Source organism: Enterovibrio baiacu, from assembly GCF_004120195.1.
GTDB classification, from domain to species: Bacteria; Pseudomonadota; Gammaproteobacteria; order Enterobacterales; family Vibrionaceae; genus Enterovibrio; species Enterovibrio baiacui.
The window spans coordinates 1-57,671 of sequence record NZ_SCHN01000017.1 but is presented as its reverse complement, the minus strand read 5'-3'; the positions used below and the strand labels follow the sequence as shown (position 1 = coordinate 57,671).

Here is a 57,671-nt window from a genome sequence, read left to right as displayed (position 1 = left end):
TCAGCGCTTTGCGATGAGAATTCCCAGATATTAAACGGGTTTTAAATGTCAAAAGTGTGTAGTTTCTAATGAGGATTTGTTTTGCTTCATTACGCTTGGACAAAAGCGCAGGGATGATGGATGAAGAAATTAATTGTTAGCGTGATACTCCTTTCGATTGCAGGTTGTTCGTCCAGCGACAACTACAACACCACAGAATCCCCCCTTTTAGATGTATTAGAAAGATCATGGAATGCGCCTCAAAGTGAGAAAACCATTGCGCAGCTCAGATCTGGGGCGAATAAAGGGGACGCTGAAAGCCAATATTTACTCGGGTGGGCGTACGACGCGGGGGAAGGGGTAGAGCAAAGTGCTACTGAAGCCGTCAAATATTACAAAATGTCGGCAGAACAGGGGTTTGCTGCGGCACAAACCAACCTTGGGGCGATGCACCTGAGTGGCGAGGGTGTAAAGCAAGATTACGAAGAGGCATTGCGTTATTTTCGCCTCGCTGCGCGACAGGGCTATGCCATGCCTGAATTCAACCTTGGCTGGATGTATGAAAAGGGCTTGGGTGTTGAACAAAGCTATGAAAAGGCATTGATGTATTACCGTTCAGCAGCGGAACTCAACCTTCCCCGCGCACAATACGGCCTTGGGAATTTGTACGGGCTTGGATTAGGCGTCGAGAAAAACGAAGAAACAGCAGCGAACTATTTTTTATTGGCAGCGAACCAAGGCTATGTTCTCGCGCAAACGCAGCTTGGATGGATGCATGAGGAAGGTCGAGGCGTTTATCAAAGTGATGAAGAAGCGCTTAAATACTACCGAATGGCCGCACAACAGGGGTATGCCTCCGCGCAAAATAGCCTAGGTTGGATGATCCAAAATGGTCGTGGTGTTCCCAAAGATAATGAAAAAGCTGCTGAGCTTTACCTCATGGCGGCAACACAAGGTGACGTTTACGCACAAACCAACCTTGGCTGGATGTATCAACATGGTGAAGGCGTGCCTCAAAGCGATGAAAAAGCCCTCGCGTATTATCGCCTCGCCGCAAACCAAGGTGATGCCGTTGCATACTCTAGCCTTGCTTGGATGTACGAGTATGGTCAAGGTGTCACTCAAAACTATGAAAAAGCAGCTCAGTACTACCGCATCGCTGCAGGCAAAGGTCATCCCCGCGCACAGACGAATTTGGGCTGGATGCATGAAGACGGTAGAGGTGTGACTCAAAGCTTTAAAAAAGCCATTGAGTATTATCAGCTCGCGGCAGATCAAGGCGATGAGCGCGGACAAGCCGGTCTTGGTTGGTTGTATGAGATGGGCAGAGGTGTTCCTCAAAATTATGAAAAAGCCTTTGAGTACTACCTTTTGGCGGCGAACCAAGGTTATGCCGCCGCACAAACTAGCTTAGGCTGGATGTATAAAGATGGGCGAGGGGTTGTTCAAAACAACGAAGAAGCCATCAAATACTACCAAATGGCAGCCAAGCAAGAGGATGCCCGCGCACAAACGCATTTGGCTTGGATGTATGAGGTGGGGCAAGGTGTTTCTCAAAGCCATGAAATAGCCGTCAATTACTATCGCTTAGCGGCCGATCAGGGCTATGCCCAAGCACAAACCAACCTGGGGTGGATGTACGAAGTTGGACAAGGTGTGATTCAAAGCGCTAAAACAGCCGTTAAGTACTATCGCCTCGCCGCTGATCAGGGCTATGCCCGAGCGCAAACCAACCTGGGTTGGATGTATGAAGAAGGGAAAGGCGTTGCCCAAAGCAACGAAAAAGCCGTTGAGTACTATCGCCTCGCTGCCGATCAAGGCGATCCCCGCGCTCAAGCGAACCTCGGCTGGATGTATGAAATGGGCTATGGCGTGCATCAAAACAGGAAGAAGGCGCTGAGCTATTACCGCATGTCTGCGGAAGGTGGCGATTTACGCGCACAATATAAGCTTGGGTGGGCGTATAAGCGAGGCAATGGGGTAGAACAGAACGAGGTGAAATCTTACATGTGGTTTTACATTCGCCACTACAATGAATCACCAGATGAAGCGTTCAATGTGGAAACCCAATTGAACGCGACTCAAATTGAACAAGCGGAACAAATGGCCTTGCAGTGCATTAATTCGGATTATTCGGACTGCGATTAAGCCAAGCACCGCCCGCAACCTGCTTGTTTCATAGCGCCATCTTCACTGTGAACTGAAGATGGCGCTTTCATATAGTGCGTGACACTCGTTCGTCGCGCCTTACAAACAAAGCATGAATGGGCTGAAAAGACACACGGCGCCAACGCTACGACTTAATAGCGAGCAGCGTGCCGAAAGCCACCAAGCCAATGCCACATGCTTGATTCAACCCCTTCTTCATTCTCAACACGTGTTTTTGCAACGTATTCGAGGTCAGGAGAATCGCGATTGTATGGAGCCACAATCCGTGCCAGTTCCTCTAGCGAACTCACATTCTGGTTCCATTCAATTCGCTGACTTCGACTTACTGAATGATTTTCAGTCGATTCGGGTAATGAAGGTTTGCTCGTCATCCACAAAAGCGACAAAGCCGCCGTGATAGATAAACACCCGACCACGCCCTTCAACGAGGCATGCAAGCAGTGGGTTCAAACCTTCTTCGTTATCCTTGCTTTGAAACATGCCTGTATCGGTGATTACGCCGCTCAGTGGAGGCAAATATCCATATTTTCGCTTGGCTTGATCAATCAGGTTCAATTCGCTGGCGGCAGAGAAGCAAGCGGGGATCGTACCGGCTTCTTCGATAAATAGCGTTTTCAGTTCTTCAAAAGCTGTAATTACCAGCCAGTCGATGTCGTTAACATGATGGATAAACATAGCGTTTCTCGGTCGTTCTGATGCGGTGATTTTATCACTATCAAGGAAACGCGTCGTAGAGATTTAGCGGCTAACGGCGTTGATACTGTGCCATTTCTGGACATTCATGAGGCCTGTTTGAAACCGCTGTCGTCCAAAATCGCTTTATGCCCCTCCTATATCCTCGCTTTCCACAAAACTGAAACGTCCGTCATGTCCCATCCGCGCTATAGTCATTCGATAACCAACAGGGCAGGATGCCCAAACAGCATGCAGAGATTGCAAACAAGGAAGTGAGTGACATGGCAGTAGAACAGAGTTTTGTGGAAACCCTGAATGCAGTATGGGCGACGCCTTATGGCGTGGCGGCACAGTACATTTTTATTGGTGGGGTTGTGTTGCAGCTCGGTGTGATGGTCTCGCGCTATAAAATGTCTGTGGTAGATGCGCTGCTGGCAGTGATGGGTTTCAAGCGCGTTCAACACCGCGAAAAATGGTTTAACATTTTGCATATTTGTGTGATTGCCATTCCCCTTGGGTTGCTTGCGCTTGCAATCTAATACCGCCTTTCATCGGATGCTTCGTTCGAGCTAACAAAACATCGCAGCATTGAGGCGTTTTGTTGGTTGATAACTCCTGTAAGCTGATCGCTGAACGAGGATGATGGCAACGGATGGGTGGAGTGATATATGGATTTTGGTTATTGGTTTGTCTTTTTCAGTGCGGCGGTCTTACTAACACTATCTCCGGGGCCAGATCTGATTTACATCCTTTCAAGAACCATTACTCAGGGTAAGAAAATTGGCTTTGCCTCGTCACTAGGCGTGTGCAGTGGCGCGCTCTTTCATGTCGTTGCTGCGGCACTGGGCTTGTCGGCGATTCTTGCAACCTCTGCCATGGCATTTACTGTGGTCAAATACGTCGGTGCAGTCTACCTGATTTACTTAGGTTACAAAGCCCTTCGCTCGGCGGGGGAAAGTTTTGATACCGAATCGTCAGGGGAAAAAAATGTCTCCTTCTGGGATGCGTTCAAGCAAGGCGTGTTGATTGATGTGTTGAACCCCAAAGTGGCGGTGTTCTTCATGGCTTTCTTGCCGCAGTTTGTAAGGCCAAACGAAGGCAGCGTGACGGTACAGCTTATTGTTCTTGGTTTCCTTGTGATTTTGGTCGGGCTGGCTATCGAGTTTCTTTTTGTGTTGTTGGCGGATAAAGCCACGCGGTTTTTGAGGAACAGCCGCCGGTTTTGTGCGTGGTTGGACAAAGTACTTGGGGCCGTTTTTGTGGGGCTTGGCGTGCGATTGGCCCTGATGGAAAAACCGTAAGTTCGATTACATCGAAGAGAGAGAAGTGGTGACTATTTTATGCTGCTTCTTTTTCACTCCTCAAAATGTGCGCTTTCTGCGCGCGAAAACGTGCTTGGGCTGAAACTGTTGATGTGATTCAAATCGTCGACAAGTGACAGCCCTTCATTTTGATTCTCTTCGCCAGTCCCACGAATAAAACAATCAGTCTGTCGACCCAGTTTTGAATGCGTTTTAAGGTGAGGTTGTCGGGTTTTGGAAAGGGCGCTGCATGATAAAGGACTATGACGCGCTCTTTTGGGGGGCACGTTATCATCTCAAACGGGATAATTCTGGTAACGGCTATCTAGTGGGGACGAAGCAGAAAAACTCAGCGGTTTATGGTTTCATCACGCTGGTTCCTCTTGGTGCATGTTTGGTCATGGCGTCTGTTTCTTGGTTTAGCGGGGACAACGAACGGTATTTCTTCCTTCCTGCCGCCTTCTTTCTTGGCTTTCTATGTGTACTTTTTTTCTCGCGACGAGAACGGTTTACGTTTCAAGGTGACAGCGTTCTTCACTTCTTGGGCTGGAAAGGGCTCGGGATGTCGCTGATGGATGAATGGGCCGTGTCAGACTGCCGTTTGACGGTCATTCCCATTGCAGAGCACAAAGAAGGGTGTTGGCTTCGCTTGTCCGTGAATAACAAACAAATTTGGCGAAACAGCGTTGGCACTTTTGCACAAACGGTCGAATTGGCATGTTTTATCGCTCATCACTATCAGCTAGCTGCTTTTGATGGCGTGACGGACTGGCCAGATTCAAGGCCCTTGATGGTGGTGCCGTCAGAGAAAGTAATCGCAGAGTTGGGTACTGTTGAACCTGAGGCTGCTGCTCATGATGTGACGCATCAACCTGCCTCCCATCAACTCTCGGAAACACCGTTTCGTGTCGAAGGTTCGTTGTGGCGTTTGGTGTGGATTTTTCCTGTCATGCTTGTGCTTGGCGCGCTCCTTTTCATCGCATCGTAGTAACGGCCAAGGTGAAGGTATCGTCAGGCAGGAAGGTAAGAGGTAGACATGAAGAAGACACATAGTGCGAACACTGGCGAAACAGTCATTACCTTTGGTGCGGGTGTTGTCAGAAAAGCAATTGGGTGTCTGTTTTTGGGGTTTGCGTTCTATCAACTTGGGTTTGACAACGTTGAGTCGCCGTCGTTTGTCTTTGTTTGGGCTTCTTTAGCTGCGTTTGGTTGGCACATGGCGTTCGCACGTCATTACGTGACCGTGAATCGACGAAAAGGCTTGATGACGCGGGTAATTTCCAGTGTGTATCCTGTTTACCGCTTTGAGGCGAACTTAGACGCTGTGCGTGGCTTTGTGGTGGCACGCGCTAAGCATCGACGCGATCAGCATGGCCTGAAGGTTCACCAAATATTTGTGTTGTTTGCCTCCGGTGAACGACATCCGTTCTTAGCTGGCAATAAGGCGAAACTGATTGTTGAAGGTCGTGAAATCGCCGCGTTGTGTGACAAACCTTTTGTCGTGGATGAAGAGTCGACATAGTTTGATTTATCGTTTTTGTTTCCGGGAGTCCCCCATGCGCCATTTCTCAGGTTCGCTCGCTTTTTCATGCCGTATTACTGCCGTTTTTCTCTGTTTTATTCTGCCCTTTTCTGTGGCGGCGGAGTCGAATATTGAGCGGAATATGGCGGCCATCGAAAAGTTGCAGAACAACACGGCTCCTTTGATTGATGAAGCGTTGAGTAATGTGAGTGAGTATGAGGCATTGACGGAAAGGCTGTCTGAACGTTTTGAATCGACAGGCAGTGGTTTGATGGCGCTGCGCGTGGCGAAAATAGACAAGCGTATTGCGCTGGCAAAAAGCAATTTAGCGCTGGCGGAGCGCTACATTGAAAAATACAAAACCTTTCTGAACGACGTTGACCCCGAATCGGCGTGTTACCGCCCTGAGTTAGTGTCTGACTTCTATGATCGTATTCAAGCGCTGGACGATCTTAGCACGACCATATTGACGTTCAAAACCATCACTGAAGAAGACAAGGCTAAGGCCGCGGTCGTGCAGTTGGGCATGCATGGTGTGGGCGTGGCGGAAGTGCCAGGCACGTTCGTTATCGCGAATGCTTGTTTTCTTGAAGATGCCGCGCCCGTACTAGAAGCCTTTTTTGGTGACATGAGCGGCGAGGAATTTGCCAATCTGGCTGAGCTTGCGGAAAGTGAAGGCATGCTTGAGCCTTTACCGGGTGACCTGTGGCAGGATGACGAGGCATTGGAGGAAGGGATGGATGCACTTGCGCCGCTTTCTCAGCCCATTGATGACGTGGTGTTTTCCGATCCTGAAATGGAAGCCTGTGTGTCGATGGCTGCGCAGGTTAATGAGGCGACACGCGTCAATGATCTGTCGACGCTGCTTTGCGATCTTCCTATCAACGCCAAGATCCGTTTAGATGACCTCGCGAGCTTTCCGGGTTTAGAAGTGGTCACCTTGAGTGGTGTTGAGGTGGAATCTCTCTCACCATTGAATGAGATGCCTGCGTTATCTCAGGTATTGATTGAGCAAAGCACCATTTCATCGTTCGGCGATATGTCGAACGTGCAGGCTGATTTGGTGTTCTCTGAGGTCGACGCGGAAGATTGGGGGGCTCTGGCCCAATCAGAGTCGGGGCGGATTTACATTGAACAACCATCAGATTGTCGCAGCCTTTCCTCGCTGGTGCACTCTGGCGCCGTCTCGGTTATTTTCAGTGATGGCGAAGGCCAGCTTGATGCGCAAGGCATGTCTGATTCCGTAAATGCGGATAGGGTAGTGATTACCGATTGCACGCGAGACAGTGTGAATTAATTCAACGCAAGGAGGCAAATCATGCCAAATCAACAAGACCAGAACGGTCTTCTCGATCGCCCGTTGGTGCTTCCTTGTGGCGCAGTGCTGAAAAACAGACTCATTAAATCTGCCATGTCTGATTCGCTGGGAGACGGGGCGGGCAATGCCACAGCACCACAGGCGCGGCTTTATGAAAAGTGGGCTGAAGGCGGCGTGGCATTAGCCATCATTGGTGAAGTGCAGTTTGATCCGCGCTTTCCTGAGCGTCCGGGCAATTTGGTCTTGAGTGATGGTGCTGATGTAACGGCGCTGCGCGAACTGACCTCTCGTGCTTCTATCAACCACGCGCACATTTGGCCGCAGATTGGTCATGGGGGCGGGCTGTCGCATCCGCCCATTAGCAATCCGAAAGGGCCGTCGCCGCTCAACATTGGTGAGTTTCATTGTGATGGCATGTCGGTAGAAGACGTCGAACAACTTCCTGCGCAGTATGCCCAAGCGGCGGTGCTGGCTAAAAGTGTGGGTTTTACGGGCGTACAAATTCATGCTGGGCACGGCTTTTTACTGAGCCAGTTTTTATCGCCATTGTTTAACCGTCGTGAGGATCAATACGGCGGTGATGTGGCGTCTCGCTGCCGCATTGTCATTAACGTGATTGCAGCGGTGCGAGAGGCGGTGGGGGAGGCGTTTCCGATCGGCATTAAGATCAACACAACCGATCAATTGGATGGTGGATTGACCCAAACTGACGCATTGGCTGCGATAGGTTTGTTGGATGCCACCTCGCTGGATTTGATTGAGCTGAGTGGCGGGTCATATTTCCCTGGTGCGGCGTCGAGTTCTGACCGCGTTGCGTCTGGGCCTTACTTTGTCGAATTCGCGGAAAAAGCCAAGCAGATGACGCGCATTCCTTTGGTGGTCACGGGCGGTTTCAAAACCCGCGCGCAGGTTGTCGACGCGCTTGCCAAAAATGCCGCCGATGCGGTTGGGCTGGCACGTGCGTTGGTTTTAGCGCCTGCATTGCCCAAGGACTGGCTTGCAGATAATGACGGCAATCTCACGTTTCCTTCTTTCTCATCACCGCCACCGGGTGGAATTACCGCGTGGTTTTCCATGCGATTAACGGCGATTGGAAATGATGAAGAAGCAGACTTCAACCCTGAGCTTCACACCGCGATCGATGAGTATGAAGCCCGAGATGCCGCGCGATGTGCGGTGTGGAAAGTGAGATTCGGTGGATCTGAATAATCTTCTGATCTGGCGACAGAATTCCAGAAAATCACATCTATTTAGACCGTGTTCGTCGCATTTGTGAACACAGCCGCTTCGGCGCACTACCTATAATTTATTGCTGTATATAAAGCCCAATACACTGCATGTCGCAGTGGGCTTTTAAGGCAGCCTTATGAATAGTAGATGGATTCATTGTCGCTACATTGTGTGTATTTCCTTCCTTTCCTTCACGCTTTCCCTTGCTGGGTGCGGCACATCGCCTGAGCCTACCGAATCTTCCGAACAACCCGAGTCTTTAGCAACGCGAGAACCTTTAGTGCCGATTACGCCTCCAGAAACTGAACGCGATCCTTCTTCGGCCATCACGTCAGCATCGCCAAGCGAGATTGACCCTAACACTTCTGCCAATCATGGTGAGATGGACGTAAACGACGCGGATGCGTTGGCTGGATTGGATGATGGAATGGACACCGTCATTGCTCCTCCTGAAACGGCACCCACACCCGGCCCTATTGTTGGCACCACGCCCGTGCTTTATGACGAATATTTGGGGCCGCCGGATCTGGCTTGCGGTGAAGATGGCGCACCAGCCTGCGGTGATGAAATTAAAATCGATGCCATTTTAGTGGGTGATGCAACCAACTGGGGCTGCAAAGGAAAGAACCTCTATTTCACGCCGAAAAATGGCGGTGAGTGTTGGCGGTGTCCTGAAGGGTATCGTCGAACATGGACGCCGATTCATAAAGACAATGCCTGCAAAGAACGCGGCATTGGTTTTAACAAAGACACGGTCGATGCGACGTTTGAGCGCTCCGTCTATGGCTGCGAAGATGGTCAATTTGAGAAAGGCGGTGAGTGCTATCGCTGCCCGACAGGGTCTTCCAAAGTCAGTTTTCTGTGGGCGTTCAACCCCGGTGCAGAATGTAAAACCGAGTACTACTGCGATGAAGGATTGGACTTGATGCCTTCGCCTGCGGATGCTTTGCTGAATTTAGGCCCGCCGTATGAAAAGGTGTGTGGAGCGCCAATTGATATGCAAGCTGAGATAACGGCGCTTGCCCAAACGCGATTGGAAGAAGACCTCGCATTGAGCCAAGCGGGGGCTGAATTCATTGCGGCAGTGGCGAAAAACAGTGCATTGAGACGAGCGATTTCAGACAAGGATGGCGAAGAGGTGTTTCGACTGATTTCGCACATGCCTAGCTACCTTGCCTTGCGTGAAATTGCGCTCGCCAATGGGTATCAATCCATTACCTTGGGTGGCGCACCTGAACTGGAAGTGGGTGTCGGCACAACCGCCGAATACGGCGTGGCGTTGGATTGGCAAGGTAACGCACGGCCCTATGGTGCGGTTGCGATATCCAAAGGCGCTTCTCTCAGTGTGGGACTCGGCGTGAGTTTAGGTGTGTGGAAAGACGGCATTGAAAGTGATGCGCGAAACATTGGTGGCTACGCGCATGGCGCAAGTGTCAGCGTGCCTTTGGGAGTGGCAGATGTCGGCAGTGGCGCATGGTTCAGCTACTACCCGATCCGCTACCTCGGCCTCACGTTTAGCGCCAGCGGCGGCATTGGCCTTGAAACCGTGAATTACAACCAAGCCGTCACCCTGTTGTATTGAGCGGCGTAGTGTTCAACATCGTAAAACGACATAGCGCGCCCAAAGGCGCGCTATGTGTATGTAGAGATGCGAGATGAATAACGCAATAACGCGTTATACGATCGCGTGTTCTAAGATCTCGCGGCTTTTTTCTAGCGTGATGGATTGGTTTTCCCCCAGCGCTGTCATGCCGTGTTTTGTCAGTTGGTCAATCACTGCATTGATGGCAGTTTCTTTGTCGCCAGAGTACTCGGCCAGTTTGGTTTCTAAGCCAAGCTGCTCGTAGAAAGCTTCAATCGCATCGATGGTGCGTTCTGCCAGATCGTCGCTGTCCGCAAAACCAAAGACATTGCGGCCCATTTGTTCGAGCTTGGCGCGCTTGTAATCGATTTGGTTACGCAGCAGCGAAGGCTGAATGATGGTGAGCGAACGTGCGTGGTCGACGTGCCAAAGCGCAGTGAGTTCGTGGCCGATCATGTGCGTCGCCCAATCTTGTGGTACGCCTTGTCCAATCAAACCGGAGAGTGCTTGGTTAGCACTCCACATCAGGTTGGCGCGCCATGCATCGTTATCGCGCTCTGCGAATTGCTCACCTAACGTTTTCAGATTGCGCAGCAAGGTTTCTGCATAGCCGTCTTGTACCGCCGCATTTGTTGGGCGGGTGATGTATTGCTCACAGGTATGCACCCACGCATCGGCAATACCGTTAACAAGCTGACGTTCTGGCAGTGTTTTCATGGCATCGGGGTCGAGCACGGCGAAAACCGGGCGAACACTTGGGTGCATGAACGGCAGTTTGTCTTGAGTTTCTGCTTTGGTGATGACCGCGGCGGGGTTGGATTCTGAACCCGTTGCTGGCAGCGTTAAGATCGCACCGATAGGCAGTGCGCTTTCAATGGTGTATTTACCGGTCAGGATATCCCAGCCGTCGCCGTCGTATTTTGCTGCAGCAGCAACGTATTTCGAGCCATCAATCACTGACCCGCCGCCCACGGCCAAAATGAAATCAATCTCTTCTTGCTTGGCAATCGCGACGGCTTTGTCCAAGGTTTCTTTGGTTGGGTTCGGTTCAACGCCTGCGAAATCCAGCCAAGTGTGGTTTTTCAGTGCGTCAGTCACTTGGTCGTAAACGCCGTTTTTCTTGATGGAGCCGCCACCGTAAATCACCAGTACTTTGCTTTGTGCTGGGATGACATCAGCAATGGCCGCAATTTGGCCTTGGCCAAAATGGATTTGCGTTGGGTTGGAATAGGTAAATTGCATGTGGACCTCGTGCTCTTTATGGCATGTCGCCAGATCGTTATCTTGCACACATCATAGTTCCGACGAGCTGTCATGCGATAGGGCATTTCTCGCTACTTCTTGCCTAATAATCCAAAATTGAGAATGTCAGGTATCCCCGATGGAGCAAGGGATGTGGTCGTTTTACCTGCTGGTGGATGATTTTAAATGAATACCAATGACCATATATCAGTGCCTTGAAGTGGCTTTTCTTCGGTTCTATTGGCTCATCCCCTGTGCATTGAGCACGTTGGGAAATGGCGAGGATATGTCAAATAACCCGAATCTCTTATTTTTACAGCCATAAAGCACTGATATGTTTTCCGCGAATTTACGTCGTCGTATACGTCACTGTCGAATTAGGTTTCGATGGTGACGTTTGTTATTGCCTTGCTGCAACAGCTAAGAATATACCCTTCTTCTTCCTCTTCTTCGGTGATCCCGCCGTTATGTTCCATGGTGACTTCACCAGACAACAATCTCACTTTGCATGACCCGCAAATGCCCATGCCGCAGGCTTTGGGTACATGTACGCCGAGCTTGGTGCTGGCGGTGTGAATGGTTTCGTTTTCGCTGACGGTGACGGACATGCCTTCATCAACGAATTCGACGGTGAAACCAGGAACTGGGATTTCATCGGTGATCAGTGCTTGTTCTGCAGACTCTTCCGCATCTTCTTGTACTTCTGTTGGCGTCGCGCCGAAGCTTTCTTCGTGGTATTGGCGCATGTCGAAGCCGATTTCCATCAGCATTTTACGCACAGCAGCCATGTAAGGCTCTGGCCCACAACAGTAGACTTCACGTTGAAGCGCATCAGGCGCAATCAGCAAGAGGACTTCTTTGGTGAGGTAGCCACGATAACCATGCCAGCTTTGGCCGGGGTCATAGCGTTCACAAATGATGCTGAGGTCGAAGTTATCAATGCGTGCGTTCATCAATTCCAGTTCTTTGAGGAAGATGATGTCTCGCGGCGTTTGGGCGCTGTGAACGAACTTGATGTCCACCGCGCCGTTGGTGTCGTACCACCATCGCGCCATGGAAATCACGGGTGTGATGCCGACACCACCCGAAAGGAGCAGCGCTTTATCGGTGGGGTTGTCGATGCAGTTGAAGTTGCCGACGGGACCATGAACCGCAATTTCGTCATCGATATTGAGGTTGTCATGCAGCCAGTTCGACACTAAACCATTCTTGAGCCGCTTGACCGTGATGGAAAAGCTGTATGGCACGGAAGGCGAGGAAGACATGGTGTAACTGCGCATGACTTGTTCGCCACCAATATTGAGCTCAAGCGTGACGAATTGTCCCGGCTTGAAGAAGTACATGATGGGGGTTTGACTCATGAAGCAGAAGGTTTTTACGTCATGCGTTTCGCGTATCACTTTTACGCAGCGCACAAGGTGTCGCCCATTCACCCACGTTTGTGTGTTAACGGGGTTGAGGCTGTTGTCGGGTACCACTTCTACGTCATTCATTGTTTCGTTCCCCAAGCAGTGAGCGCACTGTTTTTCTGATAGCCAACGTATTTTTGTTTGTGTTTTCGGTTAAAAACCATGCACTTTTCTTGGATTTTGTTGCCATTTGCGTTTCACGATTTATGCAAATACGACATGCACATACCAAAACGCACCAACACTTATCCGAGGTTGGCTTCTAGCTGTTCGCAGTACCAGTTCACAAAGTTGATCACCCCAAACTCATACGTCTTGGAATACGGGCCCGGTTGGTACGCTTTCGAGTTCACGCCAAGCTGGTTGGTTTCAGCGAGCGTGCGGTCTTGGGCGTTCGTCGCCATCCATACATGGATCAGGTTTTCAACGTCGTAGTCCACACCTTCAACGGCATCTTTGTGCACAATCCAGCGGGTGATCACTTTGGTTTCTTGTGGGCTCACGGGCAGGATTTGGAACGCGATCAAGTTATCGCCGCCGCCGTGGTTCCACGAGTTCGGTAGGTGCAAAATACGCAACACGCCGAGGTCAGGGGTGTCGATGCGTCCCATGAGCTTTTTGCTGGCGGCTTTGCCGTCCATGGTCATGGCGTGAGTGCCTTCTTTCAGTGGCGTTCGCACCATGCGGTTTCTAAGGCCATACGCGCCTTTGAACTTGAAGGGAATGTCATGCCCTGCCCAGAGCTTTTGCTGTTTTTCGACCAAGGCGATGAATTCAGGTGTTGCGCGTGGATCGTTGTTGTCATCCCACTCAAGCAATGTATGAAGGAGTTCTGGGTGTGAGCCGTCACAGTGGTAACACTCTCGGTTGTTTTCGACCACGAGTTTCCAGTTCGCTTTTTCAATGATGGTGCTTTCGTAGGCGACTTTGGTGTTGGCCATGTCGTAGGGTTCGAGGTAGTAATTCAGGTCATCGAGGAATTCTTGAATCGGCGGCGGGTTATCTGCAAGGCACACGAAGATGTAACCACCGGCATTTTCACAATGCACGGGATGCAAGCTATACAAGGATTTATCAAAGTCGTCGCCCATGTCGACGCCGGCGTAAACCAATGACCCATCGAGATCATACGTCCATTGGTGGTAAGGGCAGACGAGCTTGGCAGATTTGCCTTTGTGGGTTGTGCAGATTTTAGAACCACGGTGTCGGCATACGTTGTGGAAGGCGCGAATTTGGTCTTTGTTATCGCGCACGATAATGATGGGGTTACCGCCAATATCCTGCGTGGTAAAACTGCCTCGTTTTGGAAATTCGCACGTCATGCCTGCAAATATCCATTCTTTACCGAAGATTTCTTCCATGTCGATGCGGAAAATCTCCGGGCTGTTGTAGAAGGGTTGTTCAAGCGTAAAGTTCGGAATGCGTCGCTCGAGCATGGTTTTGACAGCTTGCTTATCAATGACATCGCTGTCGATTTGTTTGATCGGCACTTGGTTCATCTTGTTTCCTTCCCTTCGTCTTGCCCACGACATGCTTTTTGAATTCTCAAATGGCAATCCTTTGTCGATATACTGCACAACATAAACACGCCACCGCGCGCGTGTTTAAACCGCTTTCTTTGCGGCATTTGAGAGGCCTACATTTGGATAATGGCCCTTTTTGTTTGGGGGTAATTATTTATTTACGACGCGATACGCGCTTTTTTACGACGGAATGCGCACTGCGCTGCGCATTGTGTGGGTGAAGGGTTGAGGGGTAACCCACTGACTCATCGATAGAAAGTTGGACTATTCTCGGCATCTCTCGATCAGGAACTGTCGAAGGGCTTGAACGGCCGGATTGAGCTGCCGACGGTCGGCACAAATCAGGTTCAACGGTGCATATTGACCGAGCCAATCTTCACACACGATCACCAATTTTCCTGCGCGAATGTCTTCTCGAATATCGAGGTAAGATTTGTACGCAATTCCCCGGCCCGAAAGTGCCCATCGACGCACCGCTTCACCGTCATCTGCCATCCGATTTCCTTTCACGTTCACGCTGACATCTGGCGGTAGGTTGATGCCTAAATGGCGAGGGTTGTGCTGCGTTGCTTTTTCCTCGTCTTTTTTCCAGAACGCCCACTGCGTGTGTGTGGTGTCGCCAACGGCAAAACAGAGGCAATTGTGCTGTGTTAATTCATCCGGTGTCTTGGGGTTTCCGTAGGCCGCAATGTATTCGGGGCTGGCGCAAAGTACACGGTAATTATTGGGTTCGATGGGCAAGGCAATCAGGTTCGATGCAGGCGGCTCACCATAACGCAGCGCAAGGTCGACAGGTTGAGAATACACATCGGCAATGCGATCGGAGAGGTGCAAGCGCAGTTCGATGAGGGGATAGGTATCCAAAAAGGCATCAAGCCATTCGAGTACCTGATTCCGCCCGAGATCTGACGGCAAAGAGAGCTGAATGACCCCACTCACCACGGTTTGCCCGGATTTAAGCGTTGCTGCGCTGTCATCCAAGAGTTGTATGGCTTGCTGACATTGTTGAAGAAATGCTTCGCCATCTGGCGTTAATCGTAGGCTTCGGGTTGAACGGATAAACAGCGGCGTTCCCAGTTCCTTTTCCAATCGCTTCACCGCTGCACTGGTGGCGGCAGGGGTGAGATCCATGTTTCTTGCCACGGCGGAAAGGCTGCCTTGTTCTGCGGTTTCAATGAATATTCGGAAGTCTTGAAGGGCTTTCATCATAGCGGGCTTTTCACATTTAATTTTCAAATACAATTTGAAACTGGTTATACCCAAAGCTAGTTTTTCAAATCTTATCCGTCAAATACGCTGTGATCATGTTGAACACAATCAGTGAGACCCATGATGACAATGTCCAATCCTACTGACGGTAAAACCGTGGTGAACACCCCTGACTACACCTGGCAGTTCGATCATGTGAGTGTGCTTGCGCCGCCGAATAGTAACGCATTGCAGCATTTAACAACCTTACTGGGTTTGTCGATGGGAGCGCGTCCTGCGTTTCCGTTTCCGGGGCGTTGGTTTTACCGCGACGACCTTGCGGCGTTGCACGTTGTCGATATCACCGATATTCGGGATATCGAGCTTAATCATATTGCCCTGCGATCTGACATGCCAGCCCGTGAATTGGCGCGTTGGCTCGACAGCATGTCGCTCATCTATCAGGTCACGCTTGTGCCAGACACGCAGATTGCGCAGTTCTTTCTTCGATTGTCTGCGTCGCTCCTGATTGAGCTAGATGTTCCCGACGACGGCATCGATCTCTCTATTGATATTCTTCAATCCATTCATTCGCTTAACGATTAATGACCTGCTGATGCAGAAGGAGAAATTCCATGACCTTATTTCAATCACTAGAGCTGGGTAAACACACACTCAACAACCGTATTGTGATGGCTCCAATGACCCGCAGCCGAACCACACAACCGGGAAACATTCCGAATAAAATGATGGCGGAATACTACGCACAGCGCGCAAGTGCAGGCCTGATCATTACTGAAGCCACGCAAATATCGCCGCAAGGTCAAGGGTACAGCTTTACCCCGGGTATTCACACGCCAGAACACATTGAAGGGTGGCGTTTGGTGACGGATGCGGTTCACCGTGAAGGTGGAAAAATATTCCTTCAGCTTTGGCACGTTGGCCGTATGTCTCATGCCTCTTTTCATGGCGGCGAAGCGCCTGTTGCCCCGTCGGCATTAAACCCTGACGCAAAAGTGTGGGTTGCGGATGACGAGGGAGTGGGCAGCATGGTGGATTGCCCGACACCGCGTGCGTTGCTGTGGGAAGAAATTGCACAGATCGTGACGGATTATCGCAAGGCTGCGATCAATGCCATGGAAGCGGGGTTTGACGGTGTCGAAATCCATGCTGCAAATGGGTATCTGCTCGACCAATTCCTTCGCTCAACCTCAAACGTTCGCCAAGATGTGTATGGCGGCAACATCGAAAATCGCGCACGTCTTTTAATCGAAGTCGCCACGGTGATCGCCAATGCCATTGGATCAGAGCGTGTGGGTGTGCGCTTAGCACCTTTCATCACGGCACGGGGCATGAATTGTCCGCAGATCATTGATGCAATTTTGTATTCCGCGGGCAAACTCGCGGAGATTGGCGTGGCGTATCTGCACCTTTCGGAAGCGGATTGGGACGATGCACCCACGGTGTCGCTGCAATTTCGAGAAGCACTTCGGGACATTTATCCGGGAAAAATCATTGTGGCTGGGCAGTACAATCAGGAAAAAGCGGAGGCAATTTTGTCGCGGGGCTTGGCGGATTTGGTGGCGTTCGGTCGACCGTTTATCGCGAATCCAGATTTTCCTAAACGCATTCAGCACCGATGGCCACTCGCTGAGCTTGATGCGACGACCTTGTTTGGTGGAGATCGAAAAGGGTATAGCGATTATCCTGCCTATTGCGAGGAGTAGCGGAAAAGGCGGTTAAGCATGGTGGTATTGCCGCCGTAAAAAGGAAAACGTCAGTGTCGAGCAAGGCAGTGGTTTGCTCGTCACCGACGTTTAAAGTTGTGCTTTTCGAAACGCTGTTGGCGTTATTTCAGCAAGGCGACCATGGCTTCGCCCACACCGTGTGCACTGGCTGGGTTTTGGCCAGTCACAAGACGTTCGTCAACGATGACATGCACGCCCCAAGGCTGGATCTTGCTAAATTTCGCGGCTTTACGGGCGAGCGACTCTTCCAGTAGGAAAGGAATGTCGTTGATGGTGCCAAAATCTATTTCTTCTTCACGGGTAAAGCCTGTCACTGTTTTGTCTGCGATCAATGGCTGTCCATTACTAAGGGTAATAGGAAGCAGACCCGCAGGGCCGTGACATACAGAACCGATCACGCCGCCTTTTTCATAGAGCGATGCCGCGAGGCTTGCTGTCAGTTGATGCTCTGCCAAATCAGACAGTAGACCGAATCCACCAGGGTAGAAAATGGCATCGTAGTCGTCGATGTTAAGTTGGTTCACAGGGATGGTGTTGTTCACGCGAGACTGAAACTCTGCGTCGTTAAAAATGCGCGTATTAACGTCATCACCTTCCATATCTTCGCCGTAGAAAGGCACTGCGCCACCGTTGATAGAAGCAACGTCGTAGCTGAAACCCGCCTGCAAGAATGCATCCAACGCGTGGGTCATCTCAGGGGCGTACGTGCCGTTCGCCTGATCGGTGGTGCCAAGCGTGGCATGATTCGTAACGATGATTAGAACCTTTTTCATAACGTAATCCTTCTGATGTGAGTGGGCTTATCTAGCAGCAGACCGTATGAGGACATGAGTAAGCCGTTTGATGTTGACCATTCTATGCTTTCGCTATATGAGTGATAATCCGCTAAAATGAAAAACCGTCTTTGCTATATGGCAATAATGAAATGAACCTCCATTCACTCAGTTTTGATGGCATTGTTGAATTCGTTACCGTGGCAGACGCCAAGGGCTTCAGTGAGGCTGCGCGTCGTTTGAATTGCTCCGTCAGCCACGTTTCTCGCCAAGTCTCTCGCTTAGAGCAGCGGCTCGGCACGGCGTTGTTTGCGCGGTCTACCCGCTCGGTGAAGCTGACGGAAACGGGTCAGCAGTATTATCTGCAATGCCAAGAGTTGGTGAGCGGGCTCGATCAAGCCAACGAAATGGTGACAGGCACGCAGTTTGATTTGCAAGGCACACTCCGTATCAGCATGGCGGGGTCGTTTGCCGAACAGTTCGTTGCGCCAGCGCTGGTAGAGTTTGCCCAGCAACACCCCAAATTAACGGTGGAAGTGGATTTTAGCAGCCGGCACGTCAACTTTGTGGAAGATGGCATCGACTTCGCTATCCGTTATGGGCGCTTGCAAGACTCGGGGCTGGTGGCGAGAAAGCTCGCTGACCGCAGTTTGATGGCGGTTGCGTCGCCTGATTACCTTTTGGAACACGGTGAACCAAACCACCCTAAAGCGTTAGCGCAACATTCTTGTTTGATCACCAATAACGATACTTGGCTGTTCGAGCAGGCGGGCAAAGAGATACCGGTGAAAGTCGCAGGGCGCTTTCGCTGTAATAACGCGAATGCGTTGGTAGAGGCATGTAAAGGCGGGTTAGGGATTGGCTATATGCCCAAAAGCAGTTTCCAGCAAGCGGTTCAAGAGGGTGACTTGGTTCCAGTGCTCGCTCCTTTTTGGACGCAGAAAATCACCTCATGGGTCGTGTATCAAAACCGCAAGTTCTTGCCTCTCAAAGCGCGCCTTGCTATCGATCATTTGTTGACGCACTTTGAGGGGTGGGAAGAGTAACTAGTCTGGAGAGCACGTCAGCTCATTGGAGGAATAGTTAAGCTGGTGTTTGGTGGATTTGAAAATTAGCTTCACTTCGCCACCGGCTTTGACAAACCCTCTATTTGGTCCTTGCTTACCACATACTTCCCGCTCTAGTTTTTTCAAACCTGATGCGCTGATTTTCTGTCGCTGAACATTCGTTCCATCGAGCACATAATCGAACTCAGGCAGATAGGCATACTCAAGCGTGAGCGCTTTTCCGCTTGATGACACTTTTTCTAAAATGACATTGTTTTGAATGTTGTAGAGATCGTCTTTTTGGGTGAGTAGCGCCTCTTCTTCAACATACGCACACAAATCAACAGCAATGAATTTGCTGTAACAACTCTCACTGGCGTCAAATCCCGTATTATCGAGCGTATTGATGACGGTGGTATGCGCATCACCTGAGGTGTAGTCGACTTGCAGTGAAAACTTGAGCCCTTGAATGTCGATCCAATGAGGTCTATCAGCGAACATACTTTCGACGATTCCAGCGTGGAAACCGTCAAAGACAGTGAGTTGACCTTTTGGCGAATTGAGAAAAGCGACCTTTTCGGCTCGGCTATTCCCTTCCATTCTCGGATACATGAGTAAGTCGTCATCAATCTCAATCACCATATTGATATGGCAAGTGAAATCATCATTGATGAATTCAACGCGTTTGGCTGTTAGCCCTTCATCGAGTCTTCTTGGTAGGGCGTTTTTGGGGCGTTTGATGTCCTTCTCTAGCACACGGCAAACGTCTTGATGTGTATCCGCTTTGTCACTGGTATTTTTGCTCGTATTGCTCTCTGTGTTGGCGCAGCCTGCGATAACGAGGAGTAACCCAACTACCCATAACTTCATACACGTTTCCTTGTGCAAAAACTGGTTTAAACTAAGGCGAGATTAGCAGTTTGGTGGTGAGTGTATGGGTGTTTTTAATGAGACCTGAGTGTAAAGCTTTTTAGCGAAGATCGTATTTACGCTCATACCTTGGCAGCATACTTTCGTTGCCTAAAATGCCGCCTTGGTGAATGTAGAGAAGCTGTTTGTCAGCGTTCTGTGGGTACCATGTCTGTAAACATCGCCACATCATTGGGTCATACAACAAATCAAACTCGATGTGGGTTTGCTCAAGCAAGGATTGCCACACGCGATAATCTTGTTCGTACAGCTTTCCAAAGTGATGCTTCTGCTCGCGAGTCAAAATAGTGGGGTGGCTGGTTTCGCCCAGTTCTTCAAATTGCGAAACAAGGTAACTTTCCCCACCAACGCAAGGGCAGGTAAGCACCTCAATGCCGTGTGGGTGTAAATGCTTGTGCAAATACAACGCCGTGGTACCCGTGCCCGCAGGTAACGCGATGGCCAATGGCTTTTCTTGATGGAAGTGAGACCACGCGAGAATTTCGTCCGCAAGGGTTTTGACGCCTTCTTCTGCAATCGGAGATCGACCACCTTCAGGCACAAGTAGGTGATTTTCATCTTGTCGGTGCTTATAAATGAAATCAGCAGGGTGGGTAGATTCGACGCAGATGTCTGTCATTGCAATGACTTTCGCGCCCAGATCTAACGCCCCACGATAATTCCCAATCGGGCTCTCTTTTAGCCAACTTGGAATGCGATCAACGTAAAACTCTAACTGCCAACCTTTGATGGACGCGAGCGCCGCAAGGGATAACAAGGAGTTGGCCTGCGGTGAACCATACCCAATCAAGTGGGTGATCTTTGGATCATCGTAAGCAAGAAGCGACATCAGTTTGCGGGCTTTGTTTCCCGAAAAATGACCGTGAAGTTGGTCGTCGCGCTTGAGGAAGAAAGGAATACCGTCGAAGACGTGTTGTGTAACCGGACTGTTGGCGAGCTTCATATGCAGGCTTGGATTGAAATAACCGCTGGCAGTATATCTCCAAATAAACCCGATGTGGGCACGCAAGGGAGCAAAAGGATGTTGCAGATGGGGAATCGAAGACAGTGCGGTGAAAAATACAGGCGCTTCTACAACCCAGAAAAGCGCCTGCTTGCTATCGGCTTGGTTTAAGAGCCGCTGTTATCGTCTTTCACTTGGCACTCGGGAGCTTCTGACCCTTCTGGGCACTTATTGCCCCCATCGGTCGAGGTAGCCAGTGCTGAACCTGTAAAGAAAACCGCTAGAGCCAACATCAGTGTTTTTAGCATTGTCATCGCTTACTCTCCTTTTCCTGTGGAGTCATTGGGTAGTGTTTTGCTGCAGCACCTTTACTGTCGTTCAAAACAAGTAAGCCAATGTTAGGTGTACGTAATGGTTGTGTTAGGGCACCATTTTTGTACGGAGAGTAAGACAAAACACCTTTACACTTGTTGATTGTGTGCCGGCTCCTAGGTGTTCAATCAGTGGCTGATGGCATCGCGTACCATGACGATTTGGTCAGGCACAGAGGCTTCAAATCCGTAAAACTCGCCATACTTTGGACGTAACGTGTCCATGGCTTTTGCGGTGATGGCATCATAGTAAGCCTTTGCAGAGGCTTGGTGGTTGTTGTATTTCGCCACAAAGTAATCGCCTGGGTTTACGCTGCCGAGGGCGTCGCCCGTGGCGGCTTTTAGATCAGCCACGTATTCCTGCATGAAGGTAAAATCTGCTTTGCTGCCAATGTTCCCGTGCCCTCCTGAGAAATACGTCCACTCTTTGGCTTTGATAAACGCAAGATTATCTTCATAGCCTTCGAAGGTGTCTGAACCACCAAAGTTCAGGTACGGCATTTGGTCTGGGTTGACGACATCTGGGATATGCGCAATTTTTGCGTTTTCCAATATCCAAAGCGCGCTGTCGTAGGTGTGCGCAGAATCTGCAAGCCCATAGACGGTGATGGTTTCATCACCAAACGTGAAGCTGTCACCGCTGAACTTGAGTTCTTTGGTTGCAGGTGTCACCTCACTCCCGTGCGCTTTCATGCCTTTTGCGGTGGCATCCGTCGCAATGATTTCAAGTTTTACGCCAGCATCTTTTGCCGCTTTCTCGAACACGGAAATATCACCAATGTGGTCTTCATGGTGGTGTGAATACACCACGGCGGTGACAGGTTTGTCGGTGACATCTGCAATTGCAGCAAGCACTGCTTCACCGCTGCCATAGGCCAGTGGATCCATCAAGAGCACACCGTCATCACCGACAAGAAACACGGTGTTGTAAAACCCTATTTGAACCCAGTAGGCATTGTCAGTCAGTTTTTGCACGATCACGTCACCGTTAAAGTTTCGCGCCGTCAGGTTGCTAATTTTGTCACCCACTTTAAGGGGTGTTTTTGCGCTAGGCGCAACAAAGGTCGCATCAGTGGTTGAGGGGTAACCGCCGTCTGGCAGATAGGTAAAAGGTCTTGTTTCTTCTGCAACCACGGCAGTGGTAAATAAGGTGGCAATCCCCGCGGCGATTAGGCTTACTTTGAATGTGTTCATGTCGTATCCCTCGTTCGTTTTTGTTATCGATTTATGCGTTTGTTGGCAGTGTTCAGTGCCAGTGAGGAGGACTATAAAACGCACAATTTGTTCGATAAATGCCGTAACGAGAAACAGATTATTAACCAAATCGTGCTAATAAAAAGTGAGTCATTTTAGGCATTGTGTTGTCGGGAGCCCCAATTTTTGCTTCGAGCAACAGGGTTGCGATATGTAGAGATGCGAGGGGGTCGGTGAACATCATGAAAACGATGTATGGGTATATTGTGGGGGATGTGCCGTTGACGACAGCATGCAGTGGGACATTGATTCAAACTCGAAATGAAACGTGAAAATCGCTAAAAACATTTCCAGCGGTTATCAATTTGTGTGTGGTTGTTGAATTTGGTGATGAAACAAATGCGTATGATCACAAACGAAGGTAGGGCTACGCATTCCGTGGCCTCACAAGGTGCGAAAAAGTGAAAATAACCCTTTACTAATCTCTCCGCTACGGTATTATTCGCCTCGCTCTGTATGTTCAGATTTATTAATGGAACTTCAAGCCAAAGTAAAACCTCAAGATTTCTTCGTAACCGTGGTTATCCTTAGTGTTTCCCTTAGCTTCATCGTCACATTCAATAATTCAAGCGCCAGTGCCTCGCATTATCGCGAAAATTTATTATCAACTAAATATTAAGGGACACATTATGTCTAAGACTACTGGTATCGTTAAGTGGTTCAACGAAGAGAAAGGTTTTGGTTTCATTACTCAAGACAACGGCGGTGCTGACGTATTCGTTCACTTCCGTGCAATCGCTTCTGAAGGCTTCAAAACTTTGGCTGAAGGCCAAAAAGTATCTTTCGAAGTTGAGCAAGGCCAAAAAGGCCCACAAGCTGCTAACGTAGTAGCTCTGTAATTTCGAAAGGCGGCGTAAGTGGCTTTGCCATTTACGCCTCTTTTTATCTCGAGTTTCACTCCCCGTAACACGTTTTAGTTTCACCCACACCATCAGCGACACCTCCATTATTTTTATCGTCTTCTAGCAAAAATTATTAACTCCCCAAATATCTCTTTTCCATATTTGTCTTCCAGTTACATATTTCTCAGCTATATTTCTATAAATAACAATGAAAATCATGACGTTGCTTAGCAATGTACACGATGAAAACTCAGCACCTCGCTTGGTGTTATGCTGATCAGAAATAGTAAGGAAGAATATGTCACGTTCAACAGGTCGTAAACGATTTTGGTTCCAACAAACCCGTGAAGACAACGCGATTAAAACCTCGAAATCACGCACGAAAAAGTAAGTACTGGGCGTTTCCTGCCATTCAAGTAAACGCCTTCTCTGTTGCAGCGCATTGCTGCCTCTCCGAATTACCGCTCAGCGTCATCTCACTTTCACATGTATAGGATCGCCGTATTGGGTTACCCATGTATCCTTGTGCAACTTTCATCATTCATCGACAGTTTGCTGCAACCCATTAAGTGTTTTGTTGATTAGCCCCCAATTTCTCATCGCTCGGTGACCTTCCATACCGCGATTTTCTCAAATTAAGCTACTCTTTTAACTGCAAATCCTTGAAATGGTATCTGAGATTTAGAGATTGGAAGCGAAGCAACGAAAGATCGTCACTGCAGTCAATCGACATTGGCATGCAGAACTTATCGGCACTGATATGTTTTGGTGTGACATTCTTGTGGATGCTAAATTTTCCGCAGATAGCGACCAACTTAGCCAGTACGTTGTCGATTACCGTGACAATTTGAAACACCACATTGAAGATGTGCTGAGCGAAGCACGTCTTTATCTGATGTGTGAGCGGGAAAAGGTCCGGTTCAACGCTTTCAAAAAGCCCGGTTACAACCCGTTTACGCGAAAGATGAAGTTTCACTTTTTGGTGGGAGAGTCTAGCCGAAGAGCATCGCTGACCGTTGATATTCGAAAACACTTCTTTCCTGATTTGGCACACCCCAAAGTCTTCCTTGAATCCAAATTCATTACCCTGCTGAAAAACGAAAAAGACAATGTCACCTTGTCAGTGCATGATTTTTTGTCAGCCATTGGCGCAGACCTTGGTTTGAACAGCCGAGTGGTGTCATCAGGTTATAGTCGTTCCCCATACTGGGGCGGTGAAGAGGGCGCGTTAGTCATGTTGCAGCGTCAAGCCGCGAGGTTTACCAGTGACGACAAAGACCTCGTGGTGTATATCAACGAGTACAACATGCACCTCTTCAGCAACAAGTCACGCGCTTCGAATCAGTCAGGACGCAACATCATTGAGTTCTCCGATGAATCCATCGACATGTCATTCATGATGCTCTCACGTAGCTTTAGTTTGTACTTTTTGGGCTGTGATGCGGAAGCGTCTGTTGAAGTGAAAAATGCAATGGCCAACGTTTCCCGGTATTTGAGCCGTAATCAGATCCATCGCATCACGGTGGATCATGCGTATGAGCAAGATGGTGAGTACCTAAGGTTGTGCTCGCAGGAAGTCGAGACCTCACCAAGCCATGTGTTTACGGTGCTACTGGAACATGGAAAAGTGGTGTTGGATCGTGGAGAAATCTACGATTAAACCATCGAGAAACGGGTGATGCAGCGTTCATGCTAATCAATAAAAACGGCAGCCTATTTTGGCTGCCGTTTTTGGTTTTGTCTGTGTCTCGTGGCCGCTAGGCGAACACGGGGCGGTATTCTTGCAAGGCTTTTTCTAGCATAGCAACGCCTCTTGGAAGGTTTGCCTCACCACCAAGTGCTTGAATTGTCGAGCCTAGTGCGTGAATGGTGCGGAATATGTTGTGCACGCGGCATTGTTCACCCATTTGCCCAATACGAATAATATCCAAGCCAAATGAGCCTGAAATCTCGACACGAAATTCACGGGAAATATGGCTCAGTATGTCTTTCTGGTTCAACCCGTTCGGCACATGAATACCGACGACCGAGTTCAGTCGTGATGCGTTATCAACACAAAGGTCTAGCCCTAACCCTTCAATGCCTGCTTGGAGTGCCCGTGAGCATTTCAAGTGGCGATCAAAACGCGCCTGTAGCGTTTCTTCGCAGATCAAACGTAGGGCTTCATGAATCGCCATGATGCCTGATACCGGTGCCGTGTAGTGGTAAGAGCTTTGGTACCAGAATTTGTCAGCAAGTTTGGCATCCAAGCACCAGTGGCGAAGGGTGTCTTCGCGGGTTGTGATTTTTTCCCATGCGTTATCTGAGAACGCCACCAATGACACGCCAGGAATGCAACTTAACCCTTTTTGTCCGCCAGTAATCACCGCATCAACACCCCATTCATCCATCTCTAATGGCATGGTACTGAGCGTGCACACTGCATCGACTATCACGAGACAATCTGCCGCTTTCGCAGCGCGGCAAATCTCGGGTAGGGCATGGTTAAAGACAGTGTTAGATGTTTCACCTTGCACGATGGTCAGTACTTGAGGTTGGTGCTTGGCGATGGCGAGCGCCACGGTGTGAGGGTCTGCCGCTAAGCCTTCTTCGATGGTAAGGCGCGTTACTTTGCCTTCTACACGTTCTGACATTTCAGCAAGACGACCACTGAAGAAACCATTGCTTATCGACAAGACGTTATCGCCTGGTGCCACGAGGTTGGCGACGGCCATTTCCATGGCAGCAGAGCCTGGACCCGCAACACCCATGATGTGCGTGGATTCGGTTTGAAACACATAGCGAGACATGGCTTTTACCTGCTCGATAATGCGCGACATGGTTTCGCCAAGGTGATTGATCACGATGCCATTGGCGGCGGCCACTTTGGCTGGAATTGGCACGGGGCCTGCACCCATCATTAGTAACGGTTCGTCTGGCAGTATGGTGTCTAATGATTCAACGATTGGGGCAGATATGCGCACGCGGTACTCCTGTTTGACTGGATAGTGTTACCTAATGAGGGCGTATTTCACTATCTCAGTGATGTCCATGTATACCCAAACAACTTCACGACATCTTGCATCGTGTTTTTGTCGTTTTGTCTGGGTTTTTAAATTGTGTCACTTTCCAACGACTGTCTTGGCATCTTAGAGCAGGCAGGCAGTGATTCCTATCCCTACCTTGTCTCAAGTCCCCGATCTTGGGGGGAAATAATCCCAAACGGCATGAAACAGCGTCTTGACCTTCATGCTGAATAAGGATGTTCAGCGATCAGGAACCGTTATTGAGTCTCTTTGTTCGAACACATGTCCAAAGCATCGTTTCTTACACTCTGTTAAAGATCAGTAATTCGAAAGAGTGACCAGACGAGAAAACAATGTCGTGACATGCGCGGCATTAACCATAAACCAGCCTCAACATAAACAGGGAGGCAAGATGTTGGACGTATGGAGTGATTTTCTGATTGGTGGCGCCTGGGGAGCTTGGCTCGCGTTCTATTTGGAACGCTTGTATGCGAGGCAGGTGACGTTCATTAATTTGAGTGTGTTTGTCCTATGGGGGCGAAGCTATAAAGCGAATTGGCGTCTCGCCAAAGTGCTCAACGTTGTCTTGCTGTCAGTATTTCTGTTTGCGGCATCTGCGGTGATTGGCATGTGGGTAGGCCATTGGGGTGTGTTCATCCTTGGTTGGGTGGTCGGTCATGGCGTGTTCGCCTTGTGGCAATTTTACTTGCGTTTGCGCCTCGCGCCGCAAGGCAAAAGCCGCTTTCATCAACGACACAAAGCGCACAAGTAGCGTATTCCGAGGTCGCGTAAAAATGCCCAGTTTGTCTGGGCATTTTTCTGCAGCAAAGGAACACGAATGTGGGGCATTTGATGCCGATACACGGGATTGGGTGAACAAATAAAACCCAAAGCGATCGTTAGAACGCATACCAAGGTAAAATTGTGTCTTTACCCCTTGACCGCATCGGCTTTTTGCCCGATAACGCATCTTAATATTTTTTATGGTTTTAGAGCTGAGATGGATACAGATTTACTGCGCACATTTTTAGAAGTGAACAAGACTCGTCATTTTGGTCGAGCTGCGACAAACTTGTATTTAACACAATCTGCGGTCAGTTTTCGTATCCGTCAGCTTGAGATCAAACTCGGTACGCCTGTGTTTACCCGTAAACGTGGCGATTTACGCCTGACTGCGGCGGGTGAGCGTTTTGTGCCATATGCAGAGAGCATTCTGCAAACTTGGGGGCGTGCACGCCAGGATGTGGCGCTGACGGACAGCTATCAGCAGCAATTGACGGTGGGGGCGACCTCGCTGATTTGGGAAATCGACAACAGCAGCGAATGGCTAGAACAAGTTGAAGCCATTCAGCCTGATTGGGCGTTGCGTACGGAGTCTTTGAGCCGTCAGCAAATTTCCAATGCATTGCTTGAGAAACAAGTGGATGTGGTGCTGACCAGTGAGCCACCAAAATTGGCTGACCTGCAGCAAGTCCGTTTAACGGATTTCAACTTGGTGTTGGTCTCAAGCGAACCAGAGCAAACCATGGAAACCATTGGCGCATTGCCCTTGGTTTACCTTGATTGGGGCACGCGCTTCTCCGTGGAGCACAGCCGCATTCCTTCGCTGCAAAGAACGCCTGTGTTGCATAGCCATGGCTGCCAACCTGCGACCAAGTTTTTGCTCAACCGTGGTGGCGTCGGTTACTTACCGTCGACCATTGCCCAGCCTTGGATCGATGCGGGTAAACTGCACCTCGTGGAAGACAGTCCAGCAATGGAAAATGAGCTTTTCATGGTGTGGTTATCTGGGAATGAAAAACACGAAGACATTAACTCGCTTGTTGAGGCGTTTTCTGAACACGCCGTGCACGAATTCGAATAAATTAACGCAATATTCCCCGTTTAAAAAACGCCCATTCAGGGCGTTTTTTTATGCCCAAATAATAAAACGGCAGGCTTTTTAGATTATTTTCATCCCTATTACGTTGAGCGATTACTGTGAGTGAAAATATTCATCATCTTGATGGGTTTGCCATCAGTGATAGCGCCAGGCGTTTCCTTTAAACCTTAAACTTGCCGAGATGAACATTGGCGGAATACGTTCTAAATGTCTGGTTATTTAGATGGTTTTAAGGCCGAAAATTTACGGGTTATGCCTTGCTATCGTTGGTGTTACTGCATTCAGTGTCGATGAATCTATTCATTTAGTCAGCAAGGTTTTTTTGACACTTTAGCCATGCATTTGACGATCACACTTGCTGCTCAAAATAAATCCAAATAAACGTATTTTCCCTATTGGAATTAGGTGATCTAGGTCGCATAATGCGCTCGATTCTTAATGAGTGGTTCGCGGGAAAAGTAAACAAATGTCACTTAACAATATTTCTATTCGGCATCAGATTCTGATTCCGATCCTCCTTTTAGTTCTGAGTGTTTCTGCGGTTTTAATTTTTGCAAAAAGTGAAGTGGAAGTTTCGTTAGTTGCAACAAGTCAAACGGCCCGTCAGGTCGTTAAAGATAAAGACGCGATTGCCAAGCTTGCAGATCTCGCTTGGGCAATGCGTGTGGAAGCGATTTATGGCATCTATGATGCTAATCGTGCGAAAAACATGGGCCGTAACGTGGCGGATCTTGCCAATGAGGCGCTGACGACGCTGCGCACCATGGGACATTCTGAGCAGTTACGTCAGGTGTCTCAAACCCTTGATAGCAGCATCAGTGATTACATGCGTTACACCAACGTAAAAGCGCAGCCAACCATTGAAGCGTATTTCAACGCTACCGTAGACGCAAAAACCTACCAAGCCATGGTGAGCGAATATCGCGCTATGGGTGCGGACATGATGAAAGCCGTGAATGCGATGTCTGCCTTCATCAATCCATTGGTGGAAAAAGACCTCGAAATGTCGGACGAGAACAGCGAAAGCATGGTGATCACCACGGGCTCTGTGCTCATGGTGGCGATGTTGGTCGCGATGATCATCGGCTGGTGGTTGTCTGGCGTGATTGTGAAGCCGCTTTCCGAATTGCAGGATGTGATGCGTAAATTGTCGCAAGGCGATTTGAATGCAAAAGCCTCTGATGAAGGCACCAACGAACTTGCGCGTTTGGGTCGCGATACGAACCAAACCGTTGATCAGCTGCGTCGCACTGTGACGACCCTGTTCAGCATCAGTGATGAAGTGGCAGCCGCATCGACAGAGTTGGCGGCAGTCATGACACAATCAAGCGTGAATGCGCAGCAAGAGCAAGGCGAAATTGAACAAGTCGCTTCTGCGGTGACTGAGCTTTCGAGCACGGCTGACAATGTGTCTGACAACGCGGTGAATGCTGACCATGCAGCGCGTCAAACCGATGAGCTCGCGTCTCAAGGGCTGTCGATTTTTGAGCAAAGCTCACAAGCGGCTGTGCAAATGGCGGAATCGATTGAGAACACGGCAACCGTTGTGACGACGCTGCGTGAGCAATCTGTTCGTATCAGCCATGTGGTCGAAGTGATCCGTGGTATTTCTGAGCAAACTAACTTGTTGGCACTGAACGCGGCGATTGAAGCGGCGCGTGCAGGCCACTCTGGTCGTGGCTTTGCGGTAGTTGCAGATGAAGTACGCATGCTTGCTGCGCGTACTGAAGCGTCGACCAAAGAGATTCAACAAATCATTGAAGGTCTTCAGCATCAAGCGGCACAAGCGGGCGACAGCATGGGCACATGTATGGATGTGCTGGCGCGCACGCAAGAGCTAAGCCAAGAAGCGAATGAAGCGCTGAACGGTATTACGCGTTCTGTGGCACAAATTACAGACATGAACACCCTGGTGGCGACCGCAGCGGAACAACAGTCGGCAGTGACGCAAGATATTCACCGTAATATCACGAACATGTCGAGCATTATCACGCAAAATGTTACTGGTATCAGCCAGAGCGCACAGGCAAGCCAAGAATTGTCTGAGCTGGCGGAAAGCCAAAAACAAGAGCTGTCGTTCTTCCGCGTGTAATTCACTGATTGAGCACGAACTTCTTTTGCGTGGATGCGTGGAACAGATTCGTGCATGTGTTGAGTAATACACCAAGCCGCCCTGATGGATACATCAGGGCGGTTTTTTTATCGGCGAAGAAAAAGTACATCGTTGGGCGCAGAGGAAAGCTTATTCAGCGGTCTGCGAGAGAGGGCGCATGGCTCGTTCAATGATTGCCATGACGGGGTCGTAACGCTGAGGCAAAGCGCGATGGCGCTTTTGCGCCAAGTAGACGGTCTGAGATATTGGCTCGATCAGCGGAAAGCGCGCGAGTGTGTTCGGGGCTGAAAAGCTGTCGATGACACTGGCGGGCAAAACGGTAAACCCAAGCCCTTTAGATACAGGCAATAAGATCTGCGCGAGCTGGTTGACATAGCCGCTGATTTTTATCGACTCTAAGCCACGATAATGCGCGGCAAAATTGGCGGTAAACACCAAGTCAGCATAGTGCTGCCCGTCAGGGTGGTTGATATAACCCAGTGCGGTCAGCCCTGCATAGTCATCACTGTCGATGTTCGCCGTCACAGGTACGACGATACTGAGCTCTTCCTCCCCTAAAGGGTTTTCCAAAATGGAAGGGTGGTCAATGCGCTGTGTGCTGATCCCAATATCGATCAAATTTTCCATCAAGTAGTGACGAATACGCTCTGCGGGTGCCGCTTCGAGGTGAACCGACAAATCAGGATGCTGCGCTTGATGGGCGAGCAAGAGCGGATAAAGCGTCATCGCCATGGTGCCAGAACACGCAATGCGGATACTGCCTTGATGAGGGCTGTCTGATTTTAGTCGGCTGAAGAAATCCTCTTGTTGCTGTTTTTGCTCTGCCACAAACCCTTTTAACATGATGCCTGCTTGGGTCAGCTCAAATTGTTTTCCTTCCCGATAGATCAGCACTTCACCTAATTCGGCTTCCAGCTTTTTAATGTGCTGGCTGACGCCCGGTTGCGTCATGAAAAGACGCTCGGCGGTTTGCGTAAAGCTGCTTGTCTCTACCAAGGTTTCAAAGGTATTGAGCCATTTCGGGTTCAGCATAGTTCACCATAAATAAATGTTATCGATGTAAGAATAAACCATAATTTTTAAACAGTGAATGGGATAAGTAGACTGAGCACATTCAATAAGAAGAGAGGACACTCACATGCAAATGCCTTACCCACGCACTTTTTCACACATTGGTATTTCAGTACCTGATCTTGAAGCGGCCGTGAAGTTTTACACGGAAGTGCTTGGTTGGTATCTGATCATGGAGCCGACAGAGATCGTGGAAGACGATTCCGCGATTGGTGAAATGTGTACCGATGTATTTGGCTCAGGTTGGGAATCGTTCCGCATCGCGCACCTTTCAACGGGTGACCGCATCGGCGTAGAGCTTTTCCAATTTAAAAACCAAGAAAACCCAGAAGACAACTTTGAATACTGGAAAACAGGCGTGTTCCATTTCTGTGTTCAAGACCCGAACGTAGAAGAATTGGCAGACAAAATTGTGGCTGCGGGCGGTAAGAAGCGCATGAAAGCGCCACGCTATTACTACCCAGGTGAAAAGCCTTACCGCATGATCTACATGGAAGACCCGTTCGGTAACATCTTAGAAATCTATAGCCACAGCTATGAACTGCATTACGCCGCGGGTGCTTACAAGTAAATCTAGGATCCACACAAAACCGCCTTGCTGAGCGCGAGATTCTCAGTGGGGCGTTTTTGCGTTGGCTTTCTTTTCTCAGCCTTCTATTCTTTTTCGCACCTCGCACCTCGCGATCTTGACACGCCCATTGGTCACTTCCCAAAAACAATGTTGCAATTCTGGATTTTTAAATTATATTGATAATCATTCTCATTGCGATTTGAAAGTTAAGGTCAAGCATGACAACACTTGTCTCTAAATACCTTTCGCCCATCGTCAAACAGCAGGACTGGACGCTAAAGAATCGTCGTCTGGTGTTCCCTGTCGTTTTGATGGCGTTGCTGATGGCGGAGCCTACCCGTGCAGTAAGTTTGGGCGTGTTGTCTGATGCATTTTGGCAAGTTGCAGCCTATGTGGCTGCAACCTTGGCGCTGTTTCACTATTTGACGGACAAGTTTGACCGAAAAGGCGCTTGGACGAAGCAACTTTCGGCGCGCAGATCGCTGCAAGTGTTGCTCGCTGCATCTATGGGTGCGCTCCCCGGATGTGGCGGTGCGATTGTGGTGATTACCCAATATGTTCGCGGTAACTTGAGCTTTGGTGCGGTGGTTGCTGTGCTCACGGCCACCATGGGAGATGCCGCTTTCTTGCTGCTCGCAACCCGACCTATGGACGGCTTTATGATGGTGGGATTGGGCTTCGTTGTCGGCTTGATGTCAGGTGTGATTGTTGATCGCATCCACGGGGGCGATTTTCTTCGCCCAAACGCAGTGCGTAGTCACAACCTCAATGCCAATGAAGATTCAGAGACTGCCTCATCCAAACACGGGTTCATTAATGCGCAAGGGCGTTTTTGGCAATGGCTCGTTTTCCCTGCCATGGTGATGGCCTTGATCGGCTCGTTTCAAATGGATGCGGATGCCGTGTTTAGCCTGCCAGCAGGCACCTCGGAGATATTGGGCGCTGCCTTGGCCGTGATCACCGTGACCTTTTGGTCGTTACAACGGGAAGTGAATACTTACGAATCCGTGGTGGGTGAAGACCCTAAGTGCCGCCAATCTCATTTATTTCAACGCGTTGCGCAAGACACTAATTTTGTCACGGTGTGGGTGATTGCAGCGTTTCTTACCTTCGAGTTGACGATATTGGGACTCGACATTGAATTGTCGAATGTGTTTGGAGGTTGGGGAGCGTTGATGCCATTGATGGGTGTCGCGATTGGCTTGCTGCCTGGGTGTGGCCCTCAAATATTAGTGACCAGCTTGTACATTAGCGGGGCAGTGCCTATGTCTGCGCAAGTCGGAAATGCTATCTCAAATGATGGTGATGCGCTGTTTCCTGCCATTGCGCTTGCGCCTAAAGCTGCGATGATGGCAACCCTGTATTCAACGGTGCCAGCGCTCATTGCGGCTTATGGGTATTTTTTCTTGTTTGAATAAACGCGAAGGATAGTTAATCGCCACATAGCGCTGTTACAGGAAAAAGAGAGAGGTCAGCCTCTCTCTTTTTTGTTTTTACGCAGCGATGGATCGACGCATTTCTTCATCGCTTGAATGGTTCATCCCTTTCGTCATTCTGGCATTCCCCCTATTCCGGTTTTTATCTGGTGGTCATTAGGCAGATTCAGAATGACATGTCTAAATCTCTGAGCAGTGCCGCAGATTAAAAAACAAACTAACTTACGTATTTATTGTTATTTCATTGTTTTCAATGTGTTGCGGGCGGCTGGAAAATCTGTGATGCAGCGCAGAAATGGCGATCGAGACTCAAAAAAGGACTTCATGCTATATGCAAAGACACTGCTAATCTCTTGGCTAATTATTGTGACAAGAAAGTAAATATTGCAGAGGAGTATTCTGGGATGAATACGGAATCAAGAAAAATGTCCTTAACGACTCGAGTCCTAGTCGGCATGGTAATGGGTATTGCGACCGGATTTGCGATTCGTTTATTGTTCGCCGATGAAGGGTTTGTGAACAGCTACATCGTGAACGGTTTGTTCGATGTAGGTGGTCAGATTTTTGTTGCCAGCTTGAAGATGTTGGTTGTGCCATTGGTGTTTGTTTCTTTGGTCTGTGGCACCAGTGCGCTCAAAGACATTGCAACACTCGGGCGCTTAGGTGGCAAAACCCTGACCTTCTATTTGGGTACCACGGCGTTGGCGATCACCTTCGCGATGAGCTTGGCGTTGTTAGTTGGCCCGGGCAAAGGGGCAGACCTTTCTGCTGCATCCAGTTTCCAAGCTGCCGAAGCACCTTCTCTCGGTGAAGTGATCGTCGGTATGTTCCCGACGAACCCAATCAGTTCGATGGCAGAAGGCAACACGCTACAAATCATTATTTTCGCCTTGTTGTTCGGTATCGCGATCAGTGCATCGGGTAAGCCGGGTGAGCGTGTGGCAGCATTCTTCCGTGATCTCAATGAAGTGATCTTGAAGCTGGTCGCTCTTCTGATGAACCTTGCCCCGTATGGCGTGTTCTGTTTGATGGCAAAGCTGTTCACGTCTCTGGGTCTTTCTGCCATTTTGAGTTTGGCAGAGTACTTCTTGGTGCTCAGCAGTGCGTTGATTTTGCATGCATTGGTCACTTACACCACCTTACTGAAAGTGTTCAGCGGCCTAAGCCCAATCACCTTCTTGAAGAAGATGGAAGATGCGATCATGTTTGCTTTTTCGACGGCATCTTCAAACGCGACCATCCCTGTGTCGATGGAAACCACCACGCGCCGCATGGGTGCTGACAACAAGATTGCCTCGTTCACTATCCCGCTAGGCGCAACCATCAACATGGATGGTACGGCGATGATGCAAGGTGTGGCGACGGTGTTTATTGCCCAAGCTTTCAACGTTGATCTGTCATTAGCGGATTACGTGACCGTGATTTTGACGGCGACATTGGCGTCTGTGGGCACGGCTGGTGTACCGGGCGTTGGCTTGGTGATGTTGGCAATGGTACTAAACCAAGTGGGTCTGCCGCTTGAAGGTATCGCATTGATCATGGGTGTTGACCGCTTGTTGGACATGATTCGTACCGCCGTGAATATCACGGGTGACTGTGCGGTGACCTGTATTGTGGCGAAGAGTGAAGGCGCACTCGACCTTGAGCGCTACAACGACATGAAAGCGGGTGAAGAAGACGAGCGTATCGTGTTCAAACCGTCGACTCAGTCGTAATTACTTCCTTTTAAATCGCGAGAAGCAGACGAAAACCTGTTCTCTCGCGCCCCCAAAACGCCGTTTATCACGGCGTTTTTTTGTGCGTTCGCATAAGGAACCATGGATTTATCCGCCTGAACCGACCGAGATCAAAGAAGTTAGTGGTTGAGATGAGCAGAATGCGCCATCCCAGTGACTGTGAATATTTTGTAGCTGGTTTTAATGAAAAAGTTTGATGCTAATAAGCATTTAGTTTCATTTTACGTAGCAAATATGAAGCGTCATAGTTTCTGGTCCAAAGAAAGCACAAGAGGGTGCTCTCTCTGCAATAACAAAAAATACAAAAATGGAGTTTAGTTGTGAGTGATAAAAGCCATGACGAGTTAATGACGCCGGATGGTGCAGTGACCCCTATCGATACCGACTACCAAGTGGGTCAAGATAACATTGCACTGAAGATCGGCCCATTTGGCCTAGACATTCATAACCGAGTGTTTGTCGTTTCGGGTTCCTTAATCGCGCTGTTTGTTGCGATTACTTTGCTGTTCCGAAACTCAGTAGGACCTGTATTTAGCGAGATGCGTAACACGCTGACCTCGCAAATGGATTGGTTCTTCATTTCTGCGGGTAACGTGTTCGTGTTGCTCTGCTTAGTCTTAATCGTAACGCCTTTGGGCCGAGTTCGCCTTGGTGGCACAGAAGCGAAACCTGACTACACCTATGTGGGTTGGTTCTCTATGCTGTTTGCTGCTGGTATGGGTATCGGTTTGATGTTCTACGGCGTTTCCGAGCCTTTATCCCACTATGCTGCCTCACTGGGCGGTGTGAATGTGGTTGATGGCGTTCGTACTGACTGGGCGCCACTGGGTGCTGCAATGGGAAGTACAGACGCGGCGAAAGATTTGGGTATGGCTGCCACGATTTTCCACTGGGGTCTTCACCCGTGGGCAATTTACGCGCTGCTTGCATTGTCTTTGGCACTGTTCTCTTTTAACAAAGGTTTGCCACTGACGATCCGCTCTGTGTTCTACCCATTGTTTGGTGAGCGAATTTGGGGCTGGCCGGGCCACATCATCGATATCACGGCGGTTGTTGCGACCTTGTTTGGTTTGGCAACGTCGCTAGGTTTCGGTGCATCTCAGGCTGCAGCGGGTTTGAATTTCTTATTCGGCATTCCTGATGGCACGCCGACGCAAATCATTTTGATCATTGGTATCACAGGGTTGGCGTTGAGCTCTGTGGTCGCAGGCTTGGATTCGGGCGTTAAGCGCTTGTCTGAAATCAACATGGGCCTTGCGACCATGCTGATGTTGTTCGTGATCGCTGTGGGTCCAACCATGGCCATTTTCAGCAGCATCTTCACCAACATGGTGGCGTACTTCGAGAACCTGCCTGCACTGTCTATGCCGTTTGATCGCCAAGATGCGAACTACTCACAAGGTTGGACTGCGTTCTACTGGGCGTGGTGGATGTCTTGGTCACCGTTCGTGGGCATGTTTATTGCGCGTGTTTCACGCGGTCGTACCGTGCGTGAGTTCATCGTCTGCGTATTGTTGATCCCAACGTCAGTGTGTGTGATTTGGATGACCACATTCGGTACAACGGCGATTGAACAACTGAACGACGGTTACCGTGCTGTGGTTGATGCGGCATTGCCGTTGCAATTGTTCAACATGCTAGATGGCTTGCCATTGTCGAGCATTACCTCTTTGTTGGGTATCGTGCTGGTGGTGATCTTCTTCGTGACGTCGTCAGATTCTGGCTCGCTGGTTATCGATACGATTTCTGCGGGCGGTAAAGTCGATGCACCGGTTCCACAGCGCATCTTCTGGTGTTCGTTCGTTGGTCTGGTGGCGATTTCACTCTTGCTGGGTGGCGGCTTGTCTGCACTACAGGCGATGGTGGTATCAACGGGTCTGCCGTTCTGTATCGTATTGCTTCTTTGTGCATTCTCACTGGTGAAAGGCTTGATGTCTGAACCACGTGCGTAATGACACATAAAAATCCGGGCGGCTTGTCGCCCGGATTTTTTTCATCTTTCTTTTTTCATCCCACTTTTTATTTTTGCGCCATCGCTTGATGGGGACCTTGGCTTAAATTGGATCGATGCGGACGCATACACGCAACTTCAAAATGTGTTAGCGCATACGATGCTCTATGAACGACTGAGTATTTAGAGTTCAATGGTTGTGGTCAGGCGTTACGATGCTTGCTGAGCAGAAAAAGAGCAATAATCGCTGGAAATGTAGCGAAAGCTAGAATCAAAGACGATCAATCTCTCACTATTTAAGCATTGAACTCTAAGGATATGTTAAAGTGTTTAGTTCGTCAGTGAGCGTTCAATCTGCTTCTTGTTGATACGATATTTATCGACCTCGTTTCGAATGTACCGTGCAAACGTGTGCACGTATTAACGAGTGCCAAGGCATAAAGTCTATTGAACGACATTGACTTGCTTAACTCGCAAAACGGACAAAGGAGTTTACTGTGAGCGATAAAAGTCATGAAGAGTTGATGAAACCGGATGGTGAGGTCAACCCTATTGATACTGATTATCAGGTCGGCCAGGATAATATTGCGCTTAAAATTGGTCCGTTCGGACTCGATATCCATAACCGCGTTTTCCTGATTTCTGGTTTATTCATTACCTTATTTGTGTTTGTCACCCTCGCTTTTCGAGATGATGTCGCGCCGATGTTCGGCGACATGCGAGGTTGGTTAACATCAAACCTAGATTGGTTCTTCCTCTCTGCAGGCGATATTTTTGTCTTGGTGTGTTTGTTCCTGATCGTGAGCCCCTTAGGCCGGGTGCGTTTAGGTGGTACAGAGGCAACGCCTGACTACACCTACGCGGGTTGGTTCTCCATGCTGTTCGCAGCAGGGATGGGCATCGGCCTTATGTTCTACGGCGTGTCAGAACCGCTCTCCCATTATGCATCCTCTTTTGGCGGTACAGCTGTTGAAAATGGGGTTCGTACAGACTGGGCGCCGTTAGGTGCTGCAGCGGGTAACGCAGAAGAAGCGCGCAAGCTTGGTATGGCAGCGACGATTTACCACTGGGGTCTTCACCCGTGGGCGATCTACGCAGTATTGGCCTTGGGCTTGGCGCTGTTCTCGTTTAACAAGGGCTTGCCACTGACCATGCGTTCAGTGTTCTACCCATTGTTTGGTGAGCGCGTTTGGGGTTGGGTTGGTCATGTGATCGATATCCTCGCAGTAGTGGCAACCTTGTTTGGTTTGGCCACATCCTTGGGCTTTGGCGCATCGCAAGCGGCATCCGGTCTTAATTTCCTCTTTGGTATTCCACTGGGAACGACGACCGAAATTATTTTGGTGGTACTGATCACCATGCTCGCGTTGGTTTCCGTGGTTGCGGGTTTGGACGCGGGTGTAAAACGTCTGTCTGAAATCAACATGATGCTTGCTATCTTGTTGCTATTGTTCGTGATTGTGGCTGGACCCACGATTGCGATCATGACGGGCTTTTTCAGCAACCTTGGTGCGTACCTTGAGAACCTCCCTGCGTTGGCGATGCCCTTTGGGCGGGAAGATGTCAACTTTACCCAAGGCTGGACAGCCTTCTATTGGGCGTGGTGGATATCTTGGTCACCGTTTGTAGGCATGTTTATCGCTCGTGTATCTCGCGGTCGCACGGTGCGTGAGTTCATCATCTGTGTGTTGCTTATCCCATCAGCGGCGTGTGTGCTTTGGATGACGGCTTTCGGTGGTACAGCCATCGACCAAGTGGTGAATGACGGTTACACCGCGGTGACAGAGGCGGCATTGCCACTTCAATTGTTCGCGATGCTGGATGCACTGCCGTTTGCACAAATCACATCATTCATCGGTATCGTGCTGGTGGTGGTGTTCTTTGTCACATCGTCTGATTCCGGCTCTTTGGTTATCGATACGATTTCTGCGGGCGGTAAAGTAGATGCACCCGTACCACAGCGTGTATTCTGGTGTACGTTCGAAGGATTGGTCGCGATTGTATTACTGATGGGAGGCGGATTGGTTGCCTTGCAAGCGATGGCAGTCTCGACGGGCTTCCCATTCACCATTGTGCTTTTGGTGTCTTGTGTTTCGTTGATCAAAGGTTTGATGTCTGAACCGAGAGATTAACAACACAGGTGACCATAAACATAGCGAAACAGGTCTTTGTACTTGACGCTATTGAGGATGGGGCAGGCCAAGTGCCTGCCCCATTTTGTTCGTTTTGTTTAGATAGGTTGCCGTCAATAGTGTGCGGCTCTCTAACACTGAGATTGAGAATTAATGGAAGCGGAACAAATAGAAATCGCAGCGTTTCTCAAACAGTATGCGCCTTTTAACGAGATGCCTGAGGAAACGGTAGATACTGTTGCCAAGCGAATCGACATCTCTTATTACCGTGCAGGTACGCAGATACTTGAATACGGCGAACCGCTGAATGACTTGTGTGTTGTTCGCAGCGGTGCGGTCGAAATCTTTCGTCGAAAAGGGGAGCTTTTCAACCGTTTGACGGAAGGGGATGTGTTTGGTCAGTGGGGCTTGATGATGAACCGCCGCGTTCGTTTTCCCGCGAAGGCGATTGAAGATAGCTTGGTGTATTTCATCCCTGCGGATCTCTTTGACGATTTGTGTGAAAACAACGAAACCTTCGGCGATTTCATGGAGATCGAAGATGGCTCCCGCCTGCGTCAAGCCGTTGAGAATCACAAAGACAGCAATGATCTGACGACATCGAAAGTCACGGATTTGATCTTGCGTGACCCTGTGACCGTGGAATGTGAAGCCACCGCACAGGAAGCGGCACAAATCATGACGGAAGAAGGTGTTTCTTCGCTGCTCGTGATGTCCGTTGATATCGAAGAAGACGAACGTGAACACCAGCGTATTTTGGGCATCCTTACCGACCGTGATTTGCGCTCTCGCATTCTTGCCGAAGGCATGCCGTTCGACACCCAAGTGTCTGAGATCTTAACGCCGCAAGTGATCACCCTTGATCACAATGCCTATGTCTTTGAAGCCATGTTGTTGATGCTGAGAAACAACCTGCATCACTTACCGATTTTGCGCCACCAAAAGCCAATCGGCGTGATTGCGCTGTCTGACATCGTGCGTTACGAATCTCAGAGCAGCTTGGTGATCGTGAACAGTATTTTCCGTCAGCAATCTATCGAAGATCTCGAAGTCTTGTCGAAAGACGTGCCAGCGTGTTTCTCGCGCATGGTGCAAGAAGATGCCAACTCTCACATGATTGGCTCTGCCATGGCAGTGATCGGTCGTAGCTTCAAACAGCGCTTGTTGGAACTTGGCGAAGAAGAGTTTGGCCCGCCACCTGTGGGGTATTGTTTCTTGGCGCTGGGGTCGATGGCGCGTGATGAGCAACTGATCGTTACCGACCAAGACAATGCCATGATCTTAGACGACAAGTACGATCCTGCGGAGCACGAACCGTATTTTGCGAACTTAGCTAAGTTCGTCAGTGATGGCCTTGCGCGCTGTGGTTACAGCTATTGTACCGGTAACATCATGGCGACGAACCCCGAGTGGCGTAAAACCCGCACCGAGTGGGAAGCCACGTTTGCGGATTGGATTGATCAGCCGAATCCAAAATCGCTGCTTAACAGCAACATTTTCTTTGATTTGGACGGCGTGTACGGTGCGACCAACTGGGCGGAGCAGCTCAAAGCGTTTGTCGGACGCCGCGCCCGTCGTAACAACCGTTTCCTTGCTTGCATGGCGCGAAATGCGTTGAACCGCACGCCACCATTGGGCTTCTTTAAAGATTTCGTGCTTGAGCAAGACGGGCGCCACAAGAACTCGATGAACCTGAAACGTCGCGGCACTGCGCCATTGGCGGATTTGATTCGTGTTCATGCGCTGGCGGTGGATTCACGTTCGCAAAACTCCTTTGAGCGCTTGGATGACATCATCGAAGCCGGCATTTTGCCGAAAGGCCGCGGCACAGATTTACGCGATGCGATGGAATTCATTTCCATGGTGCGTATCCGTCACCAAGCCTTGGATGTGGCCGGTGATCAAGAACCTGATAACAACATCGAACCTGAAAACCTGTCTGACTTTGAGCGTCGAAACCTGAAGGATGCATTCCAAATCCTCAGCAATGCGCAGAAGTTTTTGAAATACCGTTATCAACCCAGCCGCAGCAATTAGGTGACCCGTGCTATTTCTTGAACCCAACAAAGGGGCACCGCTGGTTCAGGCGGGCCCGGACTGGCCAACTGTTATCAAGCGCTTGAAAGAGCGGGCGAAAGTGCCGTTGCTGGAACGCTTCTATGAAGCGGGCGTGGTCAGTGGCGATACGCCACTGTCGGACGTGCAGTTTGTGGCACTGGATCTCGAGACCACAGGGCTCGATCCGCAGAAAAATGACATTGTAAGTATTGGTTTGGTGCCATTTACCTTGTCGCGCATTCACTGTAGCCAAGCGAAACACTGGATAGTAAAGCCACGTCGACCTTTGGAAGAAGAGTCGGTGTGCTTTCACGGTATTACGCATTCCGATGTCAGTGATGCACCGGATTTACAACGAGTACTGGAAGAGGTGTTGTCTCATCTCGAAGGGAAGGTGGTGGTGGTGCATTACCGCCGTATAGAGCGTGAGTTCTTAGATGCCGCGATAAAATACCGACTGGGTGAAGGACTGCTTTTCCCGATGATCGATACGTTGGAAGTGGAATCTTGGTATTACCGAAAACCCAGCAATAAGTTTTGGTCTTGGCTGCTGAAAAAGCCGCTTACCTCGATCCGCCTTGCTGACAGTCGTCGCCGTTATAATCTGCCTTTTTACCAAGGGCATAACGCGCTGACAGATGCGGTCGCAACCGCAGAATTACTGCAAGCGCAAGTGGCACATCGTTTCCGTCCTGATTACCCTGTCAAAGCGCTGTGGCGATAAGCTAACACGCTCATACCTTAATGACGCTCTTTATTCTGAAGGGCGTCATAGACTTCTGAATATTCTTACTTTTAACTGCCTGAATCGCGTAAGTTCACGTTTTTTTCATTCAGTCGGCGTAGATTAGTCAGTTGAAACACGGCGATTAAGCCGCTGTGTTAGAGTCAAAGTATTCCCGCAGAGGGATGACCAGTATCTGTCCGGTCGTTCAGATATATACATTCGCTGCCGATAAAGGATGGCAAGATGATTGAAGAAAACAAAGTCGTAGTAATTGATTACACCGTGAAGGACGAAACAGGTCAGGTAATCGATACGTCTGAAGGTAAAGAGCCACTCGCATACCTTGCTGGTGCGGGCAACATTATCCCTGGTCTGGAAAAAGCCCTTGTAGGTAAAGCCGAAGGTGACGCATTCCAAGCGGAAGTGCATCCAGAAGATGCTTACGGTGATCGCAATGAAGCGCTGATTCAAAACGTTGAGAAGAGTGTTTTCCAAGGTGTTGAAGAGCTGGAAGTCGGCATGGTGTTTAATGCTCAAGGCCCACAAGGCAACATTCAGGTTACTATCGTCGAAATCGACGGTGAAGACGTGACCATTGATGGCAACCACCCACTGGCGGGCTTGGTTTTGCACTTTGAAGGTGTTGTGCGCGAAGTGCGTGATGCGACGCCAGAAGAGCTAGAGCACGGCCACGTGCATTAATCGTTTAACGGTTAGCACCCTGATTTAAAAGCGAGCCATTGGCTCGCTTTTTTCGTTTTAGTCCGTATGTCGGGAGCGTTATTCTGAATGACTTTCTTGTGGTTCATTTTGGGTCAGCAACGTGTCGAATATCTTTGCATCATCAAAATGGCGTTCGCCAATAAAGGCGATAGCGTGTTGACCTTGTTGTCGCATCGCACCGGGATTTCTAACCCCAAACGGCCACAGAAACCACCGTTCGCCTCGGGCGCTTTCTGCCAGAACACCATGTTGATTGAAGGGGCTAAGGACATTGCCGTTTGATGCTTTCAACGTAAGAAAGGCATCCAGTGGTTGCGTGTTGAGGCCAATAGCCGCGGGTATGTTACTGGTAAAATGTAAATCAGTGATCATGTGTCTGCCGCCGGACAGCGATACATGCAAACGGTTTGATGGCTGCGGTTTCGCAAGGTGTTGTTGAATCGGTTTCTCGTGCTCACTCTCGACGAAAGAGAGTGTCGGGCTAAGTGCATACACCATGTGAAAGCAACCACATTGATGAATAGCATCCACGATCAAAGGCGCCCCCTGTTTATCCAACGTTATGCGGATATTCACTGCATCAAACGCGCCGCTATATGGGTCAAATGTGCTTTCGGCGGGTCTTGCTGAGAACCACAAGACGTAATTAAGTTGAAGTAGGATGTCGCCATTAAACTGCGTGTAGCTGATGTCTTTGTAAAGGGTTGGCGTGTTTGTGTTGATGGTAGGCGAGGCATCATCGTCAAGTTCAAGGGCTCCTGGCAAGTCCGCCTTTGACAGGGTTTCAACGGTAAAGACGGGCGCATAGTGGCTAAGAAGCAGGTCTGCTTCTGGCGCAGATAATATAGGCCAATTCAGCGCGGACTCTTCTCGTGCTTGCTCCACCATTTTTTGAATGGTGAGGTGCGCATCGTCGCGCGCGATCTCGTCATTCACGAGTGCGTCATAGTGAAAAGGATGGGCAAGTGGGCGTGTGAATTCACGTTGGATATGTGCCTGCTCTTCTTCTATTTGACCCTTCGCGACCAAACTGGCTAAGGGGTAGATCCCCACGACACGCTTCCACGGTTGATACGCGGATGGGATAACGACGGGCTTGGCGTCCATTTGCTGCCAAAACAAGGTGCTTTCGCTGCTCGATCGCGCCAATTGCTCTTGGCATTGTTGAAGTGATGCGCGACGTGTATCGGACAGGCCGTTCTGCCACGCCATGGCTGTGTGCAGTTGCTTCTCTCCGAGTCCGTGCACATAGGCAAGCCATTGGTTTTTGCCTTCAAGGGTTGTTAACGAGGCGGGTAAAGAAGCGCTGAAGCGATCAAACGCCAAATGAGGAAATCGCACATCATAGTGAAAAGGTAAGAGGGAGGTGTGTGTGTGCTTAACCTCTTGATAGAAAGTTTGAAGCTGTTTTTCACATTGCTGTGAGGGGATGTCGTTGTAGCGCGATGGCGGCGTTGATACACAGCCTGATAATACGCTCAATAAACAAAGGATTATGAACCTTGATCCCACTTTGATTCTCCAGCTTAGGGTAATGTGCGACGTATTCAGTGTGACGAAAAAATGAGTAAATATGAAAACTGAAAAGCAAAAAATGCTAAGCGGCGAGCTATATCGTGCAAGCGATCCGGAATTGGTGGCTGACAAAACACGTTGCCGTGAAGCGATGCGACGTTTTAACCAAAGCTTGCCAGATACGGATGAGTGGAAAATCGCCAAGCGCGATTTGTTGCCAAATGCCTGCGAAACCCTCTATGCCGAACCGCCTTTTTATTGTGATTACGGCCAACACATCACCGTGGGTAAAGGCGTGTTCATGAACTTTAGCTGCACCATTTTGGATGTTGCGCCAGTGACCATTGGTGACAATGTCATGATGGCGAACAACGTTCAACTGCTGACCGCAACGCACCCATTGGATGTGCAGCGTCGCGTGGGCAATTTGGAAGAGTACGGTTTACCGATCACCATTGGTGAGAACAGCTGGATTGGTGGCGGGGTGATTGTGTTACCCGGGGTCACGATCGGAAAGAATTGCGTGATTGGCGCGGGCAGTGTGGTGAACAAAAGCATTCCAGACAACAGCGTTGCGGTGGGGAATCCGTGTCGCGTGGTGAAAACCTTGTCGGAAGAAGAAGTGGCGTTGAAAACCGCGGAATAGCGTTTTATCGCCGTTGTAGAGCGCTTACTGGATATTAGAAGGTAAGCGTTTCTAGTTCGATCAGCACTGCCATTGCGTGCGCATTCGTTGTGCCGCAAATATCTTTATCTGCTTTAAATTGGCTGCATACCGCTGGGCGGTCTGGTTGGCCAAAAATCTTACACAGATTCTCATCGTTCAATTGAATACAGCGCTCGCCGGCCGCTTTGCCGTTTGGCATACCCGGAATTGGCGATGAAATGCTGGGCGCAATGCAACAGGCTCCGCAGCCGAGTCGACACTCTACTTCTTGCTCTTTCATCCATCCCACTCAACACTCAAAAGAAGGCGCGCACATTATCATTCGTTAGTGAGTAACGCAAAAGGTTGCCATCACTCACGCGTAACTTATTGATCTTGTCTGATAGGTCTTGCACTTTCGTTAGTGGGTGGTATAAACACCGCCTCATGGCTACATCGTTATAGCTTCATCATTTTCTGGCAGGACACGCAATAATGACAACACCCTTCTGGCAACAAAAGACACTGACCGACATGACGGACACTGAGTGGGAATCACTCTGTGATGGTTGTGGTAAGTGCTGCCTTCACAAGCTGATTGATGAAGACACAGAAGAGTTGTATTACACCAACGTGGCCTGCAGCCTGCTGGATGATAAAACCTGTTCGTGCAAAGACTATACGAACCGTTTCAGCTACGACGAAGACTGTTTGAAGCTATCTCGCGAGAAAATCGAAGAATTCTACTGGCTACCAGACACGTGCGCTTATCGCTTACTGGCTGAAAATAAGCCACTTCCAGCATGGCATCCACTGATCACGGGCTCAAAAGAGGCCATGCATGCGGCGGATGAATCGGTGCGTGAAAAAGTCGTTTATGAAATCGACGTTATCGACTGGGAAGACCACATCCTGAACCATCCGCGCAAGGGCAACTAGACGTGAAACTCGTTCTTGGTCCTATGGAAGGTGTGCTTGATGCGTTGATGCGTCAAATGCTCACTGAAATCAATCACTACGACCTCTGTGTGACGGAGTTTGTGCGCATTGTTGACAGCCTTCTACCACCGCGTGTTTATCACCGTATGAGTCCTGAGCTTGCTGCGGGCGGTAAAACGGCATCTGGTACCCCTGTGCGCATTCAATTGTTGGGGCAATCGCCACAGTATATGGCTGAAAACGCGGCGCAGGTGATCGAGCTTGGTTCTGCGGGCGTTGACATCAACTTTGGCTGTCCTTCAAAAATGGTGAATGGCAGCAATGGTGGTGCGGCGCTGCTGAAAAACCCGGAATTGATGTATCAAGTGGTGAAAGCCGTTCGTGACGCTGTGCCGAGTGATGCGGTTGTCAGTGCAAAAGTGCGTTTGGGCTTTGATGATTGTTCGCCCTACCGTGAAATTGTCGATGCCGTGCAGTCCGCTGGCGCGAATGAAATCGTGGTACACGGTCGAAGCAAAGCGGATGCTTATAAGCCGGGCACGGTGCGTTGGGATTTGATTGGCGACATTGCTGATCGCCTCACCATTCCTGTGACGGCAAACGGTGATATTTGGGGGCAAGATGACGCCATTCGTTGCCAAGAGGTAACAGGTTGCGACACGTTAATGGTGTGCCGTGGTGCGTTAAACATGCCTAACCTTGGTGCCCATATCAAAACCGGACAAGCACCGATGACGTGGCATGAAGTGTTGATTTTATTGGTGCGATACTCTGAATTTGAAATCCGCGGTGACAAAGGCTTGTACTACGCAAACCGTGTTAAGCAGTGGTTCCGCTACCTGAAAGATCAGTATCCAGAAGCACACCCTGTGTTTATGGAATTGCGCCAATACAACGACAAATTCAAAGTGCTTGCCGTCATCGTTGATGCGCTTAACGCGCTAGAGAAGAAGCCTGTAGCTGAGGCCGTGTTCTAAATACACTCGGCGCTATTTTTATCGCGACTCAGACAGTAAAAAGGCAGACGTAGCGTCTGCCTTTTTCGTTGTTATTCGTTACGGTAAACGAGTAAGGGGTGTCAAGGAATGCTCAGGAGTGCGTTAACACGCGACCCGGAAGGATGCGCATATCCAGCCTTCCCGGCCAGTTTTGCTCCGTTAACGCTTGGATCATGCCCCGTGCAACTCTCACCGCTTCGACAGGCTCAAAATCTGCGAGTGGCCCTGCGAGGAAAGGCTTGAAGATCGGCATAATGCGCTGAAGCATTTGCTCATCTTTTCTTTCAATATCACGCTGGCCAAGCAACGGCCCAGGTCTTGCGACAAGCAGGCGTTTGAACCCCATCTCAGAGAGCGCGCGTTCCATCTTCCCTTTGCAACGCAGGTAGTGAGAAGGGGACCAAGGGTGAGCGAATAGGCTAGAGACAACAGAAACGTGCTTTACGCCCATCACTGCCATCATGCGTGCCACTTTCACCACTAAGTGCAAATCAACCTCTTCCAAGGCTTTGCTGGAACCCGCGATTTTTTTCGTGGTGCCAAGGGCGATGTAACCCTGCAGTGGTACGGGCCATTCAGGCTGCCAATGTGTCACCGTCAGATCCTGACTTTGATGCACAATGATCTTCGGAGAACTAACAGCAATGGGACGGCGCGTCACCACGTGAATTTGTGTCACGTTAGGATCGCCAAGCAATTGATGGAGGATTTCGTCACCCACCAAACCCGTAGCACCTGCCAAAATGACACTTCGAGACAATGGCACTAATAAGTCCTTTTCAATAAGTGAAAGCACAACGAGGCTATCACGGAGTGATATAAAGTGATCATATTGATGATTTGGATATTCGAGACAAATCGTCGTCTGTTTTGCTGAAAAATAGCATAAGCGATGTAGAATGCACGCTAGCGAAATGATCGTAATCAGACAATCATCAAGAGAAAAGCGTAAGAATCTGTAACGGTTCGTTGGCTACTTTTAAACTCGCTGATTTATCGTCTCATATGCTTCCTATTCGTAGGGGGGAGGGGCGACTACTCTCTAATTTTAAACCTTGAGATCCGTAATGACCAAACTTGTTGAACTGCATGACGATTGGGCAGGAATGCCAGCCACGTTTATTGAAGGTGCACTCTTGGCAGCAAACTTATCGCCAGCACCACTAGACCCTGACATGTGGCTTCCTTTGCTCATTACGGGCGGCGTTGAAGAAGACAATGTTGAGCCGCTGAATCCAGAGAAAAAGCGCAGCATCATGTTACGTTTCGAGCAGCAATATGCCTTGCTTATGAAGCATGAATACGCGTTACCCACGGAGCTTGCATTGGAATCGGCGCGCACTGAAACGCACCAAGCGTTTGCAGAAGGCTTCTTAGCGGTGTGGCCTCACATTGAACCAGCGTGGCAGGAAGTGACGGTGTCAGACGGCAGCCGTCGTATGTTGTCTGCCCTAATGACCACCATGCTGTTTTTGCACGACGAGCAGGGCACGCTGGCACAAATGGAAGAAGCGGGGCTTTCTTCGCTGCCCTCACCAGAAAAATACTATCAGCAGCTTCCACTCATGATTAACGAAGTGGCACTGGCGGCGGATGAAGTGCAACAAGGATCGGGCGCGCGTGCGGTGAATCCTTACAAATCCGTGGGGCGAAATGATCCTTGCCCATGTGGTAGTGGCAAGAAATTCAAAAAATGCTGCGGCAAGTAAGCGTGAGCGGTAAAGAATAATGACCGATAAGCCACTTTGGGTGGTGGCAGGTGTGGTCACAGACGGTGAGCGTGTGCTCATTACCCAACGCCATGACACCGAAGAAGCAAAAGGATTGTGGGAGTTTCCCGGTGGTAAAGTCGAAGCGGGAGAAACGGAACCAGAAGCCTTGGCGCGCGAGTTGAAAGAAGAGCTCGATATTACCGTTGCTGTGGGGGATTTTCTCACCGAAACCTTGCATCACTACCCAAACAAATCGGTATTGCTGCGCAGCTACCGTTGTCGATGCGAAACAGGAAATATCACTTTGCTTTGTCATCAAGCCATGGCTTGGGTGACAGCGTCAGAGCTGGTGGATTATGACTTCAGTGATGCTGATAAACCCTTGGTGTCGTTGTTGCTGGAGCAACACTGAGTCGGCTCACCTGCCACCAATAAAAAATCCCTGCCTAGGCAGGGATTTTTCTATCTGGGTTCGTCTATTGAAAGACTAGAACAGACGACGTTCGCGGCGCTTACCAAAGAACTGAGAAAGCACAACGATAACGAGCACAATCAGCATGGCAGCAAAAATGATCACAAGCCATTGTGGCATGGACAGATCGAAGAATTGCCAAACCACTTTGCTGCAATCGCCGTTTGCTTCAAACATCCAAGGTACCCATTTGTTGAGTGGGGCCCAAGAAGGGAAAGAAACGAAGATGTCGCATGTTGCGCCAAACAAATCGTTAGGATCAGGAAACTGATAGCCAACGTGTTCAATGGATAGTTTTAATCCATAACCCGCAGATACGCCCCAACCCAACAAACCAGCCCAGCGGATGAGCCCATTTTGTGGTGCCAGTAAGCCAATGAAAGCAGCGACCAAAACGCCCGCCATGGCAACACGTTCATAAATACACATCACACACGGTGCAAGGTTCATCACGTGTTGAAAGTAAAGCGCGCATAACTCAAACCCTAAAACAGAAAGCAAGAGCAGAAGCCACGCTCCGCGGGTTCGAGAGATTTCATTGAAAAAGGCCAACATAGTTAACGTATCCGTTCTAAAAAGACAAAGCCCTGCGTAGGCAGGACTTTGCTATTCAAAGTGTTATTTGACCAAAAATCAACAATTAATGGCCAGAGGTCACTGCACTAACAGCACTTGCATCACCCAGTGAGATCCAGCCAGCAGCGTAGAACCAATCTGTCATTGGTACCAACAGCAGCTCAATACCCGCCAAGCCAACAAGACCCATCACGACGGTATATGGCAATGCCATGTACACCATTTTGCCGTAAGACAACCGAAGTAGCGGTGCAAGCGTTGACGTTAGCAGGAACAAGAACGCAGCTTGGCCGTTCGGCGTTGCAACTGAAGGTAGGTTAGTACCCGTGTTGATAGCAACCGCCAGCAATTCAAACTGTTCACGTGTGATCACACCATCCATGAGTGCTGCTTTCACTTCGTTGATGTAAACCGTACCAACGAATACGTTATCAGACACCATAGAAAGCAAACCGTTCGCGATGTAGAACATGGTCAGCTGTGCGCCACCTTCAAGTTGAAGTACGGCGCTGATGACGGGCGCGAAAAGCTCTTGGTCAACGATGACCGCAACGATAGAGAAAAATACGGCAAGTAGCGCGGTAAATGGCAGTGCTTCTTCGAAGGCTTTACCAATGTGGTGTTCATCAATGACGCCTGTGAACGACGTAGCAAGGATGATAACCATCAAGCCGATGAGGCCAACAGCCGCAAGGTGCATGGCCAGAGCAATCACAAGGAATACTGCGATACACGCCTGTGCAATCAATTTTGCCACGTCGATGTTTGTGCGCTTTGCTTTTTCAGCGTTGTTGAATTCAACAAGGATCGCACGCACGTTTTCTGGAAGCTCTGTGCCGTAGTCAAACAGGCGGAACTTCTCTACGAACAAACAGGTAAGCAAACCACAAACCAACACGGGTAAGGTTACAGGCAACATGCGGATGATGAACTCACCGAACTGCCAACCCGCTTTTTCAGCAATGATCAGGTTCTGTGGCTCACCTACCATGGTCATTACGCCACCCAATGCCGTACCGACACCTGCATGCATGAGCAGGCTACGTAGGAATGCACGGTATTGTTCAAGGTCTTCGCGGCTTAGGTCATCACCGAGATTATCGTCAGAGGTTGGGTCGTTATCTGCGGCACCACCTGATGCGACGCGGTGGTAAATAGAGTAGAAACCAACCGCGACGCTGATAACAACAGCAATAACAGTTAGGGCATCCAAGAATGCAGAAAGTAAGGCTGCTGCTGCACAGAACGCGAGAGAAAGAAGGGCTTTAGAGCGGATGCCAAGGAGTATCTTTGTGAACATATACAGCAAAAGCTGCTTCATGAAGTAGATACCTGCAACCATGAAGATCAGCAGCAGTAGCACTTCAAAGTTTGCCACAAGCTCATGTTTTACTGTGCTGGCATCGGTCATGCCGATCGCAACAGCTTCAATGGCTAACAAACCGCCTGGTTGAAGTGGGTAACACTTCAGCGCCATCGCCAGAGTGAAAATAAACTCGATGACGAGTAACCAACCTGCCACAAATGGGTCAATTGCGAAGACAATTGGGTTGATAATCAAAAATGCGATGATTGCTACTTTGTACCAGTCAGGTGCTTTACCGAGAAAGTTCTTGGTAAAGGCATTCCTTAGCGTAATTGCCATGTCTGTTTCTCTGTTCTTATGAAATAAGCTAATTTTCTTGGAAAATTGAAAAGAAGGTGTAAATAAACTGTTGTTGAGGCTGGCGGTTGTTTTGCATTATTCGCCTTTGGTGGAAACAGGAGAGGATTTACAAACCTAACGTCGATTTCTCAACTCGCACGACCTTTGATGCCCCATCGCACAGGTATACACGGAGCACACAATACAGCGAGTTTCTAAACAGTCAACATTCCTTTTCGTGTTAATTAAATTACTGGAATTTGTTACGAAAAAAAGCAACAAGGACGCGAGTCAGTTGACGGTTTCTGTAACATTTTGCGGCGGTATTTTATGCTGCGGTGGGTATTGATACAGTGATGCGGATCAACATTGTCCGAGCAGAGTTTCATGCTTTGGTGATTTTTATTCAGTGAGTTAATGCTAATGCACGTGAATATTGAGCTATTTATGAATAATCATTGAATGAGCGCCTAATCCCTGCATTAGAGGTTATCGATGAAATTGCGAAGCGCTTGGTGGTTTTTATTGGACGCCGTGTGTTTTAAACGGTGCGATTTTTATACCACTTACTGCTGATACGGGTTGTGTATGGCGCGTTGAAAATTTCTCTGTATGTGAACTGGCTCAGGCGGTGGACGTTAAATGACGTGAATCGATGTCACCGGAAGGTTTCTCGGTTGATGTGAGAAGTGGTATGATGAGTTATTAATCAGGATAAGAAGCAACTTGGATACAATACTAAATGGTTATTAAGGCTGATAGCCCGGCAACGTTTGCTGAGAAATATATAATAGAAAGTATCTGGAATAATCACTTTCCTCAGGGCTCTATTTTGCCTGCAGAGCGAGAGCTATCAGAACTTATTGGCGTTACGCGTACAACGCTTCGTGAAGTCCTTCAACGCCTTGCACGTGACGGTTGGTTAACCATCCAACACGGCAAACCTACCCGTGTTAATGACTACATGAACACGTCTGGTTTAAACATCCTTGATACGCTTGTTACCCTTGAAGGTGAAGATGTTCATGGCGTGCTAGAAAACCTTCTTGCAGCACGCACTGACATCAGCGGCGTTTACATGCGCTATGCGATGAAGAACGATGCACAGTCTTGCGCCGCGCTGATTGAAAAAGTCATTAGCCGTTGTGAAACACTGCTTGCGAGCGACAGCTTTACTGCGTTCGTTGATGACGTGGAAGAAAAAGCAGCCATTCAGCAAGACGTGAAAAAGATTTACGATACCTTTGGTAAGCTGGACACTGAATTGTGCGAGGCAGTTTGTCGCGGCCGTGCGTTCAACCACTTCGACTATATGTTGTTCCAAGGTATGGCTCAGCGTTCGGGCAATAAAGTTTACGTATTGACCATGAACGGCATGCGTAAGATTTACTCGCGCGTGGGTGGTTATTACTTCATGGATCAACGTGCTTGTGAGCTGGCACTTCAGTTCTACCGTGACCTTCTGGATTTGACGCTTTCAAACAGCCATGGTGATGTGGCTGACCGTATTAAACAGTATGGTCGTGAAAGTGGTGCGATGTGGTTCGGTAACCGCGATACCATTGCAAAACTGATGGAACAAGAAGAAGCGTAAACGCTTCGTGTTGTGTCTTTAGGCACAACAGAGAGACACGAAAAAAAACCGCCAATTTGGCGGTTTTTTGTTTTTATGGATAAGCCGCTCTGCGGGTACTAAGTCCCTGGGATCAAATCCGGATCAAACTGCGGGCGCTTTGGACACGTCGCGATGATCTTTCCTTTCCCTTCTGGGGTTTCCTCTTCGAGCACCACTTCAAACCCCCACAAACGATGAACATGTTTGAGCACTTCCTCGTGTGAGTTTCCGAGTGGAATTCGGTTGTGTGGCACATAGCGCAGCGTGAGCGAGCGATTTCCACGTAAATCAACATCCCAAACCTGAATGTTCGGTTCGTGGTTGGCCAAATTATACTGAGCGGAAAGCTTCTCGCGCAGTTGCTGATAACCTTCTTCGTTGTGAATTCCCGTCACTTCTATGTAGTTCTGTCTATCATCGTCGTTGATGGCAAAGAACTTCATGTCGCGCATCACTTTCGGTGACAAGAACTGGCTAATGAAGCTTTCATCTTTGAAATTGTGCATGGCGAAATGCAGTGTTTCGAGCCAATCAGAACCGGCAATGTCTGGGAACCAGTGCTTGTCTTCTTCCGTCGGGTTTTCACAAATTCGACGAAGGTCGGTAAACATGGCAAAACCCAAAGCATAAGGGTTGATACCGCTGTAATACTTGCTGTTGTAGGGGGGTTGAGCAACCACGTTGGTGTGGCTGTGCAGGAATTCCATGATGAAGCGATCACTCACCAAGCCTTCGTCATACATATGATTCAAGATGGTGTAGTGCCAGAACGTTGCCCAGCCTTCATTCATTACCTGCGTCTGTTTCTGCGGGTAGAAATACTGGCTGACTTTACGAACGATACGAATGGCTTCGCGTTGCCAAGGCTCGAGCAACGGTGAATGCTTCTCAAAGAAATACAGGATGTTTTCTTGTGGCTCTGAAGGGAAGCGCTCCACTTCGATTTCACGTTTCTTCTCGCTGGTGGGGATAGTGCGCCAAAGTGCGTTGACTTGGGTTTGTAGATAATCCTCACGGGCTTTCTGGCGTGCGACTTCTTCTGCCATGGAGATTTTCTGCGGACGCTTGTAGCGGTCGACACCGTAGTTCATCAAGGCATGGCAGGAATCGAGCAGTTTCTCGACTTCATCAACGCCGTATTTCTCTTCACATTCGCTGATGTAGTTTTTGGCGAAGAGGAGGTAATCAATGATGGAACTGGCATCAGTCCAGGTTTGGAACAGGTAATTTCCTTTGAAGAAAGAGTTGTGGCCATAGCAGGCGTGCGCCATAACGAGCGCCTGCATGGTGATGGTGTTTTCTTCCATCAAATAAGCGATACACGGGTCGGAGTTAATGACGATTTCGTACGCCAACCCCATGTGACCGTGTTTGTAATTGCGCTCTGTTTCGATGAATTTTTTGCCGAATGACCAATGGCTGTAGTTGATCGGCATGCCCACACTGGAGTAGGCATCCATCATCTGCTCGGCAGTGATAATTTCAATTTGATTCACGTACGTATCGAGCTTGTAGTGCGCCGCTACTCGCTTGATTTCAGTGTGGTATTGGTCAAGAAGATCAAATGTCCAATCTGGCCCATCACTGAGTGTCTTGTTTTTCTTCTTTGCGGAGACAGTCATCATGGTCCTCCTTGGCGTCCGAACCGAATGCGAAATGCTTAGTGCGTTTGCAACAACACGCCGACTAACTTACTTGTTTCTTAAATAGCTCCCTGAACACAGGGAAGATATCGTCGGCAGTTCGAATGTTCTGCATGGCGAAGTTTTCGTAGTTTTCATCAAGCGTTTCATATTCTCGCCAAAGCGTTTGGTGCGCACGGCGAGTAATTTCGATATAGGAATAATATCGCGTCACAGGCAGCAGTTGTTTTTCGAGTAATTCACGACAACCTGGGGAATCATCCGCCCAGTTATCGCCATCTGAAGCTTGTGCTGCATACACGTTCCACTCGCTAGCTGGATAGCGTGCTTTGACGATTTCATCCATCAATCGCAATGCGCTGGAGACAATGGTGCCGCCGGTTTCTTGCGAATAGAAAAACTCATGCTCGTCCACTTCTTTGGCTTGCGTATGGTGGCGAATGAACACCACTTCAACGCTTTTGTATGTGCGTGTTAAGAAGAGGTAGAGCAAGATATAAAAGCGCTTGGCGATGTCTTTGGTGGCTTGGTCCATTGAACCCGAGACATCCATCAAACAAAACATCACGGCCTGACTGCTTGGCTGTGGGCGTTTTTCGTAGTTCTTAAATCGCAAATCAAAGGTGTCGATAAAGGGCACGGCTTTGATTTTGTCTTTGAGCGACTGAATTTCTTCTTCGATGCGTTTCTCTTCGAGCGGCTGAGCAGGCTCTGTCCCTTTCAACAGTGCAAGTTCTGCTTCGAGCTCTTTCACTTTGCGTCGCTTACCCGCAGACATCGCTGTACGGCGAGCCAGTGAGTTTTGCAGCGAACGCACGATGGCAATGTTGGACGGTACACCCGTGGCTTTGAAACCAGAGCGATGGGTTTTGTATTCGACCAACTTGGTCATCTGATTTTTTTGAAGGTTAGGCAATTCTAAGTCTTCAAATAACAAATCGAGATATTCGTCTTTGGAAATCTGAAACACGAACTCGTCTTGGCCTTCGCCGTCAGGACTGGCTTGCCCTTCTCCTGCGCCGCCACTTCCACCACCGCCAGGTGGGCGCTCGATGCGATCACCTGCGATGAATTGATCGTTGCCAGGATGGACAGCATCACGCTGTCCTCCTTTGCCTTGACGAAAAGTCGGCTCTCGGATGTCGCGAGAGGGGATAGTGATGCTCTCACCACTATCCACATCGGTAATCGAGCGTTGATTTACGGCATCAGCAATAGACTCTTTAATCTGCCTCTTGTGACGACGTAAAAAACGTTGGCGATTGACCGTACTCTTGTTTTTTCCGTTGAGCCGTCGATCTATAAAATGCGCCATAAGCCCCCCGTATGCTGGTTACTTCTCTGACTACGCTGAATTATGAAGACTTACGCACGCGTAGGTACCATTCAGACAGGAGTCGCACTTGCTTGCGGGTATATCCCTTCTCCATCATACGAGCGACAAAGTCGTCGTGTTTCTTCTGCTCTTCGGTCGACGTTTTGGCATTGAAGGAAATGACAGGCAGCAGCTCTTCTGTGTTCGAGAACATTTTCTTCTCAATCACAGTACGAAGTTTTTCGTAGCTGGTCCAAACCGGGTTCTTGCCTTCATTGTTAGCGCGAGCACGAAGCACGAAGTTAACAATTTCATTTCGGAAGTCTTTAGGATTACTGATCCCCGCAGGCTTCTCGATTTTTTCCAGCTCGCTGTTCAATGCAGAGCGGTCGAACAATTGGCCGGTATCCGGATCGCGGTACTCTTGGTCTTGGATCCAGAAGTCTGCGTAAGTCACGTAGCGGTCAAAGATGTTCTGACCATATTCAGAATAAGACTCTAGGTAAGCGGTCTGAATTTCTTTACCGATGAACTCAACGTATTTGGGAATCAAGTAGCCTTTGAGGTTCTCAAGGTACTTCTCTGCCACTTCTTGCGGGAATTGTTCACGTTCGATTTGCTGCTCGAGCACATAGAACAGGTGCACAGGGTTAGCCGCGACTTCTGAATGGTCAAAGTTGAACACGCGTGACAGGATCTTAAAGGCGAAGCGCGTAGAAAGACCGTTCATGCCTTCATCGACGCCCGCGTAGTCACGGTATTCTTGGTAAGACTTGGCTTTTGGATCCGTGTCTTTCAAGGTTTCACCGTCGTACACACGCATTTTCGAGAAGATGCTTGAGTTCTCAGGCTCTTTCAGACGAGAAAGGACACTGAAGCGCGCAAGAATATCGAGCGTGCTTGGCGAGCATGGTGCGGATGAGAGCTCACTGCTCTCTAATAGCTTGTCGTAAATCTTCATCTCTTCCGATACGCGCAAGCAGTATGGCACTTTCACAATATAAACACGGTCGAGGAAGGCTTCGTTGTTCTTGTTGTTACGGAATGTCTGCCACTCGGATTCGTTTGAGTGAGCCAGAATCATGCCGTCAAAGGGCAATGCTGACAGGCCTTCTGTACCGTTGTAGTTACCTTCTTGCGTGGCTGTCAGTAATGGGTGAAGCACTTTGATCGGTGCTTTGAACATTTCGACGAATTCCATCAAGCCTTGGTTGGCTTTACACAGCGCGCCGGAGTAGCTGTAGGCATCTGGGTCATCTTGCGCAAAGTGCTCGAGTTGTCGAATGTCGACTTTGCCGACCAAGGACGAAATGTCTTGGTTGTTCTCATCGCCCGGTTCGGTTTTGGCCACTGCAACTTGGTCTAAGATTGAAGGGCGTACTTTCACCACGCGGAATTTACTGATATCACCGCCGAATTCGTGCAGGCGTTTAGCTGCCCAAGGCGACATGATAGAACGAACGTAACGTTGTGAAATACCGTACTCGCTTTCAAGCAAAGCGCCGTCTTCAACAACATCGAATAAACAGAAAGGATGGTCGTTTACCGGGCTGCGTTCACCGTTGGCTGTCAGAATGTACACAGGCACTTTCTGCATCAGGCTTTTCAGTTTTTCAGCCAGTGAGGATTTACCACCACCAACAGGGCCAAGGAGATACAAGATCTGCTTACGTTCTTCCAGGCCTTGGGCAGCGTGTTTTAAGTAGGAAACGATTTGTTCTATGGCTTCTTCCATGCCATAAAAATCTTCGAAGGTTTTGTAGCGTGAGATGACTCGGTTTGAAAAGAGGCGACTTAAACGTGGGTCTAACGCCGTATCAATCATCTCGGGTTCACCGATTGCCATTAACAAACGACTATGGCGTCAATGATTAATTCTTAGCACTGTTTTCATCCCACATGCTGCCGTCTCTGAGCATAGAATTTAAGATAACAACCATCTTTCTCACACAGGCAATGATGGCGACTTTTTTGGGTTTTCCAGCGTTGACTAAACGCGTGTAGGTTGCTTTAAAAGTAGGGTTACATTGCATCGCAGACATCATTGCCATGTAAAGAACTGTCCGCACTTGAGCGCGTCCTCCTTGGATGACGCGTTTTCCTTTGTAGCGTCCACTTTCTTTTGTCATGGGAGCTACACCAATC

The 57,671-nt window shown here is 49.2% G+C and carries 51 protein-coding genes and 1 pseudogene; 30 read left to right on the top strand and 22 right to left on the bottom strand.

Annotation, left to right across the window (positions count from 1 at the left end; translation table 11 throughout):
• Positions 1–120 precede the first annotated feature (120 nt).
• The gene (locus EQP46_RS18190; RefSeq protein WP_129495000.1) at positions 121–2,127 is read left to right on the top strand and encodes a tetratricopeptide repeat protein; all 2,007 of its coding nucleotides are present in this window, start codon (positions 121–123) and stop codon (positions 2,125–2,127) included.
• A gap of 152 nt (positions 2,128–2,279) precedes the next feature.
• Here EQP46_RS18190 and EQP46_RS18185 read toward each other — a convergent pair whose 3' ends face one another.
• Together EQP46_RS18185 and EQP46_RS18180 are read right to left on the bottom strand one after the other, a co-directional pair.
• On the bottom strand, positions 2,280–2,438 hold the full coding sequence (locus EQP46_RS18185; RefSeq protein WP_161972875.1) for a hypothetical protein: 159 nt from the start codon (positions 2,436–2,438) through the stop codon (positions 2,280–2,282).
• 46 nt (positions 2,439–2,484) lie between these two features.
• Positions 2,485–2,823, bottom strand: coding sequence for a cytosolic protein (locus EQP46_RS18180; RefSeq protein WP_129494999.1), 339 nt, complete (start codon positions 2,821–2,823; stop codon positions 2,485–2,487).
• A gap of 281 nt (positions 2,824–3,104) precedes the next feature.
• Between EQP46_RS18180 and EQP46_RS18175 the strand changes: the two genes are divergently transcribed.
• The 7 genes from EQP46_RS18175 (at position 3,105) to EQP46_RS18140 (ending at position 9,776) form a co-directional block, all read left to right on the top strand.
• Positions 3,105–3,362, top strand: coding sequence for a hypothetical protein (locus EQP46_RS18175; RefSeq protein WP_129494998.1), 258 nt, complete (start codon positions 3,105–3,107; stop codon positions 3,360–3,362).
• A gap of 129 nt (positions 3,363–3,491) precedes the next feature.
• Positions 3,492–4,124, top strand: coding sequence for a LysE family translocator (locus tag EQP46_RS18170; protein WP_129494997.1), 633 nt, complete (start codon positions 3,492–3,494; stop codon positions 4,122–4,124).
• A gap of 250 nt (positions 4,125–4,374) precedes the next feature.
• The gene (locus EQP46_RS24490) at positions 4,375–5,112 is read left to right on the top strand and encodes a hypothetical protein (protein WP_240671767.1); all 738 of its coding nucleotides are present in this window, start codon (positions 4,375–4,377) and stop codon (positions 5,110–5,112) included.
• Between the two features lie 48 nt (positions 5,113–5,160).
• Positions 5,161–5,646: a hypothetical protein gene (locus tag EQP46_RS18155; RefSeq protein WP_129494996.1), complete on the top strand. Its 486-nt coding sequence runs from the start codon at positions 5,161–5,163 to the stop codon at positions 5,644–5,646.
• 34 nt (positions 5,647–5,680) lie between these two features.
• A complete protein-coding gene (locus tag EQP46_RS18150; protein ID WP_129494995.1) occupies positions 5,681–6,943 on the top strand; it encodes a hypothetical protein in 1,263 nt (420 codons plus the stop codon).
• A 21-nt stretch (positions 6,944–6,964) separates the two neighbouring features.
• Positions 6,965–8,173: an oxidoreductase gene (locus EQP46_RS18145; protein ID WP_129494994.1), complete on the top strand. Its 1,209-nt coding sequence runs from the start codon at positions 6,965–6,967 to the stop codon at positions 8,171–8,173.
• A 157-nt stretch (positions 8,174–8,330) separates the two neighbouring features.
• Positions 8,331–9,776 carry a hypothetical protein gene (locus tag EQP46_RS18140; RefSeq protein WP_129494993.1) on the top strand — a complete coding sequence of 482 codons (1,446 nt, stop codon included), beginning with the start codon at positions 8,331–8,333 and terminating at the stop codon, positions 9,774–9,776.
• A gap of 93 nt (positions 9,777–9,869) precedes the next feature.
• Here the strand turns inward: EQP46_RS18140 and EQP46_RS18135 are convergent, their stop codons facing one another.
• The 4 genes from EQP46_RS18135 to EQP46_RS18120 all read right to left on the bottom strand — a co-directional run bounded on the left by EQP46_RS18135 (position 9,870) and on the right by EQP46_RS18120 (position 15,159).
• On the bottom strand, positions 9,870–11,018 hold the full coding sequence (locus EQP46_RS18135) for an iron-containing alcohol dehydrogenase (RefSeq protein ID WP_129494992.1): 1,149 nt from the start codon (positions 11,016–11,018) through the stop codon (positions 9,870–9,872).
• A gap of 377 nt (positions 11,019–11,395) precedes the next feature.
• Complete coding sequence (locus EQP46_RS18130) at positions 11,396–12,511, bottom strand: FAD-binding oxidoreductase (protein ID WP_129494991.1); 1,116 nt, start codon at positions 12,509–12,511, stop codon at positions 11,396–11,398.
• Positions 12,512–12,672: 161 nt separating this feature from the next.
• Positions 12,673–13,926: an aromatic ring-hydroxylating oxygenase subunit alpha gene (locus tag EQP46_RS18125; RefSeq protein ID WP_129494990.1), complete on the bottom strand. Its 1,254-nt coding sequence runs from the start codon at positions 13,924–13,926 to the stop codon at positions 12,673–12,675.
• A 288-nt stretch (positions 13,927–14,214) separates the two neighbouring features.
• Positions 14,215–15,159: a LysR family transcriptional regulator gene (locus EQP46_RS18120; RefSeq protein WP_240671766.1), complete on the bottom strand. Its 945-nt coding sequence runs from the start codon at positions 15,157–15,159 to the stop codon at positions 14,215–14,217.
• Between the two features lie 120 nt (positions 15,160–15,279).
• Here EQP46_RS18120 and EQP46_RS18115 point away from each other — a divergent pair, with 120 nt between their 5' ends.
• Positions 15,280–15,744, top strand: coding sequence for a VOC family protein (locus tag EQP46_RS18115; RefSeq protein WP_129494989.1), 465 nt, complete (start codon positions 15,280–15,282; stop codon positions 15,742–15,744).
• A 29-nt stretch (positions 15,745–15,773) separates the two neighbouring features.
• Positions 15,774–16,865 (top strand): alkene reductase, encoded by a 1,092-nt coding sequence (locus tag EQP46_RS18110; protein WP_129494988.1) that lies wholly within the window; start codon positions 15,774–15,776, stop codon positions 16,863–16,865.
• 122 nt (positions 16,866–16,987) lie between these two features.
• On the opposite strand, the gene EQP46_RS18105 is transcribed toward EQP46_RS18110, so the two are convergent.
• The gene (locus EQP46_RS18105) at positions 16,988–17,659 is read right to left on the bottom strand and encodes a type 1 glutamine amidotransferase domain-containing protein (RefSeq protein WP_129494987.1); all 672 of its coding nucleotides are present in this window, start codon (positions 17,657–17,659) and stop codon (positions 16,988–16,990) included.
• Positions 17,660–17,811: 152 nt separating this feature from the next.
• On the opposite strand from EQP46_RS18105, the gene EQP46_RS18100 reads away from it, so the two are divergent.
• On the top strand, positions 17,812–18,705 hold the full coding sequence (locus tag EQP46_RS18100) for a LysR family transcriptional regulator (protein ID WP_129494986.1): 894 nt from the start codon (positions 17,812–17,814) through the stop codon (positions 18,703–18,705).
• On the opposite strand, the gene EQP46_RS18095 is transcribed toward EQP46_RS18100, so the two are convergent.
• The 4 genes from EQP46_RS18095 to EQP46_RS18085 all read right to left on the bottom strand — a co-directional run bounded on the left by EQP46_RS18095 (position 18,706) and on the right by EQP46_RS18085 (position 22,143).
• A complete protein-coding gene (locus EQP46_RS18095) occupies positions 18,706–19,575 on the bottom strand; it encodes a hypothetical protein (RefSeq protein WP_129494985.1) in 870 nt (289 codons plus the stop codon).
• Between the two features lie 100 nt (positions 19,576–19,675).
• Positions 19,676–20,578, bottom strand: coding sequence for a pyridoxal-phosphate dependent enzyme (locus EQP46_RS18090; RefSeq protein ID WP_129494984.1), 903 nt, complete (start codon positions 20,576–20,578; stop codon positions 19,676–19,678).
• 167 nt (positions 20,579–20,745) lie between these two features.
• Positions 20,746–20,892: a hypothetical protein gene (locus EQP46_RS24270; RefSeq protein ID WP_017012045.1), complete on the bottom strand. Its 147-nt coding sequence runs from the start codon at positions 20,890–20,892 to the stop codon at positions 20,746–20,748.
• Between the two features lie 186 nt (positions 20,893–21,078).
• Positions 21,079–22,143 (bottom strand): MBL fold metallo-hydrolase, encoded by a 1,065-nt coding sequence (locus tag EQP46_RS18085; protein ID WP_129494983.1) that lies wholly within the window; start codon positions 22,141–22,143, stop codon positions 21,079–21,081.
• Positions 22,144–22,832: 689 nt separating this feature from the next.
• Between EQP46_RS18085 and cspE the strand changes: the two genes are divergently transcribed.
• Both cspE and EQP46_RS18075 read left to right on the top strand, forming a co-directional pair.
• Complete coding sequence (cspE, locus tag EQP46_RS18080; RefSeq protein ID WP_005423776.1) at positions 22,833–23,042, top strand: transcription antiterminator/RNA stability regulator CspE; 210 nt, start codon at positions 22,833–22,835, stop codon at positions 23,040–23,042.
• Positions 23,043–23,733: 691 nt separating this feature from the next.
• Positions 23,734–24,705, top strand: a complete 972-nt coding sequence (locus tag EQP46_RS18075; RefSeq protein ID WP_129494982.1) for a hypothetical protein — start codon at positions 23,734–23,736, stop codon at positions 24,703–24,705.
• A gap of 97 nt (positions 24,706–24,802) precedes the next feature.
• On the opposite strand, the gene EQP46_RS18070 is transcribed toward EQP46_RS18075, so the two are convergent.
• The gene (locus EQP46_RS18070; RefSeq protein WP_129494981.1) at positions 24,803–26,008 is read right to left on the bottom strand and encodes a pyridoxal-phosphate-dependent aminotransferase family protein; all 1,206 of its coding nucleotides are present in this window, start codon (positions 26,006–26,008) and stop codon (positions 24,803–24,805) included.
• A gap of 454 nt (positions 26,009–26,462) precedes the next feature.
• On the opposite strand from EQP46_RS18070, the gene EQP46_RS18065 reads away from it, so the two are divergent.
• The 3 genes from EQP46_RS18065 to EQP46_RS18055 all read left to right on the top strand — a co-directional run bounded on the left by EQP46_RS18065 (position 26,463) and on the right by EQP46_RS18055 (position 30,024).
• Entirely contained in the window at positions 26,463–26,822 is a 360-nt protein-coding gene (locus tag EQP46_RS18065) for a hypothetical protein (protein ID WP_240671765.1), read from the top strand.
• A gap of 228 nt (positions 26,823–27,050) precedes the next feature.
• Complete coding sequence (locus EQP46_RS18060; RefSeq protein ID WP_129494980.1) at positions 27,051–27,914, top strand: LysR family transcriptional regulator; 864 nt, start codon at positions 27,051–27,053, stop codon at positions 27,912–27,914.
• A gap of 484 nt (positions 27,915–28,398) precedes the next feature.
• On the top strand, positions 28,399–30,024 hold the full coding sequence (locus EQP46_RS18055) for a methyl-accepting chemotaxis protein (protein WP_129494979.1): 1,626 nt from the start codon (positions 28,399–28,401) through the stop codon (positions 30,022–30,024).
• 150 nt (positions 30,025–30,174) lie between these two features.
• Here EQP46_RS18055 and EQP46_RS18050 read toward each other — a convergent pair whose 3' ends face one another.
• On the bottom strand, positions 30,175–31,077 hold the full coding sequence (locus tag EQP46_RS18050) for a LysR family transcriptional regulator (protein ID WP_129494978.1): 903 nt from the start codon (positions 31,075–31,077) through the stop codon (positions 30,175–30,177).
• Positions 31,078–31,183: 106 nt separating this feature from the next.
• On the opposite strand from EQP46_RS18050, the gene EQP46_RS18045 reads away from it, so the two are divergent.
• From EQP46_RS18045 to EQP46_RS18005, 8 genes are all read left to right on the top strand, one after another.
• Positions 31,184–31,687 (top strand): lactoylglutathione lyase family protein, encoded by a 504-nt coding sequence (locus EQP46_RS18045; protein ID WP_129494977.1) that lies wholly within the window; start codon positions 31,184–31,186, stop codon positions 31,685–31,687.
• Positions 31,688–31,905: 218 nt separating this feature from the next.
• Complete coding sequence (locus EQP46_RS18040; RefSeq protein WP_129494976.1) at positions 31,906–33,105, top strand: putative manganese transporter; 1,200 nt, start codon at positions 31,906–31,908, stop codon at positions 33,103–33,105.
• A gap of 422 nt (positions 33,106–33,527) precedes the next feature.
• The gene (locus EQP46_RS18035; protein ID WP_129494975.1) at positions 33,528–34,838 is read left to right on the top strand and encodes a dicarboxylate/amino acid:cation symporter; all 1,311 of its coding nucleotides are present in this window, start codon (positions 33,528–33,530) and stop codon (positions 34,836–34,838) included.
• A 341-nt stretch (positions 34,839–35,179) separates the two neighbouring features.
• Positions 35,180–36,811: a BCCT family transporter gene (locus tag EQP46_RS18025; protein WP_129494974.1), complete on the top strand. Its 1,632-nt coding sequence runs from the start codon at positions 35,180–35,182 to the stop codon at positions 36,809–36,811.
• 523 nt (positions 36,812–37,334) lie between these two features.
• Positions 37,335–38,942: a BCCT family transporter gene (locus tag EQP46_RS18020; protein WP_194956852.1), complete on the top strand. Its 1,608-nt coding sequence runs from the start codon at positions 37,335–37,337 to the stop codon at positions 38,940–38,942.
• A gap of 153 nt (positions 38,943–39,095) precedes the next feature.
• A complete protein-coding gene (locus EQP46_RS18015; RefSeq protein ID WP_129494972.1) occupies positions 39,096–40,979 on the top strand; it encodes a DUF294 nucleotidyltransferase-like domain-containing protein in 1,884 nt (627 codons plus the stop codon).
• Positions 40,980–40,986: 7 nt separating this feature from the next.
• On the top strand, positions 40,987–41,724 hold the full coding sequence (locus tag EQP46_RS18010) for a 3'-5' exonuclease (protein WP_129494971.1): 738 nt from the start codon (positions 40,987–40,989) through the stop codon (positions 41,722–41,724).
• Positions 41,725–41,970: 246 nt separating this feature from the next.
• Positions 41,971–42,429, top strand: a complete 459-nt coding sequence (locus tag EQP46_RS18005) for an FKBP-type peptidyl-prolyl cis-trans isomerase (RefSeq protein ID WP_129494970.1) — start codon at positions 41,971–41,973, stop codon at positions 42,427–42,429.
• A 78-nt stretch (positions 42,430–42,507) separates the two neighbouring features.
• On the opposite strand, the gene EQP46_RS18000 is transcribed toward EQP46_RS18005, so the two are convergent.
• The gene (locus EQP46_RS18000) at positions 42,508–43,962 is read right to left on the bottom strand and encodes a hypothetical protein (protein WP_129494969.1); all 1,455 of its coding nucleotides are present in this window, start codon (positions 43,960–43,962) and stop codon (positions 42,508–42,510) included.
• 61 nt (positions 43,963–44,023) lie between these two features.
• Between EQP46_RS18000 and EQP46_RS17995 the strand changes: the two genes are divergently transcribed.
• Positions 44,024–44,611 carry a sugar O-acetyltransferase gene (locus EQP46_RS17995; RefSeq protein WP_129494968.1) on the top strand — a complete coding sequence of 196 codons (588 nt, stop codon included), beginning with the start codon at positions 44,024–44,026 and terminating at the stop codon, positions 44,609–44,611.
• Positions 44,612–44,645: 34 nt separating this feature from the next.
• Here EQP46_RS17995 and EQP46_RS17990 read toward each other — a convergent pair whose 3' ends face one another.
• Positions 44,646–44,912 (bottom strand): YkgJ family cysteine cluster protein, encoded by a 267-nt coding sequence (locus EQP46_RS17990; protein ID WP_129494967.1) that lies wholly within the window; start codon positions 44,910–44,912, stop codon positions 44,646–44,648.
• Between the two features lie 194 nt (positions 44,913–45,106).
• Here EQP46_RS17990 and EQP46_RS17985 point away from each other — a divergent pair, with 194 nt between their 5' ends.
• Positions 45,107–45,550 (top strand): YcgN family cysteine cluster protein, encoded by a 444-nt coding sequence (locus EQP46_RS17985; protein ID WP_102394853.1) that lies wholly within the window; start codon positions 45,107–45,109, stop codon positions 45,548–45,550.
• 2 nt (positions 45,551–45,552) lie between these two features.
• Positions 45,553–46,527 (top strand): tRNA dihydrouridine(16) synthase DusC, encoded by a 975-nt coding sequence (gene dusC, locus EQP46_RS17980; RefSeq protein ID WP_129494966.1) that lies wholly within the window; start codon positions 45,553–45,555, stop codon positions 46,525–46,527.
• 112 nt (positions 46,528–46,639) lie between these two features.
• Here the strand turns inward: dusC and EQP46_RS17975 are convergent, their stop codons facing one another.
• Entirely contained in the window at positions 46,640–47,314 is a 675-nt protein-coding gene (locus tag EQP46_RS17975) for a Rossmann-fold NAD(P)-binding domain-containing protein (RefSeq protein WP_129494965.1), read from the bottom strand.
• Positions 47,315–47,615: 301 nt separating this feature from the next.
• On the opposite strand from EQP46_RS17975, the gene EQP46_RS17970 reads away from it, so the two are divergent.
• Both EQP46_RS17970 and EQP46_RS17965 read left to right on the top strand, forming a co-directional pair.
• Positions 47,616–48,257, top strand: a complete 642-nt coding sequence (locus EQP46_RS17970; RefSeq protein WP_129494964.1) for a YecA family protein — start codon at positions 47,616–47,618, stop codon at positions 48,255–48,257.
• A gap of 19 nt (positions 48,258–48,276) precedes the next feature.
• Positions 48,277–48,672: a (deoxy)nucleoside triphosphate pyrophosphohydrolase gene (locus tag EQP46_RS17965; protein ID WP_129494963.1), complete on the top strand. Its 396-nt coding sequence runs from the start codon at positions 48,277–48,279 to the stop codon at positions 48,670–48,672.
• Positions 48,673–48,747: 75 nt separating this feature from the next.
• Here the strand turns inward: EQP46_RS17965 and dsbB are convergent, their stop codons facing one another.
• Positions 48,748–49,287, bottom strand: coding sequence for a disulfide bond formation protein DsbB (dsbB, locus tag EQP46_RS17960; RefSeq protein ID WP_129494962.1), 540 nt, complete (start codon positions 49,285–49,287; stop codon positions 48,748–48,750).
• An 85-nt stretch (positions 49,288–49,372) separates the two neighbouring features.
• Positions 49,373–50,953, bottom strand: a complete 1,581-nt coding sequence (nhaB, locus tag EQP46_RS17955; RefSeq protein WP_129494961.1) for a Na(+)/H(+) antiporter NhaB — start codon at positions 50,951–50,953, stop codon at positions 49,373–49,375.
• A gap of 742 nt (positions 50,954–51,695) precedes the next feature.
• Here nhaB and fadR point away from each other — a divergent pair.
• Positions 51,696–52,547 (top strand): fatty acid metabolism transcriptional regulator FadR, encoded by an 852-nt coding sequence (gene fadR / locus EQP46_RS17950; protein ID WP_129494960.1) that lies wholly within the window; start codon positions 51,696–51,698, stop codon positions 52,545–52,547.
• A 98-nt stretch (positions 52,548–52,645) separates the two neighbouring features.
• Here the strand turns inward: fadR and EQP46_RS17945 are convergent, their stop codons facing one another.
• From EQP46_RS17945 to EQP46_RS17930, 4 genes and pseudogenes are all read right to left on the bottom strand, one after another.
• Complete coding sequence (locus EQP46_RS17945) at positions 52,646–54,190, bottom strand: SpoVR family protein (RefSeq protein ID WP_129495063.1); 1,545 nt, start codon at positions 54,188–54,190, stop codon at positions 52,646–52,648.
• Between the two features lie 64 nt (positions 54,191–54,254).
• Entirely contained in the window at positions 54,255–55,526 is a 1,272-nt protein-coding gene (locus EQP46_RS17940; protein WP_129494959.1) for a YeaH/YhbH family protein, read from the bottom strand.
• Positions 55,527–55,566: 40 nt separating this feature from the next.
• Positions 55,567–57,381 (bottom strand): annotated as a pseudogene (locus tag EQP46_RS17935) (PrkA family serine protein kinase); the annotation flags it as partial.
• Positions 57,382–57,397: 16 nt separating this feature from the next.
• The coding region (locus EQP46_RS17930; RefSeq protein WP_161972874.1) for a transposase at positions 57,398–57,671 on the bottom strand (274 nt) is incomplete at its 5' end.

Bases quoted from the DNA above. Each gene is read 5' to 3' on its own strand.
- EQP46_RS18190 (WP_129495000.1), top strand. From the start codon at position 121: ATGAAGAAATTAATTGTTAGCGTGATACTCCTTTCGATTGCAGGTTGT.
- EQP46_RS18180 (WP_129494999.1), bottom strand. From the start codon at position 2,823: ATGTTTATCCATCATGTTAACGACATCGACTGGCTGGTAATTACAGCT.
- EQP46_RS18175 (WP_129494998.1), top strand. From the start codon at position 3,105: ATGGCAGTAGAACAGAGTTTTGTGGAAACCCTGAATGCAGTATGGGCG.
- EQP46_RS18170 (WP_129494997.1), top strand. From the start codon at position 3,492: ATGGATTTTGGTTATTGGTTTGTCTTTTTCAGTGCGGCGGTCTTACTA.
- EQP46_RS24490 (WP_240671767.1), top strand. From the start codon at position 4,375: ATGATAAAGGACTATGACGCGCTCTTTTGGGGGGCACGTTATCATCTC.
- EQP46_RS18155 (WP_129494996.1), top strand. From the start codon at position 5,161: ATGAAGAAGACACATAGTGCGAACACTGGCGAAACAGTCATTACCTTT.
- EQP46_RS18150 (WP_129494995.1), top strand. From the start codon at position 5,681: ATGCGCCATTTCTCAGGTTCGCTCGCTTTTTCATGCCGTATTACTGCC.
- EQP46_RS18145 (WP_129494994.1), top strand. From the start codon at position 6,965: ATGCCAAATCAACAAGACCAGAACGGTCTTCTCGATCGCCCGTTGGTG.
- EQP46_RS18140 (WP_129494993.1), top strand. From the start codon at position 8,331: ATGAATAGTAGATGGATTCATTGTCGCTACATTGTGTGTATTTCCTTC.
- EQP46_RS18135 (WP_129494992.1), bottom strand. From the start codon at position 11,018: ATGCAATTTACCTATTCCAACCCAACGCAAATCCATTTTGGCCAAGGC.
- EQP46_RS18130 (WP_129494991.1), bottom strand. From the start codon at position 12,511: ATGAATGACGTAGAAGTGGTACCCGACAACAGCCTCAACCCCGTTAAC.
- EQP46_RS18125 (WP_129494990.1), bottom strand. From the start codon at position 13,926: ATGAACCAAGTGCCGATCAAACAAATCGACAGCGATGTCATTGATAAG.
- EQP46_RS18120 (WP_240671766.1), bottom strand. From the start codon at position 15,159: ATGATGAAAGCCCTTCAAGACTTCCGAATATTCATTGAAACCGCAGAA.
- EQP46_RS18115 (WP_129494989.1), top strand. From the start codon at position 15,280: ATGATGACAATGTCCAATCCTACTGACGGTAAAACCGTGGTGAACACC.
- EQP46_RS18110 (WP_129494988.1), top strand. From the start codon at position 15,774: ATGACCTTATTTCAATCACTAGAGCTGGGTAAACACACACTCAACAAC.
- EQP46_RS18105 (WP_129494987.1), bottom strand. From the start codon at position 17,659: ATGAAAAAGGTTCTAATCATCGTTACGAATCATGCCACGCTTGGCACC.
- EQP46_RS18100 (WP_129494986.1), top strand. From the start codon at position 17,812: ATGAACCTCCATTCACTCAGTTTTGATGGCATTGTTGAATTCGTTACC.
- EQP46_RS18095 (WP_129494985.1), bottom strand. From the start codon at position 19,575: ATGAAGTTATGGGTAGTTGGGTTACTCCTCGTTATCGCAGGCTGCGCC.
- EQP46_RS18090 (WP_129494984.1), bottom strand. From the start codon at position 20,578: ATGAAGCTCGCCAACAGTCCGGTTACACAACACGTCTTCGACGGTATT.
- EQP46_RS24270 (WP_017012045.1), bottom strand. From the start codon at position 20,892: ATGACAATGCTAAAAACACTGATGTTGGCTCTAGCGGTTTTCTTTACA.
- EQP46_RS18085 (WP_129494983.1), bottom strand. From the start codon at position 22,143: ATGAACACATTCAAAGTAAGCCTAATCGCCGCGGGGATTGCCACCTTA.
- cspE (WP_005423776.1), top strand. From the start codon at position 22,833: ATGTCTAAGACTACTGGTATCGTTAAGTGGTTCAACGAAGAGAAAGGT.
- EQP46_RS18065 (WP_240671765.1), top strand. From the start codon at position 26,463: ATGTTGGACGTATGGAGTGATTTTCTGATTGGTGGCGCCTGGGGAGCT.
- EQP46_RS18060 (WP_129494980.1), top strand. From the start codon at position 27,051: ATGGATACAGATTTACTGCGCACATTTTTAGAAGTGAACAAGACTCGT.
- EQP46_RS18055 (WP_129494979.1), top strand. From the start codon at position 28,399: ATGTCACTTAACAATATTTCTATTCGGCATCAGATTCTGATTCCGATC.
- EQP46_RS18050 (WP_129494978.1), bottom strand. From the start codon at position 31,077: ATGCTGAACCCGAAATGGCTCAATACCTTTGAAACCTTGGTAGAGACA.
- EQP46_RS18045 (WP_129494977.1), top strand. From the start codon at position 31,184: ATGCAAATGCCTTACCCACGCACTTTTTCACACATTGGTATTTCAGTA.
- EQP46_RS18040 (WP_129494976.1), top strand. From the start codon at position 31,906: ATGACAACACTTGTCTCTAAATACCTTTCGCCCATCGTCAAACAGCAG.
- EQP46_RS18035 (WP_129494975.1), top strand. From the start codon at position 33,528: ATGAATACGGAATCAAGAAAAATGTCCTTAACGACTCGAGTCCTAGTC.
- EQP46_RS18020 (WP_194956852.1), top strand. From the start codon at position 37,335: ATGAAACCGGATGGTGAGGTCAACCCTATTGATACTGATTATCAGGTC.
- EQP46_RS18015 (WP_129494972.1), top strand. From the start codon at position 39,096: ATGGAAGCGGAACAAATAGAAATCGCAGCGTTTCTCAAACAGTATGCG.
- EQP46_RS18005 (WP_129494970.1), top strand. From the start codon at position 41,971: ATGATTGAAGAAAACAAAGTCGTAGTAATTGATTACACCGTGAAGGAC.
- EQP46_RS17995 (WP_129494968.1), top strand. From the start codon at position 44,024: ATGAAAACTGAAAAGCAAAAAATGCTAAGCGGCGAGCTATATCGTGCA.
- EQP46_RS17990 (WP_129494967.1), bottom strand. From the start codon at position 44,912: ATGAAAGAGCAAGAAGTAGAGTGTCGACTCGGCTGCGGAGCCTGTTGC.
- EQP46_RS17985 (WP_102394853.1), top strand. From the start codon at position 45,107: ATGACAACACCCTTCTGGCAACAAAAGACACTGACCGACATGACGGAC.
- EQP46_RS17970 (WP_129494964.1), top strand. From the start codon at position 47,616: ATGACCAAACTTGTTGAACTGCATGACGATTGGGCAGGAATGCCAGCC.
- EQP46_RS17965 (WP_129494963.1), top strand. From the start codon at position 48,277: ATGACCGATAAGCCACTTTGGGTGGTGGCAGGTGTGGTCACAGACGGT.
- dsbB (WP_129494962.1), bottom strand. From the start codon at position 49,287: ATGTTGGCCTTTTTCAATGAAATCTCTCGAACCCGCGGAGCGTGGCTT.
- nhaB (WP_129494961.1), bottom strand. From the start codon at position 50,953: ATGGCAATTACGCTAAGGAATGCCTTTACCAAGAACTTTCTCGGTAAA.
- fadR (WP_129494960.1), top strand. From the start codon at position 51,696: ATGGTTATTAAGGCTGATAGCCCGGCAACGTTTGCTGAGAAATATATA.
- EQP46_RS17945 (WP_129495063.1), bottom strand. From the start codon at position 54,190: ATGACTGTCTCCGCAAAGAAGAAAAACAAGACACTCAGTGATGGGCCA.
- EQP46_RS17940 (WP_129494959.1), bottom strand. From the start codon at position 55,526: ATGGCGCATTTTATAGATCGACGGCTCAACGGAAAAAACAAGAGTACG.